Origin of the sequence: Bradyrhizobium sp. 63_E2_N1_3 (assembly GCF_052076005.1) — a bacterium.
GTDB classification, from domain to species: domain Bacteria; phylum Pseudomonadota; class Alphaproteobacteria; order Rhizobiales; family Xanthobacteraceae; genus Bradyrhizobium; species Bradyrhizobium barranii.
Genome location: NZ_CP197235.1, coordinates 2,330,424 through 2,388,094, shown reverse-complemented (window position 1 = coordinate 2,388,094; position 57,671 = coordinate 2,330,424). Strand labels below are relative to the sequence as shown.

44 protein-coding genes and 1 pseudogene (2 of these 45 cut by a window edge) are annotated in these 57,671 nt (G+C 61.9%); 12 read left to right on the top strand and 33 right to left on the bottom strand.

What is annotated here, in order from left to right; genetic code table 11:
• The 3 genes from AB7531_RS11080 to AB7531_RS11070 all read right to left on the bottom strand — a co-directional run.
• Nucleotides 1-1,279 carry the 5' end (the start) of an efflux RND transporter permease subunit gene (locus AB7531_RS11080; protein ID WP_063981753.1) on the bottom strand. The gene continues 1,901 nt to the left of window position 1, outside the view, so only the first 1,279 of its 3,180 coding nucleotides appear in the window; it begins with the start codon at nucleotides 1,277-1,279; its stop codon lies beyond the left edge, outside the window.
• Entirely contained in the window at nucleotides 1,276-2,499 is a 1,224-nt protein-coding gene (locus tag AB7531_RS11075; protein WP_063981752.1) for an efflux RND transporter periplasmic adaptor subunit, read from the bottom strand. Before AB7531_RS11075 ends, AB7531_RS11080 begins: the two co-directional genes overlap by 4 nt.
• Before the next feature lie 447 nt (nucleotides 2,500-2,946).
• Complete coding sequence (locus AB7531_RS11070; protein ID WP_063981751.1) at nucleotides 2,947-3,480, bottom strand: peroxiredoxin-like family protein; 534 nt, start codon at nucleotides 3,478-3,480, stop codon at nucleotides 2,947-2,949.
• A 468-nt stretch (nucleotides 3,481-3,948) separates the two neighbouring features.
• On the opposite strand from AB7531_RS11070, the gene AB7531_RS11065 reads away from it, so the two are divergent.
• The 4 genes from AB7531_RS11065 to AB7531_RS11050 all read left to right on the top strand — a co-directional run bounded on the left by AB7531_RS11065 (nucleotide 3,949) and on the right by AB7531_RS11050 (nucleotide 7,019).
• On the top strand, nucleotides 3,949-4,440 hold the full coding sequence (locus AB7531_RS11065; protein ID WP_187387969.1) for an OsmC family protein: 492 nt from the start codon (nucleotides 3,949-3,951) through the stop codon (nucleotides 4,438-4,440).
• Nucleotides 4,441-4,709: 269 nt separating this feature from the next.
• Entirely contained in the window at nucleotides 4,710-5,627 is a 918-nt protein-coding gene (locus AB7531_RS11060) for an NADP-dependent oxidoreductase (protein ID WP_063986174.1), read from the top strand.
• A gap of 176 nt (nucleotides 5,628-5,803) precedes the next feature.
• Nucleotides 5,804-6,439, top strand: coding sequence for a nitroreductase family protein (locus tag AB7531_RS11055; protein ID WP_063981749.1), 636 nt, complete (start codon nucleotides 5,804-5,806; stop codon nucleotides 6,437-6,439).
• 34 nt (nucleotides 6,440-6,473) lie between these two features.
• Complete coding sequence (locus AB7531_RS11050; RefSeq protein WP_063986173.1) at nucleotides 6,474-7,019, top strand: carboxymuconolactone decarboxylase family protein; 546 nt, start codon at nucleotides 6,474-6,476, stop codon at nucleotides 7,017-7,019.
• Nucleotides 7,020-7,317: 298 nt separating this feature from the next.
• On the opposite strand, the gene AB7531_RS11045 is transcribed toward AB7531_RS11050, so the two are convergent.
• From AB7531_RS11045 to AB7531_RS11025, 5 genes are all read right to left on the bottom strand, one after another.
• Complete coding sequence (locus AB7531_RS11045; protein ID WP_063981748.1) at nucleotides 7,318-7,776, bottom strand: DUF3788 domain-containing protein; 459 nt, start codon at nucleotides 7,774-7,776, stop codon at nucleotides 7,318-7,320.
• A gap of 69 nt (nucleotides 7,777-7,845) precedes the next feature.
• Entirely contained in the window at nucleotides 7,846-8,799 is a 954-nt protein-coding gene (gene egtD, locus AB7531_RS11040; protein WP_063981747.1) for an L-histidine N(alpha)-methyltransferase, read from the bottom strand.
• 93 nt (nucleotides 8,800-8,892) lie between these two features.
• Nucleotides 8,893-9,306 carry a cupin domain-containing protein gene (locus AB7531_RS11035; RefSeq protein ID WP_063981746.1) on the bottom strand — a complete coding sequence of 138 codons (414 nt, stop codon included), beginning with the start codon at nucleotides 9,304-9,306 and terminating at the stop codon, nucleotides 8,893-8,895.
• Nucleotides 9,307-9,394: 88 nt separating this feature from the next.
• Nucleotides 9,395-10,831, bottom strand: a complete 1,437-nt coding sequence (locus AB7531_RS11030; protein ID WP_441279950.1) for an MFS transporter — start codon at nucleotides 10,829-10,831, stop codon at nucleotides 9,395-9,397.
• Nucleotides 10,832-11,080: 249 nt separating this feature from the next.
• Complete coding sequence (locus tag AB7531_RS11025; RefSeq protein ID WP_063981745.1) at nucleotides 11,081-11,998, bottom strand: NADP-dependent oxidoreductase; 918 nt, start codon at nucleotides 11,996-11,998, stop codon at nucleotides 11,081-11,083.
• A 570-nt stretch (nucleotides 11,999-12,568) separates the two neighbouring features.
• On the opposite strand from AB7531_RS11025, the gene AB7531_RS11020 reads away from it, so the two are divergent.
• On the top strand, nucleotides 12,569-13,924 hold the full coding sequence (locus AB7531_RS11020; RefSeq protein WP_063981744.1) for an MFS transporter: 1,356 nt from the start codon (nucleotides 12,569-12,571) through the stop codon (nucleotides 13,922-13,924).
• Between the two features lie 220 nt (nucleotides 13,925-14,144).
• Here the strand turns inward: AB7531_RS11020 and AB7531_RS11015 are convergent, their stop codons facing one another.
• From AB7531_RS11015 to AB7531_RS10985, 7 genes are all read right to left on the bottom strand, one after another.
• Nucleotides 14,145-15,485, bottom strand: a complete 1,341-nt coding sequence (locus tag AB7531_RS11015; protein WP_063981743.1) for an MFS transporter — start codon at nucleotides 15,483-15,485, stop codon at nucleotides 14,145-14,147.
• 64 nt (nucleotides 15,486-15,549) lie between these two features.
• Entirely contained in the window at nucleotides 15,550-16,083 is a 534-nt protein-coding gene (locus AB7531_RS11010; RefSeq protein WP_063986171.1) for a DUF1993 domain-containing protein, read from the bottom strand.
• Between the two features lie 38 nt (nucleotides 16,084-16,121).
• Nucleotides 16,122-16,697: a cytochrome P460 family protein gene (locus tag AB7531_RS11005; protein WP_063986170.1), complete on the bottom strand. Its 576-nt coding sequence runs from the start codon at nucleotides 16,695-16,697 to the stop codon at nucleotides 16,122-16,124.
• A 317-nt stretch (nucleotides 16,698-17,014) separates the two neighbouring features.
• Nucleotides 17,015-17,752 (bottom strand): peroxiredoxin-like family protein, encoded by a 738-nt coding sequence (locus AB7531_RS11000; RefSeq protein ID WP_063981742.1) that lies wholly within the window; start codon nucleotides 17,750-17,752, stop codon nucleotides 17,015-17,017.
• On the bottom strand, nucleotides 17,749-18,684 hold the full coding sequence (locus AB7531_RS10995) for a LysR family transcriptional regulator (RefSeq protein ID WP_063981741.1): 936 nt from the start codon (nucleotides 18,682-18,684) through the stop codon (nucleotides 17,749-17,751). Before AB7531_RS10995 ends, AB7531_RS11000 begins: the two co-directional genes overlap by 4 nt.
• A 419-nt stretch (nucleotides 18,685-19,103) precedes the next feature.
• Nucleotides 19,104-19,790, bottom strand: a complete 687-nt coding sequence (locus AB7531_RS10990; RefSeq protein WP_063981740.1) for an antibiotic biosynthesis monooxygenase family protein — start codon at nucleotides 19,788-19,790, stop codon at nucleotides 19,104-19,106.
• A 156-nt stretch (nucleotides 19,791-19,946) separates the two neighbouring features.
• Nucleotides 19,947-20,972, bottom strand: a complete 1,026-nt coding sequence (locus AB7531_RS10985; RefSeq protein ID WP_245328574.1) for an ATP-binding protein — start codon at nucleotides 20,970-20,972, stop codon at nucleotides 19,947-19,949.
• Here AB7531_RS10985 and AB7531_RS10980 point away from each other — a divergent pair.
• The 4 genes from AB7531_RS10980 to AB7531_RS10965 all read left to right on the top strand — a co-directional run bounded on the left by AB7531_RS10980 (nucleotide 20,947) and on the right by AB7531_RS10965 (nucleotide 23,592).
• Entirely contained in the window at nucleotides 20,947-21,381 is a 435-nt protein-coding gene (locus AB7531_RS10980; protein ID WP_245328573.1) for a DUF1003 domain-containing protein, read from the top strand. The two genes, AB7531_RS10985 and AB7531_RS10980, sit on opposite strands and share 26 nt — an antisense overlap.
• A 105-nt stretch (nucleotides 21,382-21,486) precedes the next feature.
• Nucleotides 21,487-21,900, top strand: a complete 414-nt coding sequence (locus AB7531_RS10975; RefSeq protein ID WP_063986168.1) for a cupin domain-containing protein — start codon at nucleotides 21,487-21,489, stop codon at nucleotides 21,898-21,900.
• Between the two features lie 664 nt (nucleotides 21,901-22,564).
• A complete protein-coding gene (locus tag AB7531_RS10970; RefSeq protein ID WP_063981738.1) occupies nucleotides 22,565-22,969 on the top strand; it encodes a baeRF12 domain-containing protein in 405 nt (134 codons plus the stop codon).
• A gap of 257 nt (nucleotides 22,970-23,226) precedes the next feature.
• Entirely contained in the window at nucleotides 23,227-23,592 is a 366-nt protein-coding gene (locus tag AB7531_RS10965; RefSeq protein ID WP_063981737.1) for a hypothetical protein, read from the top strand.
• Nucleotides 23,593-23,677: 85 nt separating this feature from the next.
• On the opposite strand, the gene AB7531_RS10960 is transcribed toward AB7531_RS10965, so the two are convergent.
• The 5 genes from AB7531_RS10960 to AB7531_RS10940 all read right to left on the bottom strand — a co-directional run bounded on the left by AB7531_RS10960 (nucleotide 23,678) and on the right by AB7531_RS10940 (nucleotide 39,427).
• Complete coding sequence (locus AB7531_RS10960) at nucleotides 23,678-24,340, bottom strand: LuxR C-terminal-related transcriptional regulator (protein WP_063981736.1); 663 nt, start codon at nucleotides 24,338-24,340, stop codon at nucleotides 23,678-23,680.
• A 316-nt stretch (nucleotides 24,341-24,656) separates the two neighbouring features.
• Entirely contained in the window at nucleotides 24,657-26,012 is a 1,356-nt protein-coding gene (locus AB7531_RS10955) for an HlyD family type I secretion periplasmic adaptor subunit (protein ID WP_063981735.1), read from the bottom strand.
• A gap of 9 nt (nucleotides 26,013-26,021) precedes the next feature.
• On the bottom strand, nucleotides 26,022-28,586 hold the full coding sequence (locus AB7531_RS10950) for a calcium-binding protein (protein ID WP_063981734.1): 2,565 nt from the start codon (nucleotides 28,584-28,586) through the stop codon (nucleotides 26,022-26,024).
• Entirely contained in the window at nucleotides 28,583-30,340 is a 1,758-nt protein-coding gene (locus AB7531_RS10945; RefSeq protein ID WP_063981733.1) for a type I secretion system permease/ATPase, read from the bottom strand. The genes AB7531_RS10950 and AB7531_RS10945 overlap by 4 nt, the downstream gene beginning before the upstream one ends.
• Before the next feature lie 84 nt (nucleotides 30,341-30,424).
• Nucleotides 30,425-39,427, bottom strand: a complete 9,003-nt coding sequence (locus AB7531_RS10940) for a peroxidase family protein (protein ID WP_063981732.1) — start codon at nucleotides 39,425-39,427, stop codon at nucleotides 30,425-30,427.
• Nucleotides 39,428-39,984: 557 nt separating this feature from the next.
• Here AB7531_RS10940 and AB7531_RS10935 point away from each other — a divergent pair.
• Nucleotides 39,985-40,239 (top strand): annotated as a pseudogene (locus AB7531_RS10935) (hypothetical protein); the annotation flags it as partial.
• Here the strand turns inward: AB7531_RS10935 and AB7531_RS10930 are convergent.
• From AB7531_RS10930 to AB7531_RS10905, 6 genes are all read right to left on the bottom strand, one after another.
• The gene (locus AB7531_RS10930) at nucleotides 40,172-40,423 is read right to left on the bottom strand and encodes a DUF6894 family protein (RefSeq protein WP_063981731.1); all 252 of its coding nucleotides are present in this window, start codon (nucleotides 40,421-40,423) and stop codon (nucleotides 40,172-40,174) included. The pseudogene AB7531_RS10935 and the gene AB7531_RS10930 sit on opposite strands and share 68 nt — an antisense overlap.
• A 69-nt stretch (nucleotides 40,424-40,492) precedes the next feature.
• Nucleotides 40,493-41,653, bottom strand: coding sequence for a c-type cytochrome (locus tag AB7531_RS10925; protein WP_441279949.1), 1,161 nt, complete (start codon nucleotides 41,651-41,653; stop codon nucleotides 40,493-40,495).
• An 82-nt stretch (nucleotides 41,654-41,735) separates the two neighbouring features.
• Nucleotides 41,736-43,514 (bottom strand): GMC family oxidoreductase, encoded by a 1,779-nt coding sequence (locus AB7531_RS10920; RefSeq protein WP_063981729.1) that lies wholly within the window; start codon nucleotides 43,512-43,514, stop codon nucleotides 41,736-41,738.
• A 1-nt stretch (nucleotide 43,515) separates the two neighbouring features.
• Nucleotides 43,516-44,265 (bottom strand): gluconate 2-dehydrogenase subunit 3 family protein, encoded by a 750-nt coding sequence (locus AB7531_RS10915; protein WP_063981728.1) that lies wholly within the window; start codon nucleotides 44,263-44,265, stop codon nucleotides 43,516-43,518.
• Nucleotides 44,266-44,851: 586 nt separating this feature from the next.
• The gene (locus AB7531_RS10910; RefSeq protein WP_063986167.1) at nucleotides 44,852-45,823 is read right to left on the bottom strand and encodes an MBL fold metallo-hydrolase; all 972 of its coding nucleotides are present in this window, start codon (nucleotides 45,821-45,823) and stop codon (nucleotides 44,852-44,854) included.
• Between the two features lie 107 nt (nucleotides 45,824-45,930).
• Nucleotides 45,931-46,578 (bottom strand): sensor histidine kinase, encoded by a 648-nt coding sequence (locus tag AB7531_RS10905; RefSeq protein WP_063981727.1) that lies wholly within the window; start codon nucleotides 46,576-46,578, stop codon nucleotides 45,931-45,933.
• A gap of 313 nt (nucleotides 46,579-46,891) precedes the next feature.
• On the opposite strand from AB7531_RS10905, the gene AB7531_RS10900 reads away from it, so the two are divergent.
• Nucleotides 46,892-49,870, top strand: coding sequence for an ATP-binding protein (locus AB7531_RS10900; RefSeq protein WP_187387968.1), 2,979 nt, complete (start codon nucleotides 46,892-46,894; stop codon nucleotides 49,868-49,870).
• Between the two features lie 414 nt (nucleotides 49,871-50,284).
• Here the strand turns inward: AB7531_RS10900 and AB7531_RS10895 are convergent, their stop codons facing one another.
• The 7 genes from AB7531_RS10895 to AB7531_RS10865 form a co-directional block, all read right to left on the bottom strand.
• The gene (locus AB7531_RS10895; RefSeq protein ID WP_441279948.1) at nucleotides 50,285-50,809 is read right to left on the bottom strand and encodes a DUF302 domain-containing protein; all 525 of its coding nucleotides are present in this window, start codon (nucleotides 50,807-50,809) and stop codon (nucleotides 50,285-50,287) included.
• Between the two features lie 10 nt (nucleotides 50,810-50,819).
• The gene (locus tag AB7531_RS10890; RefSeq protein WP_084795009.1) at nucleotides 50,820-51,359 is read right to left on the bottom strand and encodes a c-type cytochrome; all 540 of its coding nucleotides are present in this window, start codon (nucleotides 51,357-51,359) and stop codon (nucleotides 50,820-50,822) included.
• Complete coding sequence (gene soxC / locus AB7531_RS10885) at nucleotides 51,346-52,620, bottom strand: sulfite dehydrogenase (protein ID WP_063986166.1); 1,275 nt, start codon at nucleotides 52,618-52,620, stop codon at nucleotides 51,346-51,348. The genes AB7531_RS10890 and soxC overlap by 14 nt, the downstream gene beginning before the upstream one ends.
• Before the next feature lie 49 nt (nucleotides 52,621-52,669).
• Nucleotides 52,670-54,007: an MFS transporter gene (locus AB7531_RS10880; RefSeq protein WP_084795008.1), complete on the bottom strand. Its 1,338-nt coding sequence runs from the start codon at nucleotides 54,005-54,007 to the stop codon at nucleotides 52,670-52,672.
• A gap of 68 nt (nucleotides 54,008-54,075) precedes the next feature.
• Complete coding sequence (locus AB7531_RS10875; protein WP_441256223.1) at nucleotides 54,076-54,717, bottom strand: HD domain-containing protein; 642 nt, start codon at nucleotides 54,715-54,717, stop codon at nucleotides 54,076-54,078.
• 395 nt (nucleotides 54,718-55,112) lie between these two features.
• Nucleotides 55,113-55,319: a hypothetical protein gene (locus AB7531_RS10870; protein WP_245328572.1), complete on the bottom strand. Its 207-nt coding sequence runs from the start codon at nucleotides 55,317-55,319 to the stop codon at nucleotides 55,113-55,115.
• Nucleotides 55,320-55,541: 222 nt separating this feature from the next.
• On the bottom strand, nucleotides 55,542-56,558 hold the full coding sequence (locus AB7531_RS10865) for an alpha/beta fold hydrolase (protein WP_063986163.1): 1,017 nt from the start codon (nucleotides 56,556-56,558) through the stop codon (nucleotides 55,542-55,544).
• A gap of 490 nt (nucleotides 56,559-57,048) precedes the next feature.
• Here AB7531_RS10865 and AB7531_RS10860 point away from each other — a divergent pair, with 490 nt between their 5' ends.
• A protein-coding gene (locus tag AB7531_RS10860) for an AraC family transcriptional regulator (RefSeq protein WP_084795007.1) crosses the window boundary here: on the top strand, nucleotides 57,049-57,671 show its 5' portion. 418 nt of this gene lie beyond the right edge of the window; only the first 623 of its 1,041 coding nucleotides appear in the window; its start codon is at nucleotides 57,049-57,051; its stop codon lies beyond the right edge, outside the window.

Sequence of the window (57,671 nt, the reverse complement as noted above, 5' to 3'; positions counted from 1 at the left end):
TCATACCGTGCTGGAGATGTCTCTCGACATTCTCGACAACCACGATGGCGTCGTCGACCACGATGCCGACCGCGAGAACCAGACCGAAGAGCGTCAAATTATTGATCGAGAATCCAAGCGCGGCCATCACCGCGAAGGTGCCGACCAGCGACACCGGGATCGCGATGATCGGGATGATCGCAGGCCGCCATCCCTGCAAGAACACCAGCACCACAATGACGACGAGCGCCATCGCCTCGTAGACCGTCTTAATCAGCTCATGGACCGATTGGGCGATGAATTCGGTGGGGTTGTAGCCGATATTGTAGTCGAGCCCCTTCGGAAAACTCTCCTTCAGCTTCGCCATGGTGGTGGAGATTGCCTTCGCCGTGGCGAGCGCGTTCGATCCGGGCCGTTGCGTCACCACCATTGCGACGGCCGACTTGCGCAGTATGCGGCTGCTGGTGGCGTAGGAGAGCGCACCGAGCTCGACGCGCGCGACGTCGCGCAGACGTACGGTGCGGCCGTCGGAACCGGCCTTCACCACGATGTCCTCAAACTGCCCGATATCTTTGAGGCGGCCAGTGAAGACGAGGTTCGGTTGGAGCGCGCGATCGGCGATCGGCGGCTCAGCGATCTGTCCGCCGGTGATCTGCAGGTTCTGGGCGCGGATCGCCGCCAGCACCTCGCCCGATGTCAGGCCGACATCAGCGATCCGGTCGGGATCGAGCCACACTCGCATCGAGTAGTCGCGCGCGCCGAACATCTGGATGTCACCGACGCCGTCGAGCCGCAAAAGCTGATCGCGCACCTGCAGCAGCGTGTAGTTGGAGATGTAGAGTTGATCGAACGAGTCGTCGGGCGACAGCACGAATACGGCCATCAGGATGTCGGGCGAGTTCTTGCGGGTTACGACGCCGTTGCGCTGCACCTCGTCCGGCAGCCGCGGCTGCGCAATCGCGACGCGGTTCTGCACAAGTACCTGCGCCTTGTCGAGGTCGGTACCGAGCTTGAAGGTGACGGTGATGGTGAGCTGGCCGTTCGAGGTCGCCTGGCTGTAGAGATACAGCATGTCCTCGACGCCGTTGATCTCCTGCTCGATCGGGGCTGCCACCGTGTCGGATACGGTCTGCGCTGAGGCGCCGGGATATTGCGTGGTGACGGTGACGGTCGGCGGCACCGCCTGCGGATATTCCGAGACCGGCAGCGTCTGGTAGGCGATCGTGCCGACGATCACAAGCACGATCGACAGTACCATCGCCAAGATGGGCTGGTTGATGGAAAGCTTTCCAAGATTCATGGCTTCGCACCTGCCGGGGTCTTGTCGTCTGCCGGCGCCTGCGCCATTTTCGGTGTCACCTTGGCGCCGACGCGGGCACGCTGCAGCCCGTCGACGATGACCTGATCCCCCGGCATGAGGCCCTCGCGAATCACGCGCAGCCCCCCATCGAGCGGCCCGAGTATCACCGGCCTTACATCTACCGTGTTGTCCGCCTTGACCACGAACACGATCTTGCGCGACTGGTCGGTGGCTATAGCGGCGTCCGGAATCAGCAGCGCCTCGTAGGGCGACGAGCCGATGATCCTGACGCGGCCAAACTGCCCCGGGAGGATCGAGAGATCCTTGTTCGGGACAATCGCGCGGCTGCGCAGCGTCGCAGTCGAGATGTCCAGTCGATTGTCGAGGAAGTCCATCTTCCCCACATGCGAGGGCTTTGTCTCGCCGGTCAGCGTCACCTGCACGGGATTTGACGTATCGCGCGAACTTGGCCGCTTGCCTTCGAACCACAGCCTGCTGTTGCGCTGATAGGTCGCCTCGTCGACGTCGAAATAGATGTAAATCGGATCGAGCGACACGATCGAGGTGAGCAACGTCGCGCCGCTATCGGCGCCCTGCACGAGGTTGCCGGGGGTCACCAGATGGCGACTGACGCGGCCGGTGATCGGCGCCAGCACGTGGGTGAATTCGACATTGAGCTGCGCGGCCTTCAGCGCACCCTCGGCCTGCGTCTCGGCCGCATAAGCCGCCTGCAAGGCCTGACGGCGCTGATCGACGACCTGCACCGAAACTGCGCTCGTCTGGACCAGGTTCAGCCCACGGTCGAGTTCACGCTTGGCAAGCTCTGCCTTGGCCCGCGCGTCGTCGAGTTGGCCCTGCGCTTGTGAGGCGACCGCCTCGAACGGGCGCGGATCAATGATGTAGAGCAGATCGCTGGCATGAACGATCGCACCGTCTGTGAACTCGACGCTGTTGACGAAACCACCGACGCGGGCACGGACCTGAACCTCCTGTATCGCCTCAAAGCGGCCGGTGAACTCGTCCCAGTCAGTGACCGTGCGCTTGACTGGTTGCGCGACTGTAACCAGCGGCGGTGCAGGCGCAGCCTCCTGCGATTGTGCCTTCTTGTCGCAGCCCGCGAGCGCCAGCGCGAACAGCAGACCGATCGGTGCGACGAAGCATCGTGGAAAGCGATAAAACGAACCGCGATCGAGCTGAGGTGCCGGAGCCGGTTGCACCATTCTATCAGTCATACTCACTTCCGTCTCTCCAAAAACCCAGCGCGATGATCTAGATTACGTCGTTGCTTCGCATATCGACCCACTGCGCTCTCGAGCTTTCATCGTGATCCGCGCTTTGATCGCAGAGCCGCAGGTTCAGGCTCGACGATGCTTTGGAGAATGGCCTTGCAATGCCGGCGACGGAAATCACCTCTCGCCATGGACTCGATAAACGGTCGTTATTGCTGCTCGCCGCGCGAGCGCGATGCCGTCGCGAGGAATGCCGCAGGCCGCGTGGCACTCGAAACCGCGACGTCTTATTCTGCGGGAAATTCACAGTCGCGCTCGGTCAGAGCCGGTAAGATCAAACATACCCGAAACAGCTGGACCGAACAGAGAATCAAGCAGTAGCTCCCGCGCAGCGGCCTTCATGTTCGCGGGTGTGCCGGTAGCTAAGCCGACGGCCGCTCAGAGAGGGCCGTCATACTCGCCACGCGCCGGATAATCCCTGGCGATAGCGAAATCGATCGCTTTAAGCAATTCCGAGAACAACGGACGTGCGAACGGCATTGTTTGAACAGCGCCGTAGTACAAAGTACCATCCGGTCGGACGAGGAATACGCCGGGCTCCGAAAACAGTGACGGCTCTTCGATGTTGATCGATGTCTTTCCACGCGACGACGAAATATAGAGACCCCACTTGCGAGCAACCGCCAGCGGCAGTGAATATCCGAATCGCAAGCTGGCGCCGACCTTGTTTGCCATTTCCTGAGCGCGCTCGCGAACGTCAGAGCTGATAGCGATGACCTTTGTACCGCGACGCTCATATTCGGGTATCAGCGATTCCAGCTCGCGCAGATATTTGAGGCAGACCGGGCAATGGAGTCCGCGATAAAAGCATATCAGCGTAAACAGCTTCGGCGCGTCGGCAGCAAGATCAAATTCGCCATGAGCAAGGGTCGGCACGCGCAGTTCGGGAACCGGTCGACGAGGCAGCAGCATTCTCTTCTCCGCAGTGTTTTCCTAAGTACGTCGGGAATTCCGGCACCCGCCGATCGCGCACGAGCCATCACTCCGCCCCGCCCTGCAGGGTGAAACTACGTCGCCGACCTTCAATTGAGAAATGTCCGACCGTTATGATTTCCATTCCCGCGCGTTGTTTCTCCGACCGAGACTTCGCCTCGATGGAAGTCAATGCGTCGTCGCGAGCGGAAGACCGTCAAGCCCGGCGCGCGGGTTCACGGATTTTCTCGTCGCGGAGCTTCGGCACCGACTCCCGAAGCATTCCCGGCGGTTATGGACATGATAGCTTTACCCGAATGGTTGCCGGATTTAAGTGCTGAACGCGCCGGCCGGAGCGGACGCCGCGCTGAGACCTCGCGCTATCTGCAAGACTTGTTCTGCGCTGCCTGCTTGCGTTCACGCTCGTCGAAGCCGGTGGTCGATCATTCGAACAATCGGGACCTAGTCATGACCAAGATCCGCGAAGTTGTTGTCGCAAGCGACCCCACCAATCCTGGTGCACTGGTATGCCGTGTCGGCGGCTCTCATTTTACTGTCGGCGGCCCGGATGGCGTCGGCCGCATTTCTTCTGGTCCCAATCCTTACGACCTCCTTAGCGCATCTCTCGCCGCATGCACCGCTATGAGCATTCGTTTTCAGGCTCGACGCCAGAGACTTCCGCTGGAGCGGCTGGAAGTGAGCGTCAGCTTCCGCCATGGCGCTCTGGGCGAACGAGATTCGTTCGCACGCACCCTCGTGCTGGAAGGAGAACTCGATGCTCATCAGCGCGCGCTCCTGCTGGAAGCCGCAAACCTCTGCCCCGTTGGCAAGATTCTCGGCATCGGCGCCGCTATCAACACGCGCCTCGGCGCTACTGCTTCCGGCCACAGCCCAAGCACTCAGGCCAGCTACGAGGATGATCTGGCTCAACTCCCGATCCCGAATATCACTCCGGATTGAGCGTCTCTCGTGCGGTCGATCACCGCACCGGCGCATCGCAGCCGATCAAACCCGCATTGCAGCTCTTTCTTGCGTCCTCAGTGCCCGGAAATCATCCCTCGCGGGGCATTCGTCCCGACGTTCACTGCCGACGCGCTTTGATCTTTCGCGTCGATGGCATCGATTCCATAGCCACAGGTCATTGGACCGTCGAATTTGGCGATCGTATTTTTGGTCGCCCGCAAGGCAATTCGGAAGATGACGACATACCACACACGAGGAGGTTGGCGATGAGGGCAATCGTCGTGGCGGACCAAGCTGCGGGAACGGTCGGGATGAAGCTGGTGGAGCGACCCGAACCGCGGCCAGCAATAAACGACGTCGTCGTTCAAGTTTATGCGTCAGGATTCGTTGGAACCGAGCTGTCGTGGCCTTCGACGTGGACCGATCGCCTCGATCGTGACCGGACACCGTCGATTCCCGGGCACGAGTTGGCCGGAGTGGTCACCGCTCTCGGATATGGCACGACGGGCCTGTCGGTGGGACAGCGGGTGTTCGGCCTCGCGGACTGGTATCGCGATGGCACACTGGCCGAGTATGTGGCGATCGAGGCACGCAACCTGGCGCCGCTGCCGGGCGACGTTGACTTCACGGTGGGCGCGAGCCTGCCGGTCTCGGGTCTGACCGCGTGGCAGGGATTGTTCGTGCACGGCCGCCTTCAGGCGGGGCAGCGCGTCCTCGCGCACGGCGCGGCCGGCGCAGTCGGGTCGATGGTGACGCAACTCGCGCGTGAGGCCGGCGCCTATGTCATCGGCACCGGACGCGCCGCCGACCGTCAGAAGGCGCTCGACTTCGGCGCGAATGAGTTCGTCGACCTGGAGAACGACGCTCTAGACGACATCGGCCCGGTCGACCTGGTGTTCGATCTCATTGGCGGCGACATCAGGAAACGCTCCGCGCGCCTGGTTCGATCCGGAGGAACGCTGGTGTCCATCGTCGGGCCGGCCGAGGCGCGGCCCGCCGATGGCCTGGCGGTCGACTTCGTCGTCGAGTCCGATCGTGCCCAACTGAGTGAGATCGTCCGGCGGGTTCGCGACGGGCGACTGCGCACGAACGTCGGCCACGTAACGACACTCGAAGATGCCGTCGCCGCCTTCAATCCAACAAAGCGGATCGGCGGGAAGACGATCATCCGCGTTCGTCCGTGAACGACCCACATTCGATGCACGCGGCCGTCACGTCCTACCAGACGCGCCGCAACCCAGGAAACTACCACGGCCCCCGGGCATGAGATGCCAGACGGGCTCCATCCCTGCGGCATTTCGAGCAAAGAGAGCGAAAGCACTCGTTATCTCAAGTCATCCCCTAACGCACAGGAATCACCATGACCAACAGAATCGCCATGACCAATGCCGTCATCGAATGTATCCTGAGCCGCAGCTCCGCCAAATACTACGACCCTGCCGCCACTTTGAGCGATGACCAAATCAGCGAGCTGGTGCGAATCGGCACTACTGCGCCGACATCCTTCCATTTGCAGAACTGGCGCTTCATCGCGGTACGCACGCCTGAAGCCAAGGCTCGGTTGAGTCCGATCGCCTGGAAGCAGCCGGCGATCACTGAAGCCGCCGTTACCTTTATCATCTGCGGCCAGTTGGCTGATTCCAGTGTAATTCCGGACCGCCTGGCGCCGGTGGTGGAGGCGGGTATCATGCCGGCAAAGTTGATACCGGATTGGGAAATCCCCGCACGCGATCTCTATAAGGACTACCCGCAGCGCCAGCGCGACGAAGCAGTGCGCACCGGCGCCTTCGGTGCGGCGGCGATGATCTATGCGGCCCGATCGCTGGGCCTGGGTTCGACGCCGATGATCGGTTTCGATGCCGAAGCGGTGCACCGAGATTTTGGATTGGCCGAGGACGAAGTCCCGGTCATGCTGCTGTCCGTAGGAGCGGAGCGTCCGGGAAACTGGCCGCAGAAGCCGCGTCGCCCGGTGGCCGATGTGTTGGACCTCATTTAGTGATCAGTGAAACCGAGAACCTGCGAAGATTATGATGCCAAGAATTACAGCTCTGAAGCCGGAACAAGTGCCGGCGGATTCGAAACCGACCCTCGATATGTTCACCAAGAACATCGGGTTCACCCCAAATATGATGGCGACATTCGCGGCAAGCCCGATCGCGTTCAACTCATGGGCCGCCCTGCTTGGCTCCTTGAGCAAGGCGCTAGACGTGAAGACGCGCGACAGCATCGGCCTCGCTGTCTCCGAAGTGAATGGCTGCGACTACTGCCTGACGATTCACAGCTTTACGGCCAATCATATGGCCAAGCTGCCCGCCAATGAAATCACTCTCGCTCGGAAGGGCCATGCCAGCGACCCGAAGCGGGACGCTGCCATCCAGTTTGCGCGTAGAGTCATCGAGACCCGCGGCAAGGTTAGTGACGCCGATCTGAAAGTCGTCCGCGACGCAGGCTACACGGATGCCAACGTCATCGAGATAGTCGCGCTGGTGGCCATGTACTCTCTGACGAACTTTTTCAACAACGTGTTCGATCCCGAGAAGGACTTTCCTGCCGTTGCGCCGGCTGGATCGATCTGAACTCAATCCATTCGCATCTACGATCTCTGAGGAGCCTCTATGATGCGAGCATCACGCAAGGCTCGGACGCACCCGGGAAGGATTCTTGGGAACGCGTCCGGGCTTTTGGTTGGCGCGAAGACTGTCGCCGTTTGTCGCCACGGCGCCAAAGCTCCTCGACAAAGCACTCAAGGGATCGCTCCAGGCCGCCAGATCACCAGCGAGAACGATGTCGTCGCCCCGTCGCACAAGAAGGTGTTCAAGGCGCGTGTCTATTTCATCTGGAGGACCACCATCGCGCCGGAGCAGCGCGAGCGTCTCAATCGCGCGACCGCGGAGGCGGACGCTTCAGACTTAAAAGCTCCGTCACGTCATGCCGATCGGCTGCGGATGAGATAGCAATTTTCAGCCATTTTCCGTCTGGGTATGTTCGGGCTTCATCGTAAAGCTTCACCAGCTGCGAGCGCCACCCGTAACGCCGCGCCTCAAACTTCTCTCGCTCTGCTGCCCCCAAGACCACCTCGACCGAAAACAGCCTGTATTCCGGCAGGAACGTGCAGAATGCCTTGGATTTCTTGTAACGCAGGGACCAACCACGCTTCTTGCCACGATAGAGCCAATCCGGCACGAAAACATCGGGGTAGTATGCCTCGATCCATTTTCGCAGCTCGGCCCAATGCCCGAACGCCTTCGGCCCGATCCAGTCTCGGACAGTGCTGTCGTCGGGCGATGCTGATTTGTCGGTGATCCTGTCGCCGATCTGGGGGGACTGTTCCATGCCGCTTTCCTTTACACCGCAACTCTCACGTTGGTTTCGGAAGACCTGGTGTGCCGCATCATCGGCAGATCAATAGCGAATGAGCCCGAACAGGCCGAATAATCCGCCCGCGTCCTGCCAAAGCTCGACAACCTTCCATCCGCCGGAGCGGGCAAGCCGCTCGAAGCTCTCCGCAGTATATTTTCGGGAGCTCTCAGTATGAATGCTTTCCGACGTTCTGAAACTAAACGCGCGCTCGCAGAGGGTAACGTGCTGATCGCACACGCTGACCAGATGCATCTCTACTGCTTTCTCGATCTCGTTCCAGCGCGCCACGTGCTTGAACCGCTCTAAACAGAAATCGCCGCCCAGTTCGGCGTTGATCCGCTCAAGGAGGTTGAGGTTGAAAGCGGCTGTCACACCGGCGCTGTCGTCGTAAGCACGCAGAAGCGTATCTACGTTTTTCTGGAGATCGACACCGATGATGGCACGTCCGTTTTTGCCTAAGTGTCGCCCCATCTGCATCAGCAAGGTCTTCGCCTCGCTCGCGTTCAAATTCCCCATCGTCGAGCCAGGAAAAAATCCTGTCCTGCCGCCGCTGGAGCCATCGAACGGAACCTCAAATGCATCCAGGAAATTGCGCTCGATGGGGCGGACCCAGAGCGACGGGAAGCGCGAAGCGATCCTCCTGGACGTTTCTGCAAGGAAAGCATCGGCGACATCGATCGGCACGTAGCCTCGCGGGTCACGCAGGCCCGCCAACACAAGCTCCGTCTTAACGCCGGCTCCCGCACCATACTCGATGAGAACCGCGCCAGGCTCTACAAAATCGGCGATGTCACGCTGCCGCTCTCGCAAGATCGACGTTTCGGCTCTGGTCAGATAATACTCATCCTGCCTCGTTATCTCTTCGAAAAGTTCAGATCCACGCTCGTTGTATAACCAACGGCTCGGCAGCGTCTTCACATCAGCGGATAAGCCGCCGACGACGTCTCGGGCAAATGCATTTTCAACAGCGTCGATGCGGTCATTCACGTGAAGCATATTTTCCGCTTTCGGTGACACGGCGGATAGCGGCCGAGGTAAACTCGCGGCCGATATCTTCACCGTGAATTCGTGCCAGGCTCAGTGAGTACGTTACTTGAGGGGTGTCGTCAGAGGGTTGTCATTGGTGTCGAGGACAAAAACAGCGAGCAGCTTCGCCGGCTTCGTCTTGCTCGCGTTGCGGCTGATCGAATGGGTTGCACCCGGCGGCTCCGACCAGCCTTCGCCTGCCCGATAAATGCGCTTCTCGCCGTCGTTCACCTTCGACTCGATCGCGCCCGAGATGACATAAGCGTAGATGAAAGCCGACTTCGCGTGGGTATGGGGCGGGGATGCCGCGCCCGGCGCGTAATCGACCTCCAGGGCGAGCAGCGACTTGCCAGGGACATTGGGAATGGCCGCCTCGAGTTTCTTCGCGACGGTTTCCGCTTCGCGATCATGGGCGCGGATCGGGCCGGCTATCGAGAAGGCGGCGCAGGTGACAGCGACAATGGTCCGGATCTTCATGAGTTTCTCCTTCTGCCTAGAGCTTGGTATTCGTTCTTCATTGTTCCCTCTCGACCTTGCCGGCCTGCTGATTGCCGACACCGAACGGTCAGTCTCGCGGGATGAAGTCGACGTGGGGCCCCGGCTCGATGATGAACACCGCGAGCGTGGCGAGAACGCAGGCGACGGCGGCGACAACCATCGCCATGTGGAATCCCCAAAACAGATGATGACCGCCTTGCTGCAGCACACCGCCGAGCAATGCGATAGCGAACAGCGACCCGGCGCGTGAGACTGCGCTGTTGACACCAGACACGGTTCCGACTCGATCGGACTCGACGGAGGTGAGGACGAGCGTCGTCAACGGCGCGATCGCCAGGCTCATGCCAAGCGCCAACAACAGGATGCTGGGGAAGATGTCCGCCCAATAGGTTGCGTTCGGACCGATACGGAGCGCCATGATGCAACCCAAGGCGACGACGGCGCTGCCGGCGAACAATGGCAGGCGCCTGCCGGACACGCGGCAGAGCATACCGGCGAGCGGCGAGACCACCGTAATCAGCACTTGCAGAGGAAGGAAGGCTAGGCCCGCCACCAGCGTCGGCAGGTGCGCGCCTCGGATCATCACGAACGGGATCAAGGTTAGCATGACCGTGAACGGACCGTAGAGGAGTGCGGTGAACAGGTTCGCGCCGACGATCGACCGCGAGGCGAAGAGCGACGGGGGCAGCATGGCATTCTCGCCTAGCCGCCGCTGTGTGACGATAAGGCCGGCTAAGCCGCCCAGACCGACGATCAGAGTGATGAGCAGCCAAAGGGTCGGACCGGCACCGTTGGTCAGGCTCGTCAGCCCCGCGCCCAACGAGCCGAGCCCGACTGTCGAAAGGACCGCGCCATAGACGTCGATCCGGACGTAGCTGGGCGAGGAGTCCTTGGGTATCCACGCCGTGCCGAAGGCCAACGCGCCGGCGACGATGGGCAGGAGCATCAGAAAGGCCGTCCGCCAGGATCCGTGATCAATGATCGCGCCCGCGATCGCGGGCGCGACGCCACTGGCGACCGCTGCGGCGGCGGACCAGATGCCGATCGCACGGGCTTTCTTGTCGGCGGGAAAGGCCCGCCCGAGCACGGAAAGGCCGTTGGGCAGGATCACAGCTTCGCCCAAACCTTGCAGGAAGCGGCCGCCGATGAGCAGCGCGAAGCTCGGCGCGAAAGCAATTACGGCCGCGCCCAGGCCATAGAGAGCGATCCCCGCGAGGAATATCCGCTTCTGTCCGAACCGATCACCCAGAGCGCCGCCTACCAAGGTCAGGGCCGCGAGCGGAAGGAGCTCGGCGTTCATGACCCACTGCAGGTCAAGCGGCGACAGGCGCATGTCTCGGCCAATCGCCGCGAGCGCGACCGTGACGACGGCGCCGCTGACGAACACGAGGCAGCTGCCCAGGCTCGACGCGGCGAGCACCTTGGTGCTGCCCTGCGCTCCGACGGCCTTAGGCTCGGAGAGCGCCAGGCCGCGATCGGTCAGGGTCAGGGACGCGCTGCTCACGACCTGGCCGTCATGTCAGGTGGCGCGCTTCGCGGCGCGCGGGCTCATTGGCCGGCAGCCGAAGCCGAACTGCCGTGTCCGTTCGCGGATCACTTTTCGCAACATCAATTCAACCTCAAGCAGGCTTGCCATGAACCGCCGTCGCCTCCTGCCCGCGCCGCGCGGCCGGAGGCCACGGCCGAACGACGCCTAAACGTGGATGCGTGCCGTGCTGACGAGGAGCGCGGAACCGTTCTCCGCCCCAAGTTCTCACGGGCGAACGCGAACGATTGTCTTCCCCTTGCGTCGCTCGGTCCGATTGAAGGCGGCGATGGCGTCATCGAGGGTCGAGACGGTGCCGATGTTCGTCCGCAGTCGTCCGTCCCGCAGACGCTGGACGATCTCACCCAGTTGGGCGCGATCGGACTCGACAACGAAGTCGATCGCCAAGCCGTCGGCGGGCCGCGCCTCGGTCGGCCCGGCGATGGTCACCAGCGCTCCTCCCGCTCGAATCAGGCTTGCGGACCGCTTCGCGATGTCGCCGCCGAAGATATCGAAAACCAGATCGACGCCACCGACATCTTTCAGAGCGTCGTTCTCGAGGTCGACGAACTCATTCGCGCCGAAGTCGAGCACCGCCTGACGGTCGGCAACGCGTCCGGTGCCGATGACGTAGGCGCCGGCCTCACGTGCGAGTTGCGTCACCATCGAACCGACGACGCCAGCCGCACCGTGCGCAAGGACGGTCTGCCCCGACTGAAGGTGGCCGTGCACGAACAGTCCTTGCCACGCAGTCAGACCCGGCATCGGCAGGCTCGCGCCCACCGTGAAGTCGACGTCGCCCGGCAGCGGCGCAAGGTTGCGTGCCTCGACGGCCACATACTCCGCCAAGGTGCCGTCGCGATACCAGTCCGTCAGGCCGAACACCCGCTGTCCCACTGACAATCCCGTCGTGCCATAACCGAGAGCGGTGACGACTCCGGCCAGCTCGTGCCCAGGGATCGACGGTGTTCGGTCACGATCGAGGCGATCGGTCCACATCGGGGGCCACGTCAGCTCATCCCAAGTGAAGCCCGATGCATGAACTTGAACGACGATGTCGTTTATCGCTGGCCGCGGTTCGGGCCGCTCCACCAGCTTCATCCCGGCCGTTCCCGCGGCCTGGTCCGTTACGGCGATTGCCTTCATGTGAGTTGTCTCCTCAGTTATTTGCTCCTTTGCTGGATACGTTCCAGCGACAAAAGCCGGTTCGGCATCGCTTGCCAGCGACCATGGGGTAGTTCCGAAAGCGAAGATGGGACGGCGCCTCCACGATCTCAGTTGTCCAGCCCTCGACAAAATCCGCGAGCGGTACCCATTGATGGCAGCGCGGAGTAACATTCTCCAATAGCCGGCATGTATGGTTTCCATTGCAGCGGGGAATAGTGGTGCGACGGTCTTCTCTGCCATTGGTAAATCAAGGCAAGTTGCGAACGCCGCGACGGCATGCCGCCGCGCGGCAAGGCAATAACGATTATCTATCGATTTTATGGCGAGAGATAATTTCCTTCACCGGGGTCCGACCGCCACCGTATGAGACGGCTGTCGGAACCACTTTCAACCCGAAATAAGACTCGAATGACCAATCCTGCGAACCAGAGACGGCGAGCGTGTCGCAACGAGGCGCAGCCGTTTGTAGAGGGATGCAGCCGCGGCGTTATCGACGCAGAACCTTGCCCGCGAGAGCTCGGTCGGGAAGCGCCGCCTCGGTGCCGGCGCATGGTACTCGCGGCCTGTGTGCTCGCGTCCTCGATGGCGTTCATCGATGCGACAGCGTTGCCCGTTGCGTTACCGAGATTGCGCTCAGATTTGGCGGCGGACCTTGCCTCGGTTCAATGGGTTCTCAACGGGTATATGCTGGCGCTCGCCTCGCTGACATTGATCGGCGGCGCCCTCGCGGATGTTTATGGCAAGGCGCGCATGCTCTGGTTCGGTTGCGTGCTGTTCGGTCTGACATCCGCGGCTTGCGCGATGGCGCCTTCGCCCGCCTGGCTGATCGCTGCCCGCGTCGCGCAGGGGGTAGCCGCAGCGATCGTTACCCCCGCCAGCCTCGCCCTGATCGGGGCCACCTATCCGCGCGCGGAGCGGAACCGAGCGATCGGCGTATGGGCCGCAGCGTCGGCTCTCACCACCGCCGGAGGTCCTGTCCTGGGCGGCTGGCTCACCGAGACCTTTGGCTGGCCATCCGTGTTCTGGATCAACCCGCCGCTCGCGCTCGTGGCAGTGGGAGTTCTGCTGGTCTTTGCGCCGAAGGATGGTCGCATTCAGCGCGGATTCGACGTGATTGGCGCCGCGATCCTCGCTTCGGCGATCGGGGCGCTTGCCTGGGCGCTTAGCCAAATCGGCCGCGGTGAAGTTCAGGCCGCCGCGGACGCTTCAGCCCCGTCGGGCACAGTGCTCGTGATTGTCACCGGGCTTGGCATTATCGGGCTCGCCTTCTACGCGCTCTGGGAGCGCGGAAGCGAACACCCGATGACGCCACCTCGCTTGGCGGAGAACCGCGCCTTCCTCGGGCTGAACGTTGTCACCCTGATGGTCTACGCGGGGGTTTCGATCATGTTCTTTCTGCTCCCCTTTGAGCTCATCGATCGCCGCGCCCTGTCGTCGACCGACGCTGGGCTCGCATTCCTACCCTTCACGCTTGGCGTGGGGCTCTTGTCAAATCTCTTCGGCCGGCTGGCAGACAAGATTGGCGCGCGGGCCATGCTCATCGCGGGACCGCTAGGTGCGGCACTCGCCTATATCCTGATGGCGCTTGGCGAGAAAGAATCCCTGATGCTCGGCGTGATCGGACCTATGACCCTACTGGGCCTGTCCTTCGCTGTGCTCGTGGCGCCGCTCACCGCGTCGGTCATGTCGAGTGTGGATCAGGCCGACGAAGGACTCGCCTCCGGCATCAACAATGCGGCGAGCCGGATTGCGCAGCTCGCCGGGGTGGCACTTGCCGCCGGCGTCGCGTCTTTCTCGTCCGGCTACGAAGTCGGCCTCGCCATAGCCGCCGCGACCTCGATCGGCGGCGCCTTTGCGGCCTCGATGACCCTGACACCGGTCATGGCGAAAGCGGACGCAACTTAGAAAGCACGGAATTCAACCGAATTCGATACTTCACTAAATCTGGCAGACACCCTGAACTTACCGGAAGCCGTGTTCAGCGGAGCGTCATGGCTGATCGTTGATCTCGAGCCACGAGCTTTGCGGCGACTTGTCGCAAGCCACGTTTGTCTGCAGCAGCGAGCACATGGCGCAGATATCGCCGGACGACCTCCGACGAGGTGCTGCGTCCCGCATTTGGACGCTATCTGAACCGACGAGCGCTGCTGGTAGCGACTCCCGTCAGAGCGAAGGCCATTCCGGCGACCAGACAGAAGACGGCGCCTTGGTCTCCGCCCAAGCCGAAGATCAGCGAGACCAACGCGGAACCAAGTGACCATCCGACGTAGCGAGCCGAGGCATTCATCCCACTTGCGGCCCCGCTGCGCCCTACGGGTCCAACCGTCATCATCGCCGTGTTGTTCGGGGTCTGAAAAAGACCAAAGCCGATACCGCAAAGAGCCAGTCGCCATACGACATCCCATCTCGCCGGAGATGTCGGCAAGAAGATCATCAGGAGCAAACCGACCGCCAACAACGCCAAACCAATGCTGCAGATCACCGAAGCGGGGTGGCGGATCGTCAAGCGGCCGGCAATTGGGGCCGTGACTGCAGTCATGAACGGCCAGGTTGTCAGAAGAAGACCTGTTTCCACGGCCGAAAGATGCATCCTCGTCTCAAATAGAAACGGCAAGGAGACGTAAGCCAGAATTTGTGCGGCATAGGAGCAGACGGATGTCCACACCGATAGGGTAAACAGAGGTATACGGAAAAGATCGAATGGCAACATTGGCATAGGGTGCCGGAGCTGTTGTCGAACGAAGAGACTGAGACAGAAGAGACCTGCCACGATCTCTCCCGTCGCAATGCGCCCATCGCCAGTACCCAGCGTGCCGACACCGACGACGAAAAGCCCGAACGCCAGCGCATTGAGAGCGGTCCCGATCAGATCGAGAGAGCGCGCAACCCGAACGTCTGGTGGTGCAGCAGCAATAAATAGTGGAACAGTGAGGCCGAATGGCACATTCACCAAGAACAACCAGGGCCATTTTGCCACGGCAAGTACTGCCGCCGCGATGGTGGGGCCCAATGCTCCAGGTATCGCCACTGCTAATGCGACTAACGCGAAGCCCTTGCTGACCATGTGATGCGGATAAATCACGCGTACAAATGCCATGCCGGCCACAGAAACTCCAGCTGCCCCGGCACCCTGAATTAGGCGCGCACTCACCAGCATCGGCAATGTTGGAGCGAACGCGCAACCCAACGACGCGAAAACAAAAATAGCCAGGCCGGCGGTATAAACGCGCTTCAGACCGAGTGATTCGACCAGACTTGCAACGGGCAACAAGCAGACCGTTGCCGAAAGCTGATAGGCATTCACGACCCAAACGGTCGCGGCGTCCCTGCTTGCGAATGAACGCGAGATGTTTGGCAAGGCGATATTCACGATCGCGCTTCCGAGGGAACTTAGACCAAGTCCAAGCAAGATGCAGAGCATTAACCAGCGGCGCTGAGCCGCCGTCAGACCGTCGACGCCACCCATCAGTATGCAATTTCCGGCGTGAACCTTGAAGGCTTCGGCTCGTGTCGCGCACCGCGCCTGCCGCTCACGAGTAGTCACCTCCGCTCTGCTGACTGAGGTTGCCGAGGTAGTCGCGCTTCCCGATCTTCGCTCCGAGGTGCCGAAGGATCGCGTGCGCAATCGCGATGTGGAAGAAGAAGTCGGGCAGCACCAGGTGCCGGATGTAGTCGTCGCCACCGAACCACCCGCGCACGATAGGCGGTGTCAGTTCGTATGTGCGGGACTGCGCGTTGTCCATCTCGTCCGGCCGCACGTTTTGCAGGAAGCCGCGCGTCTCGAGGAGCCGCCCCTTCAGTGCCGGGTACATCATGAGGGTGTTGTGGGGAGCAGGCGCGTCGCGCTGCATCAGCTTCGCCATGTGGGCGTCGACCTTATTGCAGCTTACAGAAATCTGCTCTCCGAAACTCAGCATGTCGGACGCGAGCCGCTCGCCAAGGATCCTTCCAGGCTCATATCCCTTGGTCCGCTCGAGTGCTTGGGCGTGGTCGAGATAGTCGTCCATCACGTTCACTCCGTGCACCATGACAGGGACCGTGATGTCATAGACCGAGAGGGACACGTCGAACTCCATCCGCTCGTTTTTACTCTGAACGTCAGTCAGTGACGCAGCACGGGATATCCATTCACATAAATCCAGTCCGTGGCCGTGGCAGGCAGGTGGCACCCCTGGCAATCGGAACGATAGTCCGTCGAGGTGGTTTTGAGCGGCTTGTCCGCGTCGAACCACGACCATCCCCACCCGTCGCCCCACAACGGGTTGCCGGGGTGCGTTCCCTTACTGTCTCTCACCATGACGAACCAGCCCTTGAGCTTGTCGGCGTGGCTTACCGTGCCGGTGGTCATCTCGTTGGTCGAAGTCGCGAAGACTTCTTTCACCAGAACGGCGCCGTCCGGAAAATGCCCCGTCTTCCGGTAGCCGTCGATCACCCCCGGGGATGCGTACACGGCGTGGATTTCATTCGAGCCCTGGCCGCTCTCAGCCGCAATCGCCCAGGTGCCGAGCGCTTGGTAGAGGGTTCGGTAGTCCGCCGGCACGCGCAGGTGCCCAGCGCCGTCTACCACGTTCGCGGTCGGGCCGGCCGGAGCCGCTCCGTTGATCTGCGCGAGCGCTGCCACGGCGCCGGTGACCAGGGAGACGGCAACAGCGAGGCCGATAATCCTCGATAGTTTCATGGGGATCTCCTCTACCGCTCGCGCGCTGTGCACTCTGATCCAGTGAAACGGCTTCAATCATTGCTTCAATCGCTGTGTGGCCAACCGCGCGCTCGGCCTAGCCAGCCCTAAAGATCGGACTCGGCCGACAAAATTAGAAATTCTCTTTGGACATGTATTCGATAAGCAGAAGATATCGTCGTACGTGAGCGCTGTGAGCGCCGACCCGACCGTCTTACGTCGTAGTAGGCAACTGCGAGTGCGCGGTCGTCGAAGGGCACTTCAAACTGGCTCATCGCCAGGTTTGCCCGGATATTGCTCCCCACCTTCTACTGCCCTCACTCGGACGTGGAAGCGGCCTGGCGCAGCGAGGCCAGGATTTGCGTCGGCTCCTCTCGTATCGTGAAGTCCGGCTCGACGAATGCGCTGCGGATCCGGCCTTCCGCGTCAATCACATAGGTCGCGGGAATAGGTAACATCCACTCCGGTGACCCGTGCCGGGCGCCGAAGTCGAATCCTAGCCCGGAATAGTGCGCTTTGGTCTCGTCGGGCACCCGGAACAGCACGCCATACGACATGGCAACGCCATAGTCGACGTCGGAGAGCACCTTCAGGTCCAAGCCTAGGCTCCGCTTGAGCTGCCGCGGGAAGTCCCTCGTCTCGGGTGTCACCACTGCGAGGGTCGCACCGATGCTCTCGAACTCATCCTTTGCAGCCTGCAGGGCGCAAAGCTCAGCGGTGCAGAAAGGACACCAGCCGCCTCGGAAGAAACTCAGGACGAGGGGTCCTTTGCGGCGCAGCCGTTCGGAGGAGTGGAGACGGCCATCAGCGTCCGGCAGGAGGAAGCTCGGCGCGTCATCTCCAACCTTCAGAGCGTGCGATGCCACGTCTGTATCTCGGAGCCAGCGCACGAGGTGGTTGTATGACTCCCAATCCGCAGCGCTGAACGTCGTCAACAACTCGGTGCGAATCCGGGCGAGTGTCTTGTTGGTTTGATTTAACATCGGTTGGGAGTCATCGGGCTGAGGATCGATTGGCTGGAAGCGGCTGGCCGTCGGCGTGCGTGTCGTGGTCATGCGGGCGCCCTCGACACCACCGGGACCGCTGCGTGCGGCACGCCCCGGTCGGGGGCTTCGACCGACCAGTCGCGAAGCCGCGCGACCTTGACGAATGCGTCCAGCGCCGGGGAGTAGCGGCGCCCTTGCACAGCCAGTAGGCGTACCTCCCGTGAAACCAGGTTGCCTTCGAGCGGGATGGTCTTGAGCGTCGGAAGGCGCGGCATGTGCTCGGGCGCGAGCATCACGCCAAGGCCGGCCGCGGCCATGTGCTGCAGGTGCAGGTCGTGACCGCTGCAGTGGCCAAGCTGGGGCGGGCTCTCGGGGAAATACGATTTCTGGATCTTCGGGGCCACGTCGCAGTCGGCGCGTTCGAGCAAGATGGTCTCGCGGAGGTCGTCGATGCCGATCGAGGGACGATTTGCGAGCCGGTGCGTCGGCGCGAGAACCACAACGTAGCGCTCCTCGAACAGCGACCAGTCATCGATGCGGGCGGGCACATCCTGCACGTCCCCAACCATTGCGACGTTGATCTCACCCTCAAGCAAGAGGTCGACGAGCTTCTTCGCCGCGCCCTCGCGCAGCTCGACGTGAAGTCCAGGAACGAACTTTGCGATCTCCGCGATCGGATCGAGGACGAGCGACGCCGAGATGGAGGGGGCAAGGCCGATCTTCAGTGGCGCAACGTCCTTGCGTTGGAACTCCTGGGCTCGGCGACGCACCGCCTCTGCCGAGGCCAGTGTGCGCTCGAGCATCGGAAGGACCTCCTTTCCAAGATCGGTGAGTTGGGTGAGCTGGCGTTCGCGGTAGATCAACTGGCCGCCGAGTTCCTGCTCGAGCTTCTGCACCCCCTTGGTCAACGCGGGCTGCGTGACATTGCACTGCTCGGCCGCGCGGGTGAAGTTGAGCGTGGACGCGACGGCGAGGAAGTAGCGAACCTGATGAAGCTCCATGGGTTGTTATGTTCTCCGTCAAGGTGCGACTGTCGATAGAGACAAGCCTTTGCAATCGACGGCGTGACAGGCACGTCGCGATCATGGGAAGTAGATGCGACTTGCCTGCGCAGGTTGGAACGGCTCGGCCTATTGATTAGGACGCACGGACACGCTTTCAGGAGTTTCTGAGAGCCAGGTTAGTGCATGCGAGATGGGCGAGTACCGAACGGGCGGCGGCGCCGCCGCGTACCCATGTTCGTCACCTTCGTCAGTGCAGAAATCAATCGTGCGACAGCTAGCGGAGCAAGCCTCAACGATAATTCGTCAACCGCCAATCGTCTGTTTCTTACCAAGCCTGGCTAAACGCGAGACTGGGCGGCATAGCGAACCCAGAGTCGAACTCTCGTGGCAGCATGGCCCTTCCCGACGGAGCGGCGTCAGGCATGGAGGGTCTCGCCGCCCTTGGCATCTTCGAAGTATTGAGGTGCCTCGCGACGGTCGTATTTCCCGTAGTCGCGCACGATCCGCACTCTACGAACCCTTGCCTTGTCATCCGGCGCGGAAGCGTCCTCGTAAGCCTGCGCTGCGGCGGCGTCCTTCCAGGACATGAGCAGAATCAGGTCGCCAGGCGTGAGCACTGCTTCGAAGATGTCCCAGGACGTGAAGTCGGCGGCCCAAGGGTTCAGTCCGAGCCACTCCGCGCAGTCGTACGGATTGTCGGTCTGCTTCCACTCCGCGGGGCGCGTCGCGTTGATCAGCGTGACTGTCAGCCCCTCCCCGACTTCGGTCTCATCGAGCCGCTGCTCCCTGAGGGCGTAACCCACGGGCACCTTATTGTCGGCAGTGATCTGACCGACGCGGAGGTGGTAGCCTGCGAGTATTTCATCGCGGCCCTTCTGCTGGACCTCGTGATGGCGCATGCGGATGCGCCAACGGACGAGCGACTTCTCGTCCCGCCAGTTCGAAAGCGAAAGGATCCAGCCCTCGCGTGTCAGGCTCTTGTAGCGGATGTTGTCGACGAAGCCCTCGACCTGCTCCAGCTCGGGGCGCAGCATGTTGGCGTTGTCGAGGTAGTTATCCCACTTCCCTTTATGGGGGAGGGCTTCGAAAATCACGGAAAACATAGTCTTATCTCGTTCCTAGAGTGCCGCGATGTAGTCGATTCGGTGTCGAAGTGGCCCGACCATACGTCGCATTCACGGTGATTCGCCGGATGGGAAGCCCCCGCGGGCGCGTTCCCGCTTTTCCGCATCTCCGGCCTTCCCGCCACACCGCGGTAGTCACTGACCGCGGGGAGTTTTGGATGACGGCGTGCGCGTGATCCGCGTACCGACAAAGCTGCTCCGGCCCCCCGCATCGTCGACACGCGGGAGACAGAGGCGGACCAGCGTGCCGCCACCTCGCTCGCTCTCTATACTGATCGCACCGCTCCGCCCTTCGGCGAAGCGCCGAACCTGCGCGAGTCCGCTGCCGCCGCCAGCCGCCTTTGTCGTGAAGTACGGAAGGAACGCCTGCGACAGGACCTCCTCAGACATGCCCTCCCCCTCGTCGGCGACGACAATCTCAATGAACCCGCGGTCCGCGCTAAACGGCTCGACATTCCGCGCCGCGACGGTGATCGTGCCGCCGGCCGGCATGGCATCGTCTGCGTTTCGGCAGAGATTCAGGAGCGCAAAGTACAGCTCTTCCGGGTCGGCATTGAAGGTCCATAAGTCAGGCGCGATCTCGGTGCGGACAGTGATGTCCGGGCGCAACGCCCAGTCAAGCGTACCCGCGATCGCTGCGAGACGACTGCCTGCGACAAAGCCGTCGATCGACTTGCGGCATGGTCGCGCAGTATCGAGGAGCTGGCGGCTGAGCGACACGCCTCGCGTAATCGCCTCCTGCATTTTGCCAACGATCGCCTCTCGATAAGCGGCGTCGCTCCGGCACTCGAGCAGCCGCAGGCCGCCGCTGATCACGGCGAGAAGGTTGTTGATGTCGTGGACGACGAACTGCGCCACGTCCCCGATCGACCTCTCCCCCTCCGAACCGCGGGCGAAGGCCACGCGGCGCGTGCTTGACCGTGGGGCGGTTCGGAACAGGACCCCGGAGATCTCGCCGTAGCCCCCGACGACCGGAATCTCCACGCGCCTGGACGCGATCACACCGCTGCCGTGACCGCTGACGCTCCGCACTCTCACGCCGAGTGGGCGCTGCACCCCAAGCGCGACGCCGGCGCGGCCCGCAAGCACGACGACATCCTCCGGCAGAGGGCTCTCGACCTCGCCGGGAAAGGAAATGTCGGATGAATATTTGATCAGCATCTGGGAAACTCCTGGCCTGCGATCGTCCAACAGTACGCCAACTTCGGCCTGTACACGCGGGCGGGCGACGACGGCACGAAGATTGGGTCCAGCACCGAAAAATGGAAAATCACCTCTTGCCATGGAGTCGATAGCCGACCGTTATCGGCACGCCGCGCGCCCAGGCGGCAACGCAGCGCTGATCATCATGCTAAGCCAGAACAAGCAGCAAGATATCGATCGCAAAGCCGCAGGGAGCGACTACCGGATCAATGTAGGGCGAAGCTCAGATTGCTGCATGAGAAGATCGAACAGCTACGTGAGCGAAGTCCTGAAGCCAACGGAGGCCATCAGGATGCTGACCGAGCTGCTCGAGCAGTCAACGTCGGATGCACGCGAGTCCGATGCGGAAAGCGAACCGCCATCATGACGCGCAGCTATTGATTTCATGGCGTGACGTCATTTCCAATTCGCCGCACGGAATTCCATGCTTGCACGGTGCCGGGCTCATCCGACGCGCAATCAGGAGGTTACAATGTCAGTTCACAAGCCGGTTCTCACGGTGCCGCACGGCGGCGAGACAGTGACCTCGAGCGGAGGCTCGAGCGTCGAGATGAAGGTGGAGAGCAGCCAGTCCGGAGGCGAATATGGCACTGTCCTGTGGACGGTGCGAGCCGGGGAAGAACCGCCGCTACACACCCACACGCGCGAGGACGAGCTACTATACGTGGTGCAAGGGAAGCTAATCGCGCGGGTCGGCGATGCCCGTATCGAGGTGGGACCAGGCGCCTACGCGGCTCTTCCCCGCGGTGTGCCGCATACGATCGAGGTGGTCGGCGACCAGGCGACCCTGCTGCTCAGCTTCGTGCCGGGTGGGTTGGAACGCTTCTTGGTCCCCCGGAAAGGCGAGCAGCCCGATCCGGCTGCATTCGGCCTGACGTTCCCCTAAGGGCGGGGACCACGGCGCGCGGGAGATCTGGCAGAAGAACTCTTTCCGGTCGCTGAAGCTCGTCTTGGTCGAACCGGACGCGATCTCCATCGCTGCCGCGTGCGTAGCGCGGTTGCGGTGGGCGAAGTTCTTGACGTAGCCGACCCGCGTCGAGACGACGCCGGGCAAACGCCGCGGAACATTGCGCCGGTCGTCCCGACATCGCGAAGGGTGCGCGCGCTTCCAATGTCGCGACGAGTACCGAGGCATCCGGGCCGAAGCTTCCATCTGCCTTCGAACAAGCTTCGGCAAAGGCGGGGCTTCCGGCGACCGCTTGCGCGAGTGCTCGCAGAGGGAAGCGCCGTAGTCCCGCCGCGGCGCCAAGCGTCTTTCAGTCATTCCGATAACGGTCGGCTATCGACTCCATAGCGAGAGGTGATTTTCCTTTCGACCGCCAAGGACTCAATCTTCGAGTGATCGTCGACCGGCGGGAAGGCGTTCCCCAGCACACCGACTTCTCGGCCGCCAAGATCGCCGTGCGCGCCGCGCCGCTTCCTACGGCGATCGTTGTACTGCCCTGCTCTGAGGAGTTCCGTGCCGGGAGCTTAAGAGACGCAGCAACACGCCGGCTGACAAGTACATAGCCCGCCGTGTCAGTGCGGGATCGTGAACGGGAGGTCTTTCGATGATTCTGCCTACCGGTGCGACAGTAGCTGTCGCTGACGGCGAGACGATCCGCCTGTTCCACAATACAGGCGTGAAACCTGGGGTCCACTTGGTCGAGATCACGGCGGCTCCGCCTCAGTCCGCCCACTCGGGCTTGGGTGCGCGGCATCGTTCCGGCTCAGCCAACCCCGACGGGAGGCGGCTCGTCGAGGACGACTTCGCGGCAGCGACGGCGGCTTTCCTGAACAAGCTCAGCCTTGACGGAACCATCGAACACTTGGTCGTCGTCTCCGATCCCAGAATCCTGGGAGAGATGCGCAAGCACTTCAATCGCGACCTGAGAGACAAGATCTTAGGGGAGCTCGCGAAGGACTTCAGCCGGCGTCCGCTCGAGGACATCGCCTCACTGATCGCCGACGCCTGACGCGCCACTGCCGAGCGAACTTCGCCCTTCGTGACTTAAGCGGTTGGCTAACCTACATGCCGTTGCGGATGGTCGCGGTTAAGGGCGATCGTCTGCTGGCATTGAGCTATGAGCCCGCCATGGCAGGCTCGGATCCCCCTCGGGGGAATTGTTAGCGGGAGACCGCTACCTACGCTCCCCCAGACGGCATTCCGAGTTTACGGTTTCCTTGGCCTAGCTCCTGCGCTGGGGTTTCACTCTCCGGCGCATGGATTTCATTGGATGGCACCTATTTCAGAAGCCTCCGCACCACCGTAGACGGCAAGAAGGGCGACAACGAACAAGAGACCATGCGTACGGGTTTTACTGTCGCGCTGCCGATCGATCGTCAGAATTCGATCAAGCTCAACGCCGGTACGGGCATCTACACCCGAACGGGCAGCCAGTTCAGCAACGTCGGGATAGCAACCCGACCAGGACCGAACGCGTTATTTCTCCAGCAAACGAGACTTCTGCAGTTTGATCGATACGAGAGAGAGATCCCGTTTTCCAGACGAAAAACGGGATCTCCGATCGGGCTCGGTCTTGTCGGCGCATATCGCCTTCTTCGGCCCGGAATTTCCGGTTCCGACGCTGCAGGGTAGGTGTCCGCTGCCGGGAGCGATACGAACAGGATTCGGGCGAAGGACTAAACCGGCCGGAGCGGGCAGCGCGAATCCTTTTCCTGTTTCAGGCGTCGAGCGACTGGAGTCGGTACTCGGACATCCTCTGGGCGGCGATGATGACCTCGACCCTGTTCCTGGCTTGCATCTTCTGCATCAGCTCGGTCATGTAGTGCTTGACCGTCTTCTCGGTGATGCGAAGCGTCGCGGCGATTTCCTTGTTCGTCATGCCACGCAGCAGCAGCCGGACAATCTGCCCCTCGCGCTGACTGAGCTTGATGGCCTCGGCGACGCGGTGGCGGACGTCGGTGTTGCGGAGCGCGTCGATCACCCGGACCGCAAAGCCCTGGGTAATATAGGTCTCATCCTTCAGCACGGCCCGGACGGCGGCCATCAACTCGTCGGCCGAGGAGCGCTTGAGGACGTAGCCGTGAGCGCCGGCGTCGAGCGCCCGGACGGCATGGTCGACGCCGTGCTGGGAGGTGTAGGCGACGATCTTGATCGCAGGCAGGACGTTGCGGATCGTGCGGATGGCGTCGTAGGTCTCGTCGGGGACGGAGGGGCTCAGAATCATCAGCCTGGGGACATGGAAACGGGCCAGCCGGATCATGTCGGCGGCGGTGACGCCGAAGGCGACGATCTTGAAATCGGTCGACGCCGAAAGAAAGGTCGTGAGGGCCGTCATCATCAAAGGCTGGTCCTCGACAATCGCGATCGTAATATCGCTCATCAAACCCACCCAAAAGAGCCATCATTAAAACTTCCGCCGGTGGAGAACGACGGTTCCAAGGCATTCACGAGGAAAGAAAAATCCCCGAGCCCGAAAGAAAATACCAATTCGTGGAATCCGTCCTTGGATATTCCGGAGGTGTGGCAAGATGCCCGGGCTGCGGTGCTGGGCCGGAAGGCCTCCGAACCCCCGCCGAATGTCGCCGGTTCGCGGCTCCCGACGCTCCCCTTCGCTGAAAGGTTAACGTAAGGAACCCCGGCGGCCACCTCGGCGTCGATGCCTTCCTCGGTGTGTCGGCGGGGAAATTCGTCATGCCTCAGCGCTCCCGAAAGGCGCGTGTCATCTGGTCGATGACGGGCTTGGCCAGATAGGAGGCCGCGGTGCGCTCCTGGGTCGAGACGAAGACCTCCGCCGGCATGCCGGGAACGAGCTTCAGTCCCTTGTGCTGGATCAGGTCCGCCTCGGCCGGAAGCAGGCGGACGTGGGCGATGTAGTGCTCCTGGCCGTTGGACGGATCCCGGGCCGAGGCCGGCGACACCATCGCGACCTTGCCCTTCAGCTCCGGCGTGGTGGCGCGGTTGAAGGCGGAGAGGCGGATGCGCGCCGGCTGTCCAACCCTCACCTGGTCGATGTCGGCCGGCGAGATGCGAATCTCGAACTTGAGGTCGGCGTTCTCCGGCACCACGGTGGCGATCTTGGCCGCCGGGGTGATGACGCCGCCCACCGTGTAGGCAAACAGTTCGTTGATGTAGCCGGACGCCGGGGAACGTATCTCGGTGCGCGACAGCCGGTCCTCGACGGCGAGCTTGCGCTCCTGAAGCTCGGCGATGCGCGCCTCCACTGTGCGCAGGTCCTTCTGGGCCTCGGTCGAGGCGTTCTGGTCCACGGCGATGATCTGCACGCGGATCTCGCTGGTCCTCACCTTGGCGCGCGCGATGCTCGCCTGGATCTCGCCCTGCTCGCCCATGATGCGGGCGTAGTCGCGCTGGGAGGTATAAACGCGCTGGTACTCGACGATCTTGCGCTCGAAGAGCGACTGCAGCTTCTCGCGCTCGGCACCGACGAGCTTACCTTCCTCCTCCTTGGCGGCGAGGCGGGCCGCCATGCCCCTGATCTCCTCGCCGGTTTGGGCGATGCTGAGCTCGAGCTGTTCCTTCTGGCTGTCGCGCGCGGTCTTGTTGCCGGCGAACAGACGGGCCTCGCCGTGGATCACCGATCCGGCGGTCGAAGGGAATAACGCGTGCATGTCGCCGGGAAACTCGACGGACGTCAGGTTGTCGCGTTCGGCCACCAGGCGGGCGCGGCGCCCGAGCGCCTCGACCAGCTGCGCGCGCACGATCAGATGCTCGGCCTTGATCTGGACGTCATCGAGGGTCGCCAGCACCTGGCCTTCGCGAACCTGGTCGCCCTGGCGCACCGACAGTGTCTTGACGATGCCGCCGTCGCGGTGCTGCACCTCCTTGAGGTTCTGGTCGACCTTGACCGTTCCGGCGGCGACCACCGCGCCCTCCAACATCGCCCAGGCGGCCCAGCCGCCGCAACCGGCGACCAGTAGCGCGCTCAGCACGAGGCCGGCGACGATGCGCGGCCACAGCCGCAACGGCCGTTCGCGGGGCGCGTCGATAGCCGGATGCTCCAAGCGGGCGAATTCAGATGCAGCGACATGCTTCATGGCTTCACCTCAGGAATGAATCGACGAGAATTGCAGATGGTGGTGACCGGCGACTTCGATCGTCATGCCGTCTGCGTCGTCGTTGCCGTAATCGACGTCGATGGCGGTGTACTTGCCCTCGGCGAGTTCCTCGAAGCGGAAGCGCACTTGGCGATTGTGGCCGCCGTGGTTCTCGTCGAGGTAGATCTGTTCAAACAGGTCAGCGACTTGCTCCTCGGCGTCGCAGCCTTCCTTGATCGTAATCTGATAGGTCGCGGCCACGATCTTGTCGCCGATTGTGAAGTCGGTGATCTTCTTGACCACGTCCTGCTGCTGAGCGCCGTCATCACCGCGCTGGAACTGAAAGCAGTCATCGCCGGCGCCGCCGGTCAGGACCACCGCGCCGCTGCCGGCGATGATCACGTCGTCACCGGAGCCCGCGATGATCACCTCGAAGCCATCGATCAGGTCCTTGCCGATCTCACGTCCCACGGCGGTGCCGCTGCGCAGATCGATCGTGACGGTGACGGTGGTCGCCGAATAGTCGAGGGTGTCCTGACCCGAATTGCCATCATAGGCGTCGTCGGTGCCGTCGGCCGACGCCAGCACGACGTCGTCGCCGCTGCCGCCGTCCACCTTGTCGGCTCCGCCGCCGTCGGCGATGATGTCGTTGCCGGCCCCGCCGGCGAGAGTGTCGGCTCCCGCACTCCCCGTCATGACGTCGTCGCCCGCGCCGCCGACGACAATCTCGAACTCTGCGATCGCGTCCTCTCCGATATCCTCACCGAAGGCTCGGCCCGAGGCGAGATTCACGGCGATCTTCTTGATGGCCGAGGAATAGTCGAGGGTGTCGGTCCCGGCACCGCCGTCGAGGCTGTCGTCCGCGGCATCGGCCCCAGCGAGAACCAGATCGTTTCCGGCCTCGCCGGCGACCGTATCAGATCCGCCGCCGTCCGAGATCGTGTCGTTGCCAGTCCCGCCGGTCAGCGTGTCGTCGCCGGCGCCCCCGGCCACGACGTCGTTTCCGCCGCCGCCGTCGATCGAGGCCGAAGCCGATCCAGCGGCCGTGAGGGTATCGTCGCCCGCGCCGCCGATGACGATCTCGAACTCCGCGATCGCGTCGTTGCCGATGTCAGTGCCGGAGGCGGTACCCGAGCCCAGATCCACCCTGATCGAACGCGTAGCCGATGAATAGTCCAGCGTGTCTACGCCGGCGCCGCCGGCGAAGCCGTCGTCCGCGGCATCGGCGGCCGCCATTACGATATCGTTGCCCGCGCCGCCGGTGGCGACGTCGTTTCCGCCGCCGTCGGCGATGATGTCGTTGCCGCTCCCGCCGGACATCCGGTCGGCGCCCTCGCCGCCGTCGAGATGGTCGTGGCCGTCACCGCCCTCAAGGGTGTCGTCGCCGGCTCCCGCCAGCAAAATGTCGCGGCCCGCGCCGCCGTCGAGGTGGTCGTCTCCCTCCTCACCCAGCAGGGTGTCGTCGCCTTCGTCGCCCCACAGACGGTCGTCGCCGGTGCCGCCGAACACCACGTCGTTGCCCGTGCCCGCGAACACGGTGTCGTTGCCGTCGCCCGCATAGACCACGTCGTGGCCCGCGCCCGCCAAAATATGGTCGTCGCCGGCCCCACCCGAGATCCGGTCGTTGCCGCCTCTGGCGTCGATGTTGTCGTCTCCGCCGAGTCCCGCGATGGTTTCGGCGCACTGTGTGCCGAGCAGGATGTCGTCGCTCTCGGTCCCGACGATGGGCGGCGCCTCAACCACATTGAAGTAGGCTGTCTGCATGACGATGTGGGAGCCGTCGCTGATCGCGTAGGTCAGCTTGACCTCGCCGAGCATGTTCGGCGCGCGGTCGAATTCCCAGCCGTCCTCGGTGCGGACCAGGGAGCCGGAGGAGGAGAAGATGCCGACCACGGTCAGATTGTCGCCGTCCGGATCGGTGGCGCCGGCCAGCAGCGCCGCCATCGATATCGCCAGACCGTGGCAGGCCACCACGTCGGGAAGATGCACCGCGCCGGAGACGCGGGGCGCGCGGTTGCGGTGATCCGGCGCCGGCGGGTCGCGCGGTCTGTCGCCGCCGCCACCTCCTCCGCCGCCACCTCCTCCGCCACCGCCACTGCCACCACCGGAGCCGGAGTCCTCCTGGCGAGGCCGGTGGTTGTCGTTGGCGACCTTCGGACTCGCGCCGGACCCCTTGTTGTTCAGCTCGGGCTTGTCGGTGCGCGCCTGGGCGCTGAAATCGGTCGCACCGCCGCCTACGGCGCGCTCCTCCTCGGCGTGCGCGACGATCCTGCCCTCCTCGGTCCAGCCCGACGACCGGGGCGGCTCAGGCTGCTCCTCCGCGGGCTCCTCGGCCGCCGCGAGCGCGTCCTCCTTCAGGTTCTCCTCCTCGCCCGAGCCGCGGACCTTTTCACGGTCCTCGCTGGCCCCCAGCTTCATTGGCAGGAAGCTCTTGAGGTAGGCTGTGCAGGATCCGACGATGAGCAAGAAGATCAGCGGCACGAAGCGGCGGCTGCGATCCTGCTTCTCTTCGTAGTCCTCGCGGCCGGGGGCAGTCTCGACGGTGGACTTGCGGGTGGCCTGGACGTTGATCATGCAGGCCTCCGCATTTGGGCTTCTACGGGAATCGTGCCGGCCGGGGTTAGCGCGGAAGGCTGCAGGACAGGAGTCATGATGTCCTGCTTCTTGCCGAAGGCGACCATGCGGCCGGCCTGGACGATGGCGACGAGATCGACCGCCACCAGCGCGCTCGGGCGGTGCGCGATCACGATGGCGACGCCGCCGCGAGCGCGGATGCCCTCGATCGCCGCGGTGAGCGCCGCCTCACCCTCGCCGTCGAGATTGGAGTTGGGCTCGTCCATCACCACCATGAAGGGATTGCCGTAAAGCGCGCGCGCCAGCGCGATGCGCTGGCGTTGACCTGCGGAAAGCGCGCAGCCCTGCGGCCCCAACCTGGTGCGATAGCCCTCCGGCAGCCTGACGATCATCTCGTGGACGCCGGCCGCCTTGGCGGCCGCGATCACCTTGCGGGAGTCGGGCTGGCGCTCGAGGCGACAGATGTTCTCCTCCATGGTAGTGTCCATCAGCGCGACCTCCTGGGGGAGATAGCCGATGTGCCTGCCGAGGTCGTCCTCGCGCCACTGGGTCAGGTCGGCGCCGTCGAGCCGCACGCTGCCGCGCAGCGCCGGCCAGATGCCGGTCAGCGCGCGCACCAGCGTGGTCTTGCCGCCGGCGCTGGGGCCGATGATGCCGAGCGCCTGGCCGGCCTCGAGCTCGAAGGCGACTTCGCTCAGCACCACCTGTCCGGTCCCGGGGACCGCCACGGTGATCTTCTCGACGGAGAGACGGGCGGTCGGATCGGGCAGCCGCATCGGCTCGTCGGCGGAGGCGAGCGCGATGACGGTCTCGCGCAGCCGTTGGTAGGCCATCCGCGCGGCGATGAAGGCCTTCCAGTTGCCGATCGCGAGATCGACGGGGGCCAGCGCGCGCGCCGAGGCGACCGAGACCGCGATGATGGCGCCAGCCGAAAGCTCACCCTTGATGGTGAGGTAGGCGCCGAGCCCCAACAGGGCCGACTGCAGCACCATGCGTAGCACACGCGAAACCGCGGCGAACCCGCCGGTGATGTCGTTGGCCTTCGTCTGCAGATCGAGATGCTCGGCATTGGCCTCGTTGAAGCGGCCGACGGCGCGGCCTGCGAAGCCCATCGCCTTGAGCACCTCGGCGTTGCGCGCGTTGCAGTCGGCGATGCCGTTGCGTTCCGTCGCCGCCTTGCGCGTGGACACGATGAGACGGCGGGTCATGACTTCGCTGACCACGGTGAGCACGACGAGGACGAGCGCGCCCGCGAAGGTCAACGCGCCGAGCATCGGATGAAGGAAGTAGATGAAGGCCAGATAGATCGGCATCCAGGGCAGGTCGAACAACGCCGAGGGGCCCTGGCTGCCGAGGAAGCCACGGACGGTGTCGACGTCCCGCCCGCGCTCCAGCGCTTCGGAGGTGGAGAAGCCGAAACGCGGCATGTCGATGGCGACGCGATGCGCCAGCGGCGCGATCTTGCGGTCGATCCGGGCGCCAACCCGCACCAGCACCTGGGAGCGGACGACGTCGAAGGCACCCTGGAATAGATAGAGCCCGATCGCGAGCACCGAGAGCATCACCAGGGTGGGGATGCTGCCGCTGGTCAGCGCGCGGTCGTAGATCTGCATCATGTAGACGGAGCCGGTGAGCGCCAGCACGTTGATCATGCCGGAGACCACGAACAGAAACAGGACGATGCTGCGGAAGCCCCTTGTCAGCTCGGCCAGGCGCCGGCGCTTCGCGGGTGTGAGCTCTTTCGGTTTAGCCATTTGTTTGGATGCCCTCAGGTGCGAGGAACAGAAATCTGGCCGGAACGGAAAGATGGTCTCCCGTTCCGGCATAGGGTCGTGAGGCTAGAGCGTGACGTTGGAGCCGAGGTTCTGGTGGCCCGCGATCTCGATCTTGAAGTCGGCGGCGGCGTTGCCGTCGACGTTGCCCTGGATGACGGTGAATTCCTGACCGTTGTGAGTCTCGTAGCTCACCGCGAGCTGCCCGGCCGCGGTGAACGCGGCATCGGAAACCAGTGTGAAGCTCTGGTTGCCGTCGACGGCGTAGTTCGCGTCGATGCCGCTGAGGTCGATGCGGTCTCCCGGCTCGAAGCCGACGATGGTGTCGCCCTTGGCCGCTTCCACCGAGCTGAAGCGGAAGGTGTCGTCGCCGAGCCCTCCTTTCATCACGTTGGCGGCGGTGCCGGCGACGATGACGTCGTTGCCGGAGCCGGTGGTGACATTCTCGATGCCCCACAGCGTGTCGTTGCCGGTCTGCGAGCTCGAGGCGCTGCCGTTCGCGAGCGGGCCGGAACCCAGGTTGACGGTGACGGCCGTGCTCGCCGCTGACATGTCGAGCGTGTCGGTGCCCGACCCACCGGCGCCTTCGTCGCCGAAATAGGCGTCGTTGCCATCGCCAATCTCGGCCACGATCAGGTCGTTGCCGGCCCCGCCGAACACGGTGTCGTCGCCCGCACCGGCGTTGATCAGGTCGTCGCCCTGATCGCCGAAGATGCGGTCCGCCCCGGCATCGCCGTAGACGATGTCCGCGTCGGCTCCGGCGAACACGTGGTCGTCGCCCGCGCCAGCGAAGATCACGTCCCGGCCAGCACCGCCGTTGACGAAGTCGGCCCCCTCGCCGGCCGAGATCGCATCGGCGCCAGCATGGCCGACGGCGATGTCGTCTCCTGCGAAGGCGACGATGCTGTCGTCGCCGGGTGTGCCGACCAGCGTATCGGACTGCGCCGTGCCGTTCCGGACCACGCCGTCGGTTGCGGTCTCGGTCTCTTCTTCGTCGTCACCGCCCGCCGTTGGCGCCTCGTCATCCTCGTTCGGCGTTTCGGTTTCTTCCTCGTCGTCCTCGTCCGGCTCATTGGGTTCGAACTGGGGCGGCACCATGCCCGAGAAGGTGACCGAATGGGTTCCGTTCGAGATGGTCTTGGTGCCGTCCTGGTTCTCGACCAGGTGGTAGGTCGCCGGATCCGCCCCTTCCGGAAGCTCGATCACGTCCTCGGCCTGGAGGGCGCCGATGATGGTGTCGTTGCCGCCGTTGGACTTGAACACGATGCGATGGGCCGAGGTGAGGGCCGAAATGTCGATCGTGTCGTCGCCCTCGTCGCTATCGATCGTGATGGTGTTGAGGCGCAGGCTGGTCGCGGTGAAGTCGCCGACGACCGTGAACGTATCGCCTGCTCCCGCGCCGCCCGTCGCTCCAGTCGGTTCGATGCCGTTGATGCGGATCTCTTCGATCTCGCTCAGTTCCGCGATCACGTTGGCGAAGGCCGAACCGCCTCTTGTGACGACGATTTCCGGCGTACGCCCGCCGAAGCTCGCGATGTCGTTGCCGGCAACGGCATCCCAGGCGGCCAACGTATAGATCGTGTAGGCCTCGCTGGAGGTGTTGCCATTGATGACGAAGGTGTCGCCCGCGGTGCCTTCGGTGCCGCCATTGACGATGTCGCGGCCATCGGTCGGGACCGCCGTCGCATTGGCGTTCCAGACAATGGTGTCGTCTCCCGCACCGCCGTTGACCGTGTCTGCCCCGGCGTTGAGGCCCGGCGCGGTGACGTTGACCGTGAAATTGTCGACGTAGAAGTTGTCGCCATTGTCCCAGTTGTTGCCGTCGCCGGTAGTCCGGAAGCGGATGGCCGAGTTCGAGCCGATCTGGGCGGGCGTCAGGGCGGCGCTGAAGTTGAAGGTGCCGTTGGCACCGCCTCCCAGCGTTCCGCCGGTCAAGACCTCCCAGGCGTTGGTGTTGACATTCCGTGCCTCGACGATGACGGTCTGGCCGCCGTTGAGATTGTCGTCCTCGTAGGTGAACGACACCGTCGCCGCGGTCGCGCCGGCGAGGTTGACGGCGCGCTCGATCGTCTCGCCGCCATCGACGCCCTGATTGAACTGAAGGCGGCCGCCGGTGATCGAGATGTCGCCTGCTGTCGGGCTGGTCGTCTCGCCGCCGCCTTCGGTCCAGTTTCCCGTGAACGCGAGCGTGCCGTTGCTGTTCGAATACGACGCGGCTCCGAAGCTGTCGACGTAAGCGCCGTTGTTGCTGCCGGTGCCACCGGTCAACGTGTCGTTGCCGTCGTCGCCGTTGAGGGTATCCGCGCCCTCGCCGCCGAGGATGACATCGTCGCCACCGCCGCCGCTCAGCGTATCGTTGCCGCCGAGGCCGTCGATGAGGTTGGCACCGCCGTTGCCGGTGATGACGTCGGCGTTGGCGCTCGCCGTGCCGAACGGCGCCGGCGCGGCCTGCGCAAGGACGTAGTCGGACGCGTCGATCGCGGCCGTCGTCGTGTTGTTGACCTGGATGGTGCCGATCGTCGCCAGGGACGCATCCCTGACCGTGAGCACGGTATTGGCGCCCACCTGGGTCTCGACAACACGCGTCGCCAGGTTGGCGGCCGTGATGCCGAGGGCGCTGAGGTTGATCAGGTCCTGGCCCCCGGCCGCGGTCGAGTCGAAGCCGGTGATGGTATCGGCACCGAACCCGGCGGCGTTGTAGACCACCACGTCGTTGCCATCGCTGACGTTGATGGTGTCGCTGCCGGCGCCGCCGATAATGGTGTCGGTATCGCCGCCGGTGCCTCCGCTCAGCGTATCGTCGCCAGTACCGCCGTCGACCAGGTCGGTACCGTTGCCGGCATCGATGGTGTCGTTGCCACCACCGCCGAAGATCTGGTTGTTGGCGCCGTTGCCGGCGATGGTGTTGGCCTGCGCGTTGCCATTGCCGTTGATGGCGTCGCCTCCGGTCAGCGTCAGGTTCTCGACTTCGGCCCCGACTGTGTATGAGACCGAGGACTGCACCGTGTCGGTGCCGCCGGCCGCAAGTTCGGTCACCACGTCGGCGGCATCGTCGACGACGTAGATGTCGTTGTCGGCGCCGCCGGCCATGACGTCGGCCCCGGCTCCGCCGTTGAGGGTGTCGGCCCCGAGCCCACCTGTCAGCGTGTCGACGTCGTCGCCGCCGTTGAGGGTATCGTTGCCGTCGCCGCCGTCGAGCGTATCGTTGCCCAGACCGCCGTTCAGGGTGTCGTTGCCCGCCAGACCGCTCAGCGTGTCGGCCAGATCGCCGCCGGTGATGACGTTGTTGCCGGCGTTGCCGGTGCCGATGAACTGGTCGGCGTCGACGCCGCGGTAGGTGAGGTTCTCGACGTTGGCCATGCTCGCGATGGAAAGCTCGGCCAGGAAGGTCTCGACGGTGTCGGTGCCCTCGTCCTGGGCCTCGATCGCGACATCGAGCAGATCGTCGATGCCGTAGGTGTCGTTGCCCGCACCGCCGACCATCGTGTCGGCGCCGACGGCGCCTTCGAAGTCGTCACCAGCGAGGTTCAGCCGGGCGTCGAGATCGTCGTTGCCCGCACCGCCGACCAGGAGGTCGTCGCCGAGCCCGCCGACGAGGTCGTCGTTGCCGGTGCCGCCGAAGATCAGGTCGTTGAGGCCGCCGCCAGTGATCTCGTCGTCGACGCCCTGCTCGCCCACCACGAAGTTGGCCTGAGTGTTGGTCACCGCATTCAGCGACATGTCGACGTCGCCGCCTGCCCGGTCGGCCGGATCGGAGCGGCTGATGAAGTAATCCTCCGCGCCGAGCGCATAGCCGGCGAAAGTCGCGCCGTTGAAGTTGATGCGTTCGACGCCGGTCTGCGCGTTGTTGCCGGTGAAGTGGCCTGCCACCGTGATGGACTGGGCGACGGAGCCCGTAGGCCCGGTCGGTAGGCTGTAATTGATGACCAGGTCGCCGGTCTGGGTCGCGGTGCTGCTGTCGAAGGCGTCCAACGCGGTGATCGTCGGTACCGGAAGCAGGGTCACCGGGTCGATGATGGGCTGACCGGACGCATCGACCGCGTTCGGAGCCTGGATCGAGATGCGGTCGGCGGTGCCGCCGCTGGCGGCATTGACAGCTTCGTTGATGAGGTCGTTGCCGTCGCCGAGCCCGAACGCGTAGGTGTCATTGCCGAGACCGCCGTTGAGGGTGTCAACGCCGCCGTTGATGCCGGCTCTGACGATCGTGATCGTCAGGTTATCGACGTAGAAATTGTCACCGTTGTCCCAGTTGTTGCCGTCGCCGGTTGTCCGGAAGCGGATTCCCGAGTTCGCGCCGATCTGGGCAGCGGTCAGCGTCGCGCTGAAATTGCCGTTGCCTGTCGCGGTGGTGCTGCCGAGCGTGCCGAGAACTTCCCAGGTGCCGCTGCCGCTGTTGCGGGCCTCGACGATGACACTCTGGCCCACGCCGAGATTGTCATCCTCGTAGCTGAAGGACAGCGTTGCGGCCGTAGCCCCCGCCAGGTTCATCGAGCGTTCGATGGTTTCGCCGCCATCGACGGTCTCGTTGAAACGAAGGCGATTGCCATCGATTTCGATGTCGCCGCTCGTGGCGCTGTTGTTGTCGTTTTCCGTCCAGTTTCCGGCGAAGTTTGCAGCATTACCATCGTTGCCGGAATAGCCGCCCGAATTGAAGTTGTCGGCAATCGTTCCCGTCGCAGAACCCGGACCGCCGACCAGGATGTCGTTGCCGCCGAGACCGTTGAGCACGTCGGCTCCGGCAAGGCCGACGATGATGTCGTCGGTCGCCGAACCGTTCAGCACGGGACGGTTGTCGGACGGCGGGCCCTGCGGGGCGAGGCCATTGTCGCTGAACGGGGTGCCTACGACGATACCGAGAGTGCCGTCGGAAAACTGCAACCTCTCCATGTTGCGCAGCAGGTCGGTGCCATCGAGCGGATCGAGGCCGCCGGTGTTGGAGACCACGAGGGTGCCGTCGGCGCGCGCCGAGAACGAATAGTTGGCGCGGACGTCGGAGTAGACTGCGGTGTCGATGTCCGATGCCGCCGCGCCGTCGGAGACGATGTCGCGGACGATCTTGAGCTGGCCAGGATTGATCTGACCCGAGAACACTTTCTGGACCAGAGTCGTCATGCTGTCGTGGAACTCGAGCACGGTGTTGCCGACCGGGCCGTTCTCGTCGAAGTCGGACATCACCGCGATGCGCACCCGCAGCCATCGGTCGCCGTCGAGGATATCGTCGCCGCCGCGGCCTTCGATGAGGTCGCTGCCGGCACCGCCGAGCAGGATGTTGCCGCCGACGAAGCTGCCGTTGGCATCGAACGAGGCCGGTCCCGCGCCGGCGAGAAGCGCCTGCAGGCCCGTGATGAGGGCGATGCCCTCGGCATCCAGGGCACTGCCGCGGAAGCCTTCGGTCGGCACGAGGTCGGCGGTGACGTCGGAACCGCGGATGACGTCATTGTGGGCCGATCCGGACGCGCCTTCGACCTGGGTGAAACTGTCGAGCGCCGCGTTGCCCGGAAGCACCGGCAGACCGGGCAGGATCACCCGGTTGAGGTCGACGTCGACCGCCAGATTCATGTTGGCGTAGGTCGTCCAGTCGTAGCCGGACATGCCGTCGAACTTGCCGCGACCAAGGCTGCCGAACCAGATATCGTCGCCGCCTTCGCCAATGAATTCGTCGAAGCCGCCGTCCCCGTGGAACACGTCGTGGCCCTTGACGGCATCGAGCTGGAACTGGTCGTCGAAATTGTCGCCGACCGCGCCGGTCCAGGCGCCGATCTCGATCCAGTCGTCACCTTCGCCGCCAAGCGTCTGCTCGGTGGTCTTGCTGCCGAGAACGAAGTCGTTGCCGACCCCGCCGAAGGCCTCATCGAGACTGTCGGCGCCGAGCACGATGAAGTCATTGCCCTCGTCGGCGACGATCAGGTCGACGCCCTGGCCGGCGTTGACCGCGTCGTGGCCGCGGCCGGTGCGCATGATGTCGTCGCCGAACTGGTCGGTGATGATGTCGTCACCGTCGCCGCCGATGTACTGGTCGTTGCCGGCGCCGCCCTCCATGCGGTCGTTGCCGGCGTCGCCATAGAGGGTATCGTCACCCTCGCTGGCGATCAGCGTGTCGGCCTGGTCGGTACCGCCCAACAGGACGTGGTCGGCGCCGGTATAGCGCAGGTAGTTCGCTTCGGCTCCATCGGTCGCCGGGTTGTCGCGCAGGACCAGCGGGGTCAGGATCGTGCCACCGGTCGGATCGGCCGAATTGAGCCCCGGATTCCACTGCCGGGTCTGGTCGACTTCGAGGATGAGGCCGGGCGTGGAGAACACGTCCGAAGGCAGATGGCCGGCGTCGGCATTGAGGCCGATTACCTTGGCGAAGGTGTTGTTCTCCATCTCTGACAACAGATGCAGCCCGTCGAGCCGCTGCAGGTAGTAGAAGCGGTCGCCGTCCTGCAGCTTTTCGAGCTGAACCTCGAACACGAAGTTGAAGGTAGAGCCCAGCATGCCGCCGAACGGCATGACCTTCTCGGCGAGACCGCCGATCCAGAGATCGACGTTCTCGAGGCCGCCCAGCGAGCCGCCGGCGTAGATGCCGGTCGCGTTGAGGAAGGCTATGCGGTCGGCATTGAATGCCGCGAGCTCGGCCGGGTCGGTCGGAACGACGACGTCGCCGAAGCTGGTGCCGAAGATCAGCGCCATGGCCGCGTCGCGCTTGCCTTCGACCGTCGTCTCGCCGGTGATCAGCGTGTGCGTTCCGTAGGCGGCGACGAAGTTGATAATCGAAGCCTCGTTCTTGAGGTGGCTCGCGAAGTCGACCCAGCTCGCGTAGGGCCGCAGCTCTTCGGCGTGGCTGCTTGCCTCAAAGAAGTCGCGGCGCGCAGCGTTCAATGACGGCACGCCGGCATCGCGGCCGCGGGCCAGGTTGATGGTAGCCAGATCGAGCGGCAACCCGAGCAGATTGTTGCGCAGCGCGCTGGTGACGAACTCGTCGATCTCGTTGCCGACCTGCCGCGTCATGCCGCGGATGATGTTGCCGGCGGCGACGCTGTCCGCGACGGTGTGGCCCGAGTCGAATTCGATCGGGTTGAGGAAGGCCTCGATGAGCCCGATCTGGTCGTTAGTGAAGGTCGGGTCGAGCCGGTCGATCGTCTCGGTCAGCATTGAGTGGCCGAAGCGGTAGACCACGTGCGCGAATTCGGCGACAATGCTCGGATTGATGTCGGCGTGGTATCCGTCCGGCACGACGAAGAAGTCGATGTTGGGCTGCACCTTGCGGGCGAAGTCCTCGAAGACGAGATGTTGGTATTGCATCTCGGTGCCGAACTTGGCGGCCTGGAACAGGCGTTCGCCATCCCAGACGAGGGCGGCGATCTGAGCGGGCGTCGTCGGCAGTGCGGCGAGGTCGACGGCCAGCCATTCGTTGAGGAAGGCCAGGTCGTTCGAGGCCAGGACGATCTCTTTGGTGTGCTCGACCAGCCGGTTGTGCTCGGAGTGGAAGATGTGGTGGACCGCGGTCAGGCCGATGTTCTCGTTGGCGCGGCCGTCGCCGGCGATGAAGTGGGCGTCCAGCAGTTCGTTGTCGTAGACCGCCGGGTTGTTGCCGGGGTTGAGCAGCCCGATTTCAATGTCGCCGTCGGCGATGCCGTTCGGCACGGCGTCGTGCGCGATGTCGGCAAGGAAGGCGGCGTTGATACGGATCGCGGTGGCGACGCTGACCGGCGCCGTCGAGGTGCCGGAGATGACGATGTCGTCCGCAGTGTTCGGAATGCCGTCGGCGCCGACGCCGGTGATCACCTGGGCGAAGCCCGCGGCATTCGGAATGAAGTTGCCGTACGGGTCGGTGCGAAGCAGCGGCACCGCGCCGACGTCCTGGTCGGTCAGGAGGATGCCAAGCATCTTGGCCTGTTCCTTGACCTCGCCCCAGGTGGCCATGCCGCCCGGCTGGTCTCCGCCGCCCTCGATCAGCTGGCCGGTAGCGTGCGGGACGCCGTTGGCGTCGAGCGCGTACTGGCGCAGGAAAACCTGGTGGGAGGCATGCGACGTATAGGTCTGGTTCTGGTCGACAAACGGCGTCGTGGTGTTGACGGGACGCACGTCGTCGGCCGTCCCCATGACGCCGTCGGCGCCCGGGCTGACGGTGGCGCGGGTCAGGACCATGAAGTTGGTCGGGCTACCCGGCACGTACAGCGGATCGTCCGGCTGGAGCGGAACGAACACGGTGCCGCTGCCGCCCTTGTTGACGAGATCCAGACCGTGATCGAAGAACTGGCCGAACAGAGTGAACCAGGAGTTGAACGGGGCCGACAGGCCGACGTCCGGAGAGACGTTGACGACCTGGACGTTGTCGCCGTCCATTGTGATCCCGAACGGCTCGAGGCCCGCATCGCGGACCGCGCGCGCCACCGCCAGATCGTTGAGCATGTCGTTGTGCACCGCCGTGGCCGCCGCGAAGGCGTCGATCGCCGCCTGTTCGGCCGCGCCGGGAACGGTGGACTCGTCGCCGTCGCTCAGCTGGTTCGCCGCCGCCTTGGCGTTCTGCATCACCACGCGGGCCTGATACTCGGCGTCGAGCGCGGGTTTGAAGGCGTTGTAGATATCTTGCACGAGAGCGACGTTAGCCAGCGTGGCCTCGACGATCCCGCCGGACTGCAGGCCCTTCATGATCGCCGCCGGGTTCGCGAGCGTCTGATCGACGATCAGGTTAGAGATGGTGCGCAGGCTCGAATCGAACACCATCGAACCCGGGTTGTTGGACGGCGCGTAAGACGTCGGCACGGCGGGCGCGCCCGGCGGCAGGAAATTGCCCGGTACGTTTTCCGCGGGCCTGAAGGTCGGATCCAGCAGTTCGGGGAACGGCATGTCCGCGGCGCCCCACTTCTCCTGGCCGGGCAGCAGGTTGTTGTTCTGTCCGTCGACGGTACGAAGACCGATGCTGAGGTTGTAGGATGGGACCGAGCCGACCTGGCCGGCCAGACCGGCTCCGTAGAGCGGCGCGGCGTTCGGGTCGAGCGGATTGACGATATAGGCGGCGTGCTTCTCCGCGACCTTGATCTGCGCGAGAATGAAATCCAGATCGCTCCTGATGTACGCAACCATGGCGGCCTCACCTGTTGTGGCGCACGGTCCGCCGCGGCGGCCGAGCCGTTGAAATTTTTGCGAGCCGTCCGCGTCGGATGGCTCCTATGGGCTCAGGTTAGATTTTTCTGTGAACAACGGGACAGGGTACAAGGTCCAACGAACTCGTGGGACCGAGGTCTGGCGCTTCGGCCGACCATGGTCGTAGGACCTTGGTCCGATCGGCGGACGACCATCCTCGCTTCGCCAGCGCCTCGGCGCGGCGGGTGAAGCGGTGTTTTCCGGATGTTTTCGGGAGACTTGGCCGCGCCCGATCGGAGAAGCCGTCACATCGATCGGGCATCATGGCGTGCGGAACATGCAATGCTGGGCCGAGGACTGCCGGAGCACCGCATCGCAAGCGTCAAGAGCGCTCCAGGCCGGCGACGTCTTCGCGTCGTGTCAATCGTGAGGACCCGGAAGTTCGCTGATCCTAACATCGGCCCTTCTAACCCGCAGATCGGTGCTGATCCGCCAACAGGGCATCGATGTATATGGGAGTTTCCGGCTCCTGAAGGCGATGACTCTGTCCCAGCCCGACGCGTACGGGCATGACGGAAGACATGATGGATGACAAGAAGCTGCTGGCGAAGTTCGCCGAGCGGATCCCGTTAGGCCGCGTGTGCGAACCCGAGGAAGTCGCCGCGGTAATCGCGTTCTCTGGCGACGTCGTTCACCTTTCGGTGAAGCGGTACTGTCGCCCATCGTGTTGCGCGCATGCTGACCTCAATGCCGTTTGCCGAGCACGAGGACGAAAGGGACGACGAAGAGCCCAACGCCCTGGTCGTCGCTGACATGCAGCACCCAGTGACGCCAATCCTCGAGGCTGCGCTCGTTGGTGAAGGATCGCACGAGCGGGGTCGCATGAACGCGCACCTCAGCGAGATCGTTCACCACGGCGCCGTGGTGATCGAGGAACACTTTCTTCGCGTTGGAGCGGGACGCGTGAAAGAAACGTGGTGCGAGCTCGAACTGCATGATCAGGCCAGAACCAGCACGGACTCCGCCTACCACTTTAATAGGCCGGCGAATCCGAGATCGGTCAGCTCAATCGTTGCGCGACGCCGTGTCGGACCGAACGCGCGTCACGTCCTTTGCGTCGATCGGGGCAGTCGCCGCCCCCCAACTGTTTCTGATATAGCTGAGGACCGCCGCGATCTCGCGGTCATCGAGCTGCCATCCGTAGGAGGGCATCCCGGGCGCCGTCGGCTCGGCCATCGTACCTACACTTCGCGCACCGCGGAGCACGATTCGGATTGCCGTTGTGGGATCATTCGAGCGCACCATCGTGGACTCTGCGAGGGCGGGAAATAGGTGGGGAACGCCCTTGCCTTCGATCCCGTGGCAGGCGGAGCATTGGTCCCGGTAGATCGCGCCTCCGGCCGCCATCACGTTCGCACCCACCGGGGCAAGCCTCGCCTCATCCTTGTTGCCCGGCAATGATTTCAGATACGTCGCAATAGCCTTCGTATCCTCATCCTTCATCCTGGACGTCGACAGCTCGACGGCCTCCGCCATCGGCCCTGTCGCAGCGGTAGCGCGATTGTGCCCCGTCTTGAGGTAGAGCGCGACATCGTCTGCCGTCCAACTGCCCAGTCCTGTCCGCCGGTTGTTGGTGATGTCAGGCGCCGACCAGCCCTGGAGATTTGCTCCCTGCAGATATTGATCGGTTCGATCGCCTCCGAGCAGCGTCTTCGGCGTGTGACAGGCTCCGCAATGCGCCGGCCCGTCGACGATGAACTTGCCGCGATTCCATTCGGCGGATTTGGTCGGTTCCGGCTTGTATTCACCTGCCGTGAAGTAGAGCGCGTTCCACACGATCATCGTTGAGCGGATATTGAATGGAAACGGAAGCGTATCCGCGTTGCGCGAATTTCGGACCGGCTCCAGCGAAGTCAGATAGGCCCGGATTGCCATCACATCGTCACGCGACATCCGGGTGTACGCATTGTAAGGCATGGCCGGATAGAGATGCGCGCCGGTTCGTCCGATACCCTTTCTCACCGCGGCATCGAATTGATCGTCGCTCCAGGCTCCAATGCCCGTTTCCAGATCGGGCGTGACATTGGGCGATATGATCTTGCCGAACGGCGTTTCGATCGGCCGCCCACCCGAAAACGGCTTGCCGCCGGGAACGGTATGGCAGCCGGCACAGTCCGACAGGATCGACAGATAGCGCCCGCGTTCGATCTGGGTGAACTCTTGCATGTTTGCGGAGCCGGCATGCGCGCGGCCAGCCAGCGACGCCAAAACGAGCACCGCGCAAACGAGCGTGCATACGCGAGGAATCCTACGCATCGACCAGCCTTCCGGGATTCTTGAGGTACTGGTTCCGGATCGCGGCCGCCGACCAATAAGCGAGCGCGCCGACCGTGAGCGTCGGGTTGTAGCCGGCGTTCTGCGGAAAGGCGCTTGCCCCCATCACGAACAGATTCGGGACATCCCAGCTCTGCAGATATTTGTTGAGGACGCTTGTCTTGGGATCGGCCCCCATGATCGCACCGCCGTTGAGATGCGTCGTCTGGTAGGTCGTTATGTCGTATGGCGCGGTTCGATACTGCACGGCGAGCTTTTCAGCGCCCATCGCCTTGATGATCTCGGCGAACTTGTCGGTGAGAAACTTGTTCTGCTTGATCTCGTTCTCCTTGAGATCCATCGTGATCCGCATCAGCGGACGCCCGAACCGGTCCTTATAGGTGGGGTCGAGATCCAGGTAGATGTCGCGGTAGGCGTAGAAGCTGCCATGCACACCGGTGCCGGGCTTGACCGTGCTGAGATAATTGTCCTTCACCGCCTTCTTCCAGTCGGCGCCCCATGCCGGCGTTCCCGGCGGCACCAGGGTGCTTTCGATCGGACGAGCACCTGTCTGCACCTGGCCGACATAGCCGCCGCCGACGAAACCATGCGGCCCGTGATCGAAATTGTCGCCGTTGAACTCGTCGATACACATCCCGATCGAACCCGATGCGATGAACGGGTTGAAGTTGAACTTCTTGTTGTCGAAGAAGCCATTGACCGACGAGATCGTCTGGTGGGTGTAGTTTCGGCCGACGACCCCAGTGTTGGTGACGGGGTCGTAGGGCTGCCCGATTTGCGAATGCAGAAGAAGCTGCACGTTGAACATCGTGTAAGCCGACAGGATCACGAGGTCGGCCTGCTGCTCCCATTCTTCGCCGCTCGAGTCCACGAATGTCACGCCGGTAGCGCGCTTGCCTGAACGATCGACATTGATCCTAACAACCTCTGAATTGTCGCGGAGGCTGAAGTTCGATTTTCGAATGAGATGCGGCAGGATGGTTGTTTGCGGGCTGGCCTTGGAATAATTGCCGCAGCCAAACCACTCGCAGAAGCCACAATAGGTGCAGGGGCCAAGGCGCATGCCCAGCGGGTTCGTATAGGCTTGCGAGAGATTGCCCGAAGGCTGCGGGAACGGCTTGTAGCCGAGCTCGCGCGCGGCTTTCCCGAACAGCGTATGGCTGAACGGCTGGGCCTGCGCCGGGGTCGGATAAGGACGGGACCGCGGCCCTTCGAACGGATTGCCGCCGTCCATGATCTTGCCGCTCAGATTTCCGGCCGTCCCCGACGTGCCGCACAGATATTCAAAGCGATCGTAATGCGGCTCGAGCTCGTCATAGGTCACGCCCCAATCCTGGATCGTCATATCCGGGGGCAGGAACGCCGCGCCATAGCGTTCGGTCAGATGTGTCTTCAGCACGAAATCCGACGGGAGAAACCGCCACATTTCGGCATTCCAGTGCACGCCCCCGCCGCCGACGCCGTTCGGCGGCATGAACGCGCCCCAGCTCCGGATCGGCAGCGCCGTCTGGTCCATCTTATTGCGGAACGTGAACGTCAGCTGGTCCGGACGCAGGAACAGCTCGTGCCGGATGCGATAACGAAGTTCGTCCTGCATGTAGCCCGGCGGAAAATCCGTCGGCGCGTCGCGCCATGGACCGCGCTCGAAAGCGATGACCTCGAGCCCCTCGTCGGTCAGCTCATTAGCCATGATCGCGCCGGTCCAGCCGAAACCGACGATGACGACGTCTTTCCTGGGAAGCCTTCGGGACATGCTACGACCTCGTCCATTGCGCGTTGCCGGTCATGCCAACCGGCGGCAGCGGAAAGCGCTCGTTGTGGCGGTTCACCCAATCGAGATAGTTGTAGCGCGCGCCCGGATAGCCGATCATCTTCCACGCGACCATGTCGCGGTTCCCGCCATAGATCGGGTCCGCGAAAAATCCCATCTGCGCGTCCTTGACGAGTTGCGTGAAGAACGCCTTGCCGTCGACGCCGTCGAGCTTGAGCTCGCCCTTCTCGACCGCCTTCAGAAGCGCGATCCTGTCGTCGCCGGAGAGCTCGGCGAAGGGCTTTCCACCACTGTGCTGCTTGCACGCACGATCGAATGCAGCGAGACCGTCCCGATAATCCTGTGCCGGACCGTTCGCCGACTGATGGCCCTGATTCTTCAGGCCGGGCTGAAACGGTGGGCGCACATACAATCCCTCCTGCCGGCCGTAAGGCCCAGCCAGCTGCCGGTCGATGAACACGGCGGAGCCGGCATCCTTGCCGCCCGGCGTCTCCGGATCCGGCGGGATGATGCAATCAACGAGTGCCTCCATGGCTCTGCCTTCTTCGCCGTTGAAGAACTCCCACGGCCCAAGCTTGATTGGCGGCGGCGGATTTCCTGCATTGGGAACCCAGGGCAACCTCCCCGCGATCGTGGCCGCTTTGACGGTCGTCGCGCTGAACAGCAGCATGGCCGTTCCGGCAAGGAACTCCCTGCGCCGCAGGGCGATTGTTGCGGGCTTCGCCTGTCTCATTTGTTCTTCCTTATCGGTCGACTACGCTGTCAATGACAGTTCGGAGACGGCCAATCGCCCGCGAACACCATTTTGCGCGAGCAACGCAACCGTCATTCGGCCAAAACCCGAACGGAAGTGAAACGCCGTATGTCGCTTATGACCCGCATCCATCGCTCATGATCGACAGCAATTATCCGTGAATACCCGCGATCTCACGAGCGGTGCTCCCGAATTCTACAGTGGTCCATCGATCGCGTATTCCACGAAGCGCATGATATTCCGAAAAGACACGATGCCCGACCGCAGAGGGTACAGAGGTTACCGCAAACCAATCCCGAAAATGACTGCCCTGCCCGGCTCGCTTGCGCGTCGGCCACACCAATGCATGAAGGCGTGTCGCTGGAAGTTGTCGCCTCCGGTATGCGCACAGAAAACGACGTTGAAGTCGGATGGTTCGATGTCCGTCTTGGGCCACTAGCGAAGGGCGCAAGCGCTTCGAATTTGCACGAACTGATAGATCGCAAATCGCTGATTGACCCACATCTCGGTGATGGTGCGCTCAATGCGCGCGTTATAGGCGGCGGAGGTTCATGATAGACCACGCTCATACGCCCTCGTAGACCAACTTGGTGAAGTAGCCTCCATCGACGACGAAGTTGCCGAATCTGTCATCAAAGGCCGCGGTCGGCCTCGCGGCAACGGTCTCGTCGCGAGATAATCCTCGCTCTTTTAGAGTTGCAACGCTATCTCTAACAACTACGAGCATCTCGCGGAACTCCTTCAACTCGGATCGATTGCCGATAGGCTTTCCGTGGCCGGGGACGATGATCGTTGCGTCTGTGGTTGCTGTCAGGTTGGCATCAGATGCAGCAATCATTCCGTCGATGCTGCCTCCCGTCGAGTAGTCGATGAACGGATAGACTCCGTTCCAGAACGTGTCGCCGACATGAACAATATCCGCCTCGGCAAACGTAACGGCGATATCACTGTCAGTGTGTGCGGAAGCGTACCGCCATAAGTGGAGATTTGATGCGTTGAATTGAAGATCGTACTCTTCCGTGAAGACTTCGCTGGGCATTCCATCCAGAGATGGGGGCAGAAAATTGTAGTCCCAGTCTTCCACTCGCTGCACCTTTGAGAGATATTCTCGGGTCTTTTCATGCGCGATGATCTTCGCACCGGTCGAATGCAACCAGGTATTTCCATCGGAATGATCAAAATGCCAATGCGTGTTTATGACATGTGTGACGGCTCCGGGACCCAACTCTTCAAGAGCCCTGGCAAGGCGCGGTCGCGAGATTCCAATACCAGCGTCAACGAGCACCTTGCCGTCTGCCCCCGCGAGAACCGCAATGTTCCCTCCCGAACCTTCAAGCACGCTGATATTGTTACGCAACTTGTGGGTAACGATCGGTGAGACCGCGGCGGCATCTTTGATAGCGCTTACGAGTCCGCGTGCTTCGGCAAATGCCTCACTCGGCGAAAGCCAACGACTAGCGGTCGAAAGCGCCGCGCCCGCGACACAGCAGGAGCAAAAACGTCGCCTGGAGAACACTTGCGATGGAGTGATTGTCATGATTTGCCTCCAATGCTCCACATGGAGCCCATAAACGGCCGAACCGTCCGTGCGGCTCAACGGATTGGAGCGACCCTAATCCCTCACTGACACCAGATCATTTGAGCTCACGTCGGTGTCTGAAGTAGGCACACCGTCTCAAGCGGAAGATCAAGGATAGCTTCAGCACCAGCCTCGCCAAGATTGAAGGCAAATGTCGCACCGAGGGCCTCCGCAAGTCCGCTAATAATTCGCATGCCGCCTCCATTCCTTGGCTGCGCCATCGAACCAGATCCATTGTCCAACACTCGACACACCACGGACTCTTGTGACACCAGACAATCAACCCGAATCACGCCACCTCGCTGATCAAACGCGTGGCGAGCGGAGTTCGTAATGAGCTCTGAAATTATCAATCCCATCAACCACGCGCGTTCGGCAGACAATCGGAATGGCTGATCGACAAGAATTAGCTCAATGCCCGCATTTACGAGCTTGGAGCAAGTTATCGAGAGGCACAGCTCGCGCAGATATTTCGAGGCATCGACAAGATCGCTTTGCGTTGGCATCTGCAGCGCGTGATGAACCCGCGCGTAGGCGTGCAATTGTTCCAGTACATTTGCCAGTGCAGTCTTCACATCGTCGTTTGACGATCTAGCCGCGGTCGAGGATACGACCTGAATCGCCGACGCAAACTCGTTGTTAATTCTATGAGTAAACTCGTGCAGAAGCAGTTGCTCTGAGAATTGGATCTTGGGCCGCGCTATGGTGTTCAAGAGATGCTCCGCCGTCTTGTATGAGCCATATGACAAGGATTGAGACCTCGCTCCGTATTCTGCGACGCTTTCGCGGTATCATCTTTCGAATTCGGACTGTGTTTTGAGATCGAACGCAAAGTGGCATGCTCCGCGGACGGCATTGAGCCACCCGGCCACACCTTAGAGTTGCTTGGCTCGACGCTAAAGAGTTGCTTGGATCGACGCTAAAGAGTTGCTTGGATCGACGCTGACCGCCCGGTCGTTACAACCGTATCGAAATGTCCTTGCACGGCTTTTCGGGCAGAGGCCTTGCCTGCGGCAATAAACTAACTTGATTTCGGACCAGCATAAATCGAGGATTGTTTCCAGCAGCCGGCTCCCCCTACAAAAAGCCTTAGGCTCTACAATGCCCGGCCTACCCATTGATCGCGGTCAACACGAAGGTCGACATGAATCGAGCGAGACGCACGATCAAGTCGTTTCGTTTGGACCGTTCCGGCTGTTCGCCGCGAGACGGTTCCTCGAACGTGACGGCACACCGGTTCGTCTGAGTAGTCGAGCCCTCGACATCCTTGTCGTTCTGGTCGCAGAAGCTGGCAAGGTAGTCAGCAAGAGTGACCTGATCGCGCGAGCCTGGCCTGGGATCACCGTCGACGAGGCCAATATTCGCGTCCAGGTCGCCGCGCTTCGGAAGGCACTCGGCGACGGAGCCACGAGTGCGAGCTATATCAGTACAATTCCCGGGACGGGTTATTGCTTCGTCGCGCCGATTTTTCGCGCGGGGGTCCCAGCATCGACCAATCAGGCGTTTGATCCGGACTACAATCTTCCGCCTAAGGTTACGCGGATTTTCGGACGTGATCAAACGGTCGGGGAAATCGTTATCCGGTTGAAGACCGAGCGCTTTCTCACGATCGTGGGACCGGGCGGCATTGGGAAGACCACGGTGGCTGTCTCAGTCGGTCACGAGCTGAACAACGAGTTTGGCGGCGCCGTATATCTTTTCGATCTTGGACTGCTGAGTGATCCGCTTCTCATACCTGGCACTATTGCCGTGACGCTTGGTATTCCGCTTCAGTCCGCGGATCTCACTACTGCCTTGATTAACCATCTCCGGGACAAACGAACGCTTTTGATCTTTGACAGCTGTGAGCACGTAATAGAAACCGTGGCGACGCTAGCTGAGCGAATATTCGCGAACGCACCGCAAGTGCACATATTGGCGACCAGCAGGGAATCCTTGCGGGTCGAAGGCGAACATATTCATCGGCTACCGCCGCTCGCCAGTCCACCCGATAACGTACGCCTCACCGCTACGCAGGTACTCGATTTCCCCGCCGTGCAGCTATTTATGGAACGCGCTATCGCTGGCGGACGACGACAACTCACGCTGACCGATACTGATGTTCCCATAATCGGGGAAATTTGCCGTCGGCTAGACGGAATCGCCCTCGCCATTCAACTCGCCGCTGCCCGTGCCAACGCCTATGGGATGGAGGGCACCTTGTCACTCTTGAAGGATCGGTTCGAGCTAACATGGGAGGGACGGCGTACGGCGCGCCCACGTCATCACACACTGAGAGCAACGCTCGACTGGAGTTATGATTTACTGCCGCAGGAAGAACGCTTGGTTCTTCGCAGGCTTTCCGTTTTTGTCGGCACCTTCACACTTGAGGCAGCGTGCGCAGTTGCAGCAGATGAAGATCTTGATGACATACGTGTCGCGGCGGCCACCGCCGCTCTGGTTGGAAAATCCCTTGTTGAGGTCGACAAAGGGGGGACAAAACGGCGGTACCGACTACTTGATACCACCCGCACCTATGCTGCAATCAAATTGGGAGAAAGCGGGGAGCTCGACCCGACGAAGCAGCGTCACGCGATCCATTATCGAGAAGTCCTTGAACGCCACGATTCCAGCTCGCTCACAATGTCTCGAGACTTGAGCCTGCGATCAGAAGTGCTCGGTAACGCGCGCGGCGCACTCGATTGGAGCCTATCGTCCGCGAACCACACCGAAGTCGGAGTTTCTCTGGCGGCCTTAGTCGCACCTTTCCTGTCTGAGCTTTCGTTATTGGCCGAATGTCATCGCCTAACGAGGCGAGCGCTGGGAGTAATCGGCGAACCTGATCGCGCCACGCGACGAGAGATGGAATTGCAGGCGTCGCTGGGATCATCGTTGATGCTTACGGAAGGCTACCGCGAGGATGCGCGGATCGCTCTGATGAGAGCACTGGATTTGGCCGAGGTCCTTGGCGATCCGTACTTCCAAATGCGGATGCTTCGCTCCCTTCACAACTTCCACATTGCAATTGGGGATTTCCGCAAGTCATTTGAACTTGCGCAACGCAATGAGGAGGTCGCCCGAAAAACGAACGATCCAGCCCCCATTGCTGTAGCGAATTGGATGCTCGGGCTTTCGAACTATTTCGCCGGCAACCAGCTTTCTGCCGAGAGAAGTTGCGAGAGCCTTCTCGCCGATCCCAGCGTTCCTCGCAACCAGTCGAGTAATTTTGGCTTCGATAGTCATACGGAGACGCGCGTTCGGTGTGCGTTGGCCGCAATTCGGTGGTTTAGGGGATTCCCCGACCAGGCCGTCAAGATGGCGCTGGAGACAATCCACGATCGCACGGATATAGAGCATCCCGTCACATTGAGCACCGGCCTGGTCTTTTCTGGTTTCATGTTCGTTCGCATCGGAAATGTCCCCGTGGCGCGCGGCGTGATCGAGCGACTTATCGCTCATTGCGAAAGGCATTCACTCGGTCCCCACCGTGCAGTTGGTATCGGCTTGAAAGGTGTGTTGGATATTCACCATGGCGACGCAGAGGAAGGCGTCGAGATGTTGGGTGGCGCAATCAGCGCACTGCAAGCTGACCGGTACGAACTGCATCATCCGGCATTACTTGGCAGCTTGGCCGAAGGCCTCGCTAAGCTCGGGCGGAGTGACGACGCATCAGCGACCATCGACGATGCAATCGCCCGAGTTGAAGACAACGGCCAAGCATTCATATTGCCAGAGCTGCTGCGTATCAAAGGCGTCATTTTAGCGTCGGCAGATCAAGAGGATTTAGCGGGCGCGGAACGGCTATTTCAGAGATCGTTGAAATTGGCCGACGTGCAACATGCTCTTTCTTGGGAATTGCGAACCGCGATGAGCTTTGCCGAACTGTGGATACACCAAGGTCGTCAATCAGACGGCTGCAGTCTATTGGCTGCTGTGTTCAACCGATTCACGGAAGGATTCGATAGCTCCGATCTCAAGGCCGCAAAGGCGTTGCTCGGCAAGTTAAGGGCGACTCCGGGCCTTTGATCGACAAAGGTGAATTCAATCGAACGTACCTGAAAGGCGCCCGATGGCATTGGCCGTGGGGCGGGTCTGGGGAGGAAATGCCCACCGGCGGGCCTCGGGACGGCGCGAGCGCCGAATATCAGTCATAAACGCAAGCCGATGGTTGAGAGGTTGATCTTTCAAGGCCTCCCGAAACGACTAAGAGTTTGAAAGGATACGTAGCCATTCGAGCGAACCAGCCACAGCGTGGCAATTTGCAAACGTGAGACACTTGATTCATCCACCGGTGCCCCGGGCGCGGGAAGTCACCTACCCGCTGGCCGAAAAATTTCGCCCGCGGCTCTCGAGGCAATGCCTCTCCATAAGATCGCCGCATCGTTCCTGATGACGCTTGAACGTCCGGGTGGGCCTCGCCGCTGATCAGAGTTCGACCGCTCAGTTCGGTGCCACTCTGGCTGTGGTGGCTGTGGAAGCCACTGCGTCAAGCGCGATCAACATAGCGTGGATGGCCGCCTTCGATTTGGTCTCTGCCTTGTGTCGCTTGGCGAGCCAAATCAGATCATTGTATGAGATCCAGGTCGCCCCCGCTTCGTCCTGCCAGATAAGAGCCTTGAGCGGCAAGTCTATGCCGATAGTCTGCACCGTTTGCATTAGGGGCGTCCCCCTCTTGGCGCTGCCAAAGATCAAAAGGTTTGTCGGGCGCAACTTCATGCCGGCAGCGGCAGCCGCAGCCGCATGGTCAATTCGGGCAAACACCGTCATGCCCGTGGCTTTGATCGCGGCCTCGAGCCGCTCCATCGTTTCCTCTGGGCCGTAGTTGCTCTTGATCGAAATCAATCCCTCTATAGACATCGCCTTTACTCCTTCAAATCCGAACAAGCAGATGGCAACGACCACACCAATAATCGAACCTCGGCTCGACGCATGCGCATCGGAGGCAGTCGTTGTCGCTTCCTTCATGACGTCCAGCTCAGTTATGGTGGCTCTGCGGGTAGTCGAATTCCGGTACCGGAACAAATCCGTTGCGATTCGGCATTTGAACTTTAGGCAGGCTCTGCTTGTCCAACTTCCCATCCATGGGTAATATCCCGTTCAGGCTAAGCAGGTAGGCAGCGACGGCATAGGTGTCGTCGACACCTAGCGAACCGGGTGCCTGGTAAGGCATGGCCCGGTGAATGTAATCAAACAACGTTGTGGCATAGGGCCAGAAGCTGCCGACGGTCTTGATGGGATTTTCGGAAGCGAGCGTGCCCTGACCACCAACCAAGCGATCCTTGATGCCATCTTGGCCGCGCGTGCCGTGACAGCCTGAGCAGTTGTCTTCGAATATCGCTTTACCCTGCGCCACCGTGCCACTGCCTTCTGGCAGGCCCTTGCCGTCCGGCCTCACGTCGATGTCCCATAGTTCGATCTCATCAGGCCTAGCAGGACGCCCGAATTCTTCGGCCAGCACCGGTGTCACCAAGCAGCTGGCAAGGGCAATTCGCAAGAAGAGCTTATGCAAGAACATTGCGGACTCTCCCTGCTGCGTCGATGCTCCAGGTCTGCTGCGCATTGTAGTGAAAGAGCGCGTTTGTTCCCATGAGTGCGATAAGTGCAGCGCGATCTGGTTGAACGTTGCCCTTATCGTCGGTAGAACGACTTACGATCTTTGTGCTTCGGCCATCCCAGATCCAGCTCATCTGAAATCGGGTCTGGGTTTTTGGAAGTACTGGATGACTCAACTCGGCTTGCTTCCAGCTCTTCGCGCCGTCGGTGCTGATCTCGACCTTCTCGACCTTGCCATGACCGCTCCAGGCCAAGCCTGTGATGCGATTGTATCCAGGCTCTATCACCATCGTTCCGGATGGCGAGGTGATAACAGAGTTGGTCTCCATCCTGAGCTGGAACTGGGCCGCCTTTCCGTCTGCCAGAAGCTGCGTATAGCGAGCGGTTTCCCAGCGGGTCATCCAGGGTTGATCGCCGAACTTCAGACGCCGAAGCCATTTGATGTTTAGATTTCCCTCGAACCCGGGCATGATAAGTCTGATCGGGAAACCGTGAGCAGGCCTGAGCGGCTCGCCATTCTGACCGTAGGCGACGAAAGCCTCGTCCATGATCTCGTCCGTGAGTGGAATGCTACGCGCAACGCCCGCGGCATCGCCACCCTCGGCAAGCATCCACGTGGCCCCGGAGTTCTTGCCGACCAATTGGATCAGGAACTTTAATGGCACTCCGGTCCATTCATTCGTACTGACGAGGCCATGGGTATTCTGCACGGTGAGGTTCTCGTCCGCGTTTTTCCAGTTCTCCCACCCGTTACCGGTGCATTCGATAAAGGCCATCCGCGAAATCGACGGCATCGCCTTGAGATCGTTCAATGTTAAAACCAGTTGCTTCTGCGTCATGCCATGCAGCAGAAGACGGTGTTTGGCGGGGTCGAGTTCGGGTACACCCGCATGGCTGCGCTCGTAGTGAAGGTCCGACGGCGTGATCGCGCCGACCAGTTTGTCCAGGGGCGTTTTCGAATTGATCGCGTCGCCGGGGTCGACGTGGCGTCGTCCTGGCCCCGCCTCGGGAATCCGCTCGATATGAACGTACTTTGATCGCTCGCTGTGGCCGCTGAGATCGGAGCCAACTTCCCGCGGCGGCACATCGGCCAACGAGTCAGCCATTGCTCTCCCTGCGACGACACTCCCCGCGATCCCAGCGGAAGCGCCTGTCAAGAATCTTCGACGCGACACTGCGTCTTCGGCGGCCTCACTTGGGAAGTTCTCAAATGCCGGCCTCATGCCGATTTCTCCTATCTGCAAAAACTGACTGATTGAGATTTCGACTGCTTTATCCACGCGGCGAATTCGACGATGCTTCTCCAAGTTCGGCCAATCTCGATTCGGAGTTGGTGGATGGCAGCGTCTGCACGGTTGGCGGAGATTGTCGGGGCAGCACGCCTGACCCGGCCAAGCAAAGCAAGATCAGGCCGGCAAGAACCACCTCTGAACGAAATAGCCCAAAGGACATCAGGGCGATTAGCAATTCGATCATCGCGAATGCAGCAAATGCGACCGTAAAGCCGTACTGCATGGGTGCGCCGAAGATCAGGCTCCCGAGCCCGAAGCCGACAAAAAGCATAAATACGCTTAGGCCCATGGCCTGGCCGGCTCGGCCTTCCCCGAGAGACGTGACGATTCCACCAAAAAGTGGTTGGGTCATATCGTACCCCAAGGACAGTATGATTGCGACGATCGGGATGAACATCACCGGTGTGCCAAGCGCCAACGCCATCGCCGCCAACGAGCTCAAGATTAGACCAATTGGAATCAGCCTCGCACGGCCCCAGCGATCTGCCGCTCTGCCGATCAACGGCCCTAGAAGAAATCCCGGTATGCCGTAGCCGAGCAGCGCGAGGCCGATCGTTGCGGGACCAAGATGATAGCGACGCTCGAGATAGACACCTAACCAGGTGAACACGCCCGAGTGAAACATTGAGTTGAGAAAGACGTAGCCATAGGTCCGCTGGCCACGCGGCGTTCCCAAGAGACGCCTATAGCCATCGAAAACCTGGTAAACTGTGCCCTTCAACGGAGGCACCGTAGTTTCGATAACGGTGAGATAGCGCAAGAGAAGGAGCAGCAGCGACAGGCCGAACCAGCCGACAACGATAAACAACCCGCTCCAGTTCGCGACGGGAATGATCAGCGCTCCCAACGGAGATCCGAACGCCATCCCGCCGGCCATAGCGCCGAAAAGCCAGCCAAGGGGGCGACCGCGCTGCCCATAGGGGTACAGCCGCCCCACAAGCGCTAACCCAAGGGGAACGATCCCGCTCGCGCCAACTCCCGTAATGGCGCGCCACAGGAGCAGTTGCTCGTATGTTCGTGCGGTCGCAGTCAGCATCGTAAGTGCCGAGAAGGCCAGCAGCGACGTGAACATGACACGGGCAATACCAATACGGTCAGCCAACGCTCCGTATACCAATGTCGAAACGCCATATGGGATCAAGTAAGCCGGTACGACGAGGCCAATCTTCTCGTCCGATACCCCAAAGGCATTGGAGAGAACGGGAATAATCGGAGCCACCATGTACGCTTGAAAGAAGACGACGAATGTTGCCAGCGCGATAACTCTGACCAAACGTTCGCGCCGGCGATGGAGGATCGGATCAATGTATTGTCGCATGTTGCTGAATCGCCTTTCACGCGCCAAGGAGACCCCAGCTCAGACCGAAAGCGGCTCCTGATCAGGATTCAGTCCGGCCATTCATTGTTCATGACCACCTCGACGAAGTCTTTTCGCCTGAAGCCGGGAGAAAAATGCTCGAGGACGTCGGCTGTAATGGTGCCGAAAGCTGTGTCTGGTCGATCTCTAGAACCTTCGGTGAAGGCCTTGAATGCCTGACGCTTGAAGTCGATGCGTGGATGCTCCGCAAGGATCTCTTTGACCGTGGCAGCATCGAGCAGTTTCAAATCTCTTCCATCGATATCGGTCTCCACTCCGGCAGCTACGAGAGCTATCTCTGGCTCCATAAATTCCGGAATACCGTGCGTGGTGTGGAGGGCGATCGACGACCAGACCCGGCGGATGGCATCCTCAGGGACGTCATGAGACCTGAGAAACTCGCGAGCCGCATCGGCGCCGTCGACTTCAAATCGCCGATCCATGTGTCGGTGTCCCTCGACTAGACCTAGATCATGAAACATCGTCGCTACGTAGAGCAGCTCCGGATCCGCCTTCAGACCGCGTCGCTCACCGTGAAGCATGCCGAACAGGAACGTCCGCCTGGAGTGATGGTAAAGCAGCGGCGATTCTGAATCGCGGATGAATTCCGTGGTATGATGCGCCAGCTTGGAGTCCGGAATCTTGATTCCAGCGATGATGGATGCACTCACGCTCTTTCTCCTTGATTGTCCGAGATTGGCCTGCATTACCCCCGTCGGCATCACCAGCGTACGTGAGGAGCTCCCACTCTTCTTTCGAGCTCTGGCTGCTTTTGGGAATTGCACGTGATCAATAATCGGCTCTCGACCCACATTCGGATACGCCTGGCGAGAGGTGATCCAACGATATGCAGCCAATCGCGGCCGGCACGGAGACAGGCCATCCGAAGCCGATGACACCCACGGGGATCGGCCTCCTAGCGCAACGCTAGCGTTCGTGAGATTGCCGGGATCTAACACTCCCCGCGTGTCGCAATCAGGCTTGCAACGCACCCTGTGCTGGCGGAGACACGTCGTCTCATACAAACCGGCCGACACTAGCCGTTAATCGCCAGTACTCCGGCTAATTATTGAGACTCATGGTGGCCTGTCACCTGCTCCGTACTCTCCGTTGGCAGGTTCGCGCTTTCCGCGCGCTCGCTCTCGTCCATTAACACCGGCGGCTCATCGTAGCCTTTACGACTGCTATAAAACAGCAACGCCATCAGGCCAAAGCCGACGCCAAGCGAGAACACGATTCCGAGCGCCATCGCGATATACGTCGACAGCGGCAAGCCCGCGCCATTCCCAAGCCTCGAGCTATGGTAGATGGGGACCGCCGCCGCCAACAAGAATAGCAGAAGCACGATTATAACCACCCAAGAGCCAACTCCCATCCGGCTGGCTTTGGCTTGTGCGCTTCTGTTCGTAACTGCCTTCACGGAACACGTCTCCACCGCATCCTCGTTGATACTCTCAAATGCTGAGAGCGCCAGGCGCGCCGGGCGTTCTCCCAATCAGCCGCGCAAAAGGCTTCGATCGAGGAACCCGCGGATCAGCGGCACCATCTCACTAAACTTGTCCTCCAGCGGAAAATGTCCACTGTCTATGAGATAAAACTCAGCCTGGGGGAGATCGCGCTTGAAGGGATACGCACCGGATGCGGGGAAAATCTTGTCGTTCTTGCCCCAAACAATCAGCGTAGGCGGCTTATGTTTGCGGAAGTACGATTGCACGGCGGGATATAGCGGCGGATTCGTCCGGTAATCGTAGAACAGATCCATCTGTATATCACTGTTTCCAGGCCGATCGAGAAGTGCCTGATCACACACCCAATTATCGGGGGCAATTCGGCTAAGGTCCGACACTCCATCGGTATACTGAAACCTTGTCGTCTCCACCGTCACAAGCTTCATGAGTGCTTGTCGGTGCGCGTCAGAACCATCGACCCAGTATGCCTTGATCGGATCCCAAAATTCCTGCAGCCCCTCTTCATAGGCGTTGCCGTTTTGAACAATCAGAGCTGCCACCTGCTCGGGATGTTTCAATGCCAGGCGCCAGCCAACTGGAGCGCCATAGTCCATGACGTACATCGCATAGCGGTCGACGCCAAGTTGAACGAGCAGATTATCTACTAGCTCACTAAAATGATCGAACGTGTAAGCGAAGTTGGCGCGGTTCGGCATATCGCTCTGGCCGTAACCGGGATAGTCCGGCGCTATCACGTGATAGCGGTCTGCAAGCGCAGGAATGAGGTTGCGAAACATGTGCGACGAGGTCGGGAATCCATGGAGTAACAACACCACTGGCGCATTCTTGGGGCCGGCCTCACGGTAGAATACATTAACGCGATCGATTGTCTTTTTTCGATAGTGCGTCACTGGATAAGCCGGGAGAGCACCCGGCGAAGCGCGTTTCGCTTTTGCTCTTGCATGACTTGGCAACGCTGCAGCAACGATCGCTCCGAACATACCCAAGACCGCACGACGACGATTGACGGCTGACATACGGCGCATGAACTGGGTGACTCTCATTTCAACCTCCATGGAATTGGTTCGACACGACAGTACTTGTGACGGGTAGCGCTCGACTTACGAACCCGACTGGCCGATAAGGACGGCCTCCATGACTGGAGCATTCGCAATCGCGCCAGAGTAATCTCTTGGCCGCGACATCCCCGGTCTCAGGCATTTCATGATTGCAGACGTCCCAAGGCGACACCTCTAGGAATGCCTTTCTCGCTAGCATCAGCTATCACTATCGTCGTTTGCATAACTCTTCTTTCGGACGAAAGTGACTTTGTGGAAATGCACGCCGTCCTCGCCACGACCACTCTTCCTGCCGATAGGACGATCGCACTCAGCCACCACTGTCTCGCTGAGGGCCCGTTCGGCTGACATGCGCGACCGCCAATTGACGCGCGAGCGAACCCATCTCGTCTGATTTTCAAACTTTTATTCGCGTTTAACATCGGCCTGGAGCAAGGTTCATGATGGACGACACAGGACGCCGGAAGGCCGATAAATGGACGTTCAGCGGCCCCGCGTCCCCCACAACTTCTTTTCAGCAATTGCGGACGACATGCGGCACCGAAGCACCAAAGCAGCATCTACCTCGGGAGGCGTGCCTGGATTTGCGCAACAGGCGCCCTGCGAACAATGTTCCAGACGCTCTGGCTCGATTTATGAAGAGCGAGATTGGCATCGCCCTATCGACGATTCCGGGGATCAACTCATCAAAGGGGACATTCTGATCTCACGCTGGACCGATCTCGAAAATGGGTTTCGCCGGGAAGCCGCGGCGTCTCCATACGATCGACATATCATTCGGATCGCATTAAGGGACTCGCGGTTGAAGCTCGTTCGAGGGCAGCGCCTGATCTTCGATGGCGCAATGTCTGAAGGAACTTTGCATATTACATCTCCCGACCAGCGTATGACCGCTGAGTTTCGCGACCCGTTCGACTTTTTGCACCTATATGTGTCGGACGGCTACTTTCGAGCGCTCCAAGGAGCCCCACTCCGTGGAAAACGCCCCTTAGTGCCGGATCTCGGCGATGTCGTCGTCTCCGATCCGCTGGCAAGGCTCCTTGGGCGTGAATTAATTAGTTGCCACGCAGACGACCCGCGGTACGCCGAGAGCGTCGG

Bases quoted from the DNA above. Each gene is read 5' to 3' on its own strand.
- AB7531_RS11045 (WP_063981748.1), bottom strand. From the start codon at position 7,776: ATGGAACAGTCCCCCCAGATCGGCGACAGGATCACCGACAAATCAGCA.
- AB7531_RS11000 (WP_063981742.1), bottom strand. From the start codon at position 17,752: ATGACCACGACACGCACGCCGACGGCCAGCCGCTTCCAGCCAATCGAT.
- AB7531_RS10940 (WP_063981732.1), bottom strand. From the start codon at position 39,427: ATGGTTGCGTACATCAGGAGCGATCTGGATTTCATTCTCGCGCAGATC.
- AB7531_RS10975 (WP_063986168.1), top strand. From the start codon at position 21,487: ATGTCAGTTCACAAGCCGGTTCTCACGGTGCCGCACGGCGGCGAGACA.
- AB7531_RS10995 (WP_063981741.1), bottom strand. From the start codon at position 18,684: ATGGAGCTTCATCAGGTTCGCTACTTCCTCGCCGTCGCGTCCACGCTC.
- AB7531_RS10880 (WP_084795008.1), bottom strand. From the start codon at position 54,007: ATGCGACAATACATTGATCCGATCCTCCATCGCCGGCGCGAACGTTTG.
- AB7531_RS10890 (WP_084795009.1), bottom strand. From the start codon at position 51,359: ATGTTCTTGCATAAGCTCTTCTTGCGAATTGCCCTTGCCAGCTGCTTG.
- AB7531_RS11020 (WP_063981744.1), top strand. From the start codon at position 12,569: ATGGTACTCGCGGCCTGTGTGCTCGCGTCCTCGATGGCGTTCATCGAT.
- AB7531_RS11060 (WP_063986174.1), top strand. From the start codon at position 4,710: ATGAGGGCAATCGTCGTGGCGGACCAAGCTGCGGGAACGGTCGGGATG.
- AB7531_RS11035 (WP_063981746.1), bottom strand. From the start codon at position 9,306: ATGAAGATCCGGACCATTGTCGCTGTCACCTGCGCCGCCTTCTCGATA.
- AB7531_RS11025 (WP_063981745.1), bottom strand. From the start codon at position 11,998: ATGAAGGCAATCGCCGTAACGGACCAGGCCGCGGGAACGGCCGGGATG.
- AB7531_RS11015 (WP_063981743.1), bottom strand. From the start codon at position 15,485: ATGGGTGGCGTCGACGGTCTGACGGCGGCTCAGCGCCGCTGGTTAATG.
- AB7531_RS10930 (WP_063981731.1), bottom strand. From the start codon at position 40,423: ATGCAGTTCGAGCTCGCACCACGTTTCTTTCACGCGTCCCGCTCCAAC.
- AB7531_RS11070 (WP_063981751.1), bottom strand. From the start codon at position 3,480: ATGCTGCTGCCTCGTCGACCGGTTCCCGAACTGCGCGTGCCGACCCTT.
- egtD (WP_063981747.1), bottom strand. From the start codon at position 8,799: ATGCTTCACGTGAATGACCGCATCGACGCTGTTGAAAATGCATTTGCC.
- AB7531_RS10980 (WP_245328573.1), top strand. From the start codon at position 20,947: ATGTCGGATGAATATTTGATCAGCATCTGGGAAACTCCTGGCCTGCGA.
- AB7531_RS10990 (WP_063981740.1), bottom strand. From the start codon at position 19,790: ATGTTTTCCGTGATTTTCGAAGCCCTCCCCCATAAAGGGAAGTGGGAT.
- AB7531_RS10960 (WP_063981736.1), bottom strand. From the start codon at position 24,340: ATGAGCGATATTACGATCGCGATTGTCGAGGACCAGCCTTTGATGATG.
- AB7531_RS10865 (WP_063986163.1), bottom strand. From the start codon at position 56,558: ATGAGAGTCACCCAGTTCATGCGCCGTATGTCAGCCGTCAATCGTCGT.
- AB7531_RS10985 (WP_245328574.1), bottom strand. From the start codon at position 20,972: ATGCTGATCAAATATTCATCCGACATTTCCTTTCCCGGCGAGGTCGAG.
- AB7531_RS10950 (WP_063981734.1), bottom strand. From the start codon at position 28,586: ATGATCAACGTCCAGGCCACCCGCAAGTCCACCGTCGAGACTGCCCCC.
- AB7531_RS11065 (WP_187387969.1), top strand. From the start codon at position 3,949: ATGACCAAGATCCGCGAAGTTGTTGTCGCAAGCGACCCCACCAATCCT.
- soxC (WP_063986166.1), bottom strand. From the start codon at position 52,620: ATGAGGCCGGCATTTGAGAACTTCCCAAGTGAGGCCGCCGAAGACGCA.
- AB7531_RS10970 (WP_063981738.1), top strand. From the start codon at position 22,565: ATGATTCTGCCTACCGGTGCGACAGTAGCTGTCGCTGACGGCGAGACG.
- AB7531_RS11050 (WP_063986173.1), top strand. From the start codon at position 6,474: ATGCCAAGAATTACAGCTCTGAAGCCGGAACAAGTGCCGGCGGATTCG.
- AB7531_RS10920 (WP_063981729.1), bottom strand. From the start codon at position 43,514: ATGTCCCGAAGGCTTCCCAGGAAAGACGTCGTCATCGTCGGTTTCGGC.
- AB7531_RS10915 (WP_063981728.1), bottom strand. From the start codon at position 44,265: ATGAGACAGGCGAAGCCCGCAACAATCGCCCTGCGGCGCAGGGAGTTC.
- AB7531_RS11055 (WP_063981749.1), top strand. From the start codon at position 5,804: ATGACCAACAGAATCGCCATGACCAATGCCGTCATCGAATGTATCCTG.
- AB7531_RS10895 (WP_441279948.1), bottom strand. From the start codon at position 50,809: ATGAAGGAAGCGACAACGACTGCCTCCGATGCGCATGCGTCGAGCCGA.
- AB7531_RS10925 (WP_441279949.1), bottom strand. From the start codon at position 41,653: ATGCAAGAGTTCACCCAGATCGAACGCGGGCGCTATCTGTCGATCCTG.
- AB7531_RS10910 (WP_063986167.1), bottom strand. From the start codon at position 45,823: ATGACAATCACTCCATCGCAAGTGTTCTCCAGGCGACGTTTTTGCTCC.
- AB7531_RS10955 (WP_063981735.1), bottom strand. From the start codon at position 26,012: ATGAAGCATGTCGCTGCATCTGAATTCGCCCGCTTGGAGCATCCGGCT.
- AB7531_RS11005 (WP_063986170.1), bottom strand. From the start codon at position 16,697: ATGAAACTATCGAGGATTATCGGCCTCGCTGTTGCCGTCTCCCTGGTC.
- AB7531_RS10945 (WP_063981733.1), bottom strand. From the start codon at position 30,340: ATGGCTAAACCGAAAGAGCTCACACCCGCGAAGCGCCGGCGCCTGGCC.
- AB7531_RS11075 (WP_063981752.1), bottom strand. From the start codon at position 2,499: ATGGTGCAACCGGCTCCGGCACCTCAGCTCGATCGCGGTTCGTTTTAT.